This is a genomic window from Bradyrhizobium sp. AZCC 1577 (genome assembly GCF_036924575.1).
Taxonomy (GTDB): domain Bacteria; phylum Pseudomonadota; class Alphaproteobacteria; order Rhizobiales; family Xanthobacteraceae; genus Bradyrhizobium.
Genome location: NZ_JAZHRQ010000001.1, coordinates 6,425,670 through 6,483,340, shown reverse-complemented (window position 1 = coordinate 6,483,340; position 57,671 = coordinate 6,425,670). Strand labels below are relative to the sequence as shown.

51 protein-coding genes and 1 pseudogene (1 of these 52 only partly in view) are annotated in these 57,671 nt (G+C 58.7%); 31 read left to right on the top strand and 21 right to left on the bottom strand.

All coding sequences use genetic code 11. From position 1 onward, the window contains the following. Positions 1-250: 250 nt before the first annotated feature. Both V1278_RS30600 and V1278_RS30595 read right to left on the bottom strand, forming a co-directional pair. Complete coding sequence (locus tag V1278_RS30600) at positions 251-550, bottom strand: hypothetical protein (protein ID WP_334383320.1); 300 nt, start codon at positions 548-550, stop codon at positions 251-253. A gap of 1,686 nt (positions 551-2,236) precedes the next feature. Next, positions 2,237-3,031 (bottom strand): hypothetical protein, encoded by a 795-nt coding sequence (locus V1278_RS30595; protein WP_334383319.1) that lies wholly within the window; start codon positions 3,029-3,031, stop codon positions 2,237-2,239. A 1,421-nt stretch (positions 3,032-4,452) separates the two neighbouring features. On the opposite strand from V1278_RS30595, the gene V1278_RS30590 reads away from it, so the two are divergent. Beyond that, positions 4,453-4,614 (top strand): hypothetical protein, encoded by a 162-nt coding sequence (locus V1278_RS30590; RefSeq protein WP_334383318.1) that lies wholly within the window; start codon positions 4,453-4,455, stop codon positions 4,612-4,614. 1,066 nt (positions 4,615-5,680) lie between these two features. Here V1278_RS30590 and V1278_RS30585 read toward each other — a convergent pair. From V1278_RS30585 to V1278_RS30570, 3 genes and pseudogenes are all read right to left on the bottom strand, one after another. Beyond that, positions 5,681-7,048 (bottom strand): annotated as a pseudogene (locus tag V1278_RS30585) (tyrosine-type recombinase/integrase). A gap of 624 nt (positions 7,049-7,672) precedes the next feature. Beyond that, complete coding sequence (locus tag V1278_RS30575) at positions 7,673-8,329, bottom strand: hypothetical protein (protein WP_334383315.1); 657 nt, start codon at positions 8,327-8,329, stop codon at positions 7,673-7,675. 66 nt (positions 8,330-8,395) lie between these two features. Beyond that, entirely contained in the window at positions 8,396-8,884 is a 489-nt protein-coding gene (locus V1278_RS30570; protein WP_334383314.1) for a hypothetical protein, read from the bottom strand. Between V1278_RS30570 and V1278_RS30565 the strand changes: the two genes are divergently transcribed. Further along, positions 8,874-9,278: a hypothetical protein gene (locus V1278_RS30565; protein WP_334383313.1), complete on the top strand. Its 405-nt coding sequence runs from the start codon at positions 8,874-8,876 to the stop codon at positions 9,276-9,278. The two genes, V1278_RS30570 and V1278_RS30565, sit on opposite strands and share 11 nt — an antisense overlap. Before the next feature lie 146 nt (positions 9,279-9,424). Beyond that, complete coding sequence (locus tag V1278_RS30560; protein ID WP_334384294.1) at positions 9,425-10,555, top strand: TrbI/VirB10 family protein; 1,131 nt, start codon at positions 9,425-9,427, stop codon at positions 10,553-10,555. Between the two features lie 263 nt (positions 10,556-10,818). Here the strand turns inward: V1278_RS30560 and V1278_RS30555 are convergent, their stop codons facing one another. Beyond that, the gene (locus V1278_RS30555) at positions 10,819-11,598 is read right to left on the bottom strand and encodes an SDR family oxidoreductase (protein ID WP_334364365.1); all 780 of its coding nucleotides are present in this window, start codon (positions 11,596-11,598) and stop codon (positions 10,819-10,821) included. A 162-nt stretch (positions 11,599-11,760) separates the two neighbouring features. Here V1278_RS30555 and V1278_RS30550 point away from each other — a divergent pair, with 162 nt between their 5' ends. Then, on the top strand, positions 11,761-12,378 hold the full coding sequence (locus V1278_RS30550; RefSeq protein WP_334364364.1) for a TetR/AcrR family transcriptional regulator: 618 nt from the start codon (positions 11,761-11,763) through the stop codon (positions 12,376-12,378). 317 nt (positions 12,379-12,695) lie between these two features. Here V1278_RS30550 and fabF read toward each other — a convergent pair whose 3' ends face one another. From fabF to V1278_RS30535, 3 genes are all read right to left on the bottom strand, one after another. Then, positions 12,696-13,958, bottom strand: coding sequence for a beta-ketoacyl-ACP synthase II (gene fabF / locus V1278_RS30545; protein ID WP_334364363.1), 1,263 nt, complete (start codon positions 13,956-13,958; stop codon positions 12,696-12,698). Between the two features lie 84 nt (positions 13,959-14,042). Then, positions 14,043-14,846 (bottom strand): SDR family NAD(P)-dependent oxidoreductase, encoded by an 804-nt coding sequence (locus V1278_RS30540; protein ID WP_334383311.1) that lies wholly within the window; start codon positions 14,844-14,846, stop codon positions 14,043-14,045. Positions 14,847-14,878: 32 nt separating this feature from the next. Then, positions 14,879-15,373, bottom strand: coding sequence for a tautomerase family protein (locus V1278_RS30535; RefSeq protein ID WP_334383310.1), 495 nt, complete (start codon positions 15,371-15,373; stop codon positions 14,879-14,881). A gap of 24 nt (positions 15,374-15,397) precedes the next feature. On the opposite strand from V1278_RS30535, the gene V1278_RS30530 reads away from it, so the two are divergent. The 3 genes from V1278_RS30530 to V1278_RS30520 all read left to right on the top strand — a co-directional run bounded on the left by V1278_RS30530 (position 15,398) and on the right by V1278_RS30520 (position 18,794). After that, positions 15,398-16,048, top strand: coding sequence for a TetR/AcrR family transcriptional regulator (locus V1278_RS30530; protein WP_334383309.1), 651 nt, complete (start codon positions 15,398-15,400; stop codon positions 16,046-16,048). A gap of 149 nt (positions 16,049-16,197) precedes the next feature. Beyond that, positions 16,198-17,889 (top strand): long-chain-fatty-acid--CoA ligase, encoded by a 1,692-nt coding sequence (locus V1278_RS30525; protein WP_334383308.1) that lies wholly within the window; start codon positions 16,198-16,200, stop codon positions 17,887-17,889. 470 nt (positions 17,890-18,359) lie between these two features. Beyond that, positions 18,360-18,794, top strand: coding sequence for a winged helix-turn-helix transcriptional regulator (locus V1278_RS30520; RefSeq protein WP_334364359.1), 435 nt, complete (start codon positions 18,360-18,362; stop codon positions 18,792-18,794). 12 nt (positions 18,795-18,806) lie between these two features. Here V1278_RS30520 and V1278_RS30515 read toward each other — a convergent pair whose 3' ends face one another. Beyond that, entirely contained in the window at positions 18,807-19,790 is a 984-nt protein-coding gene (locus V1278_RS30515) for an NAD(P)H-binding protein (protein WP_334383307.1), read from the bottom strand. A gap of 104 nt (positions 19,791-19,894) precedes the next feature. Continuing rightward, entirely contained in the window at positions 19,895-20,851 is a 957-nt protein-coding gene (locus tag V1278_RS30510) for an alpha/beta fold hydrolase (RefSeq protein ID WP_334383306.1), read from the bottom strand. 452 nt (positions 20,852-21,303) lie between these two features. On the opposite strand from V1278_RS30510, the gene V1278_RS30505 reads away from it, so the two are divergent. The 4 genes from V1278_RS30505 to V1278_RS30490 all read left to right on the top strand — a co-directional run bounded on the left by V1278_RS30505 (position 21,304) and on the right by V1278_RS30490 (position 24,785). Beyond that, positions 21,304-22,944 carry a long-chain-fatty-acid--CoA ligase gene (locus V1278_RS30505; protein WP_334383305.1) on the top strand — a complete coding sequence of 547 codons (1,641 nt, stop codon included), beginning with the start codon at positions 21,304-21,306 and terminating at the stop codon, positions 22,942-22,944. A gap of 39 nt (positions 22,945-22,983) precedes the next feature. Next, positions 22,984-23,772, top strand: a complete 789-nt coding sequence (locus tag V1278_RS30500; protein ID WP_334383304.1) for an enoyl-CoA hydratase/isomerase family protein — start codon at positions 22,984-22,986, stop codon at positions 23,770-23,772. Positions 23,773-23,925: 153 nt separating this feature from the next. After that, positions 23,926-24,657: a 3-hydroxyacyl-CoA dehydrogenase family protein gene (locus V1278_RS30495; RefSeq protein WP_334383302.1), complete on the top strand. Its 732-nt coding sequence runs from the start codon at positions 23,926-23,928 to the stop codon at positions 24,655-24,657. After that, positions 24,627-24,785 carry a 3-hydroxyacyl-CoA dehydrogenase family protein gene (locus V1278_RS30490; RefSeq protein WP_334383301.1) on the top strand — a complete coding sequence of 53 codons (159 nt, stop codon included), beginning with the start codon at positions 24,627-24,629 and terminating at the stop codon, positions 24,783-24,785. The genes V1278_RS30495 and V1278_RS30490 overlap by 31 nt, the downstream gene beginning before the upstream one ends. Before the next feature lie 300 nt (positions 24,786-25,085). Here V1278_RS30490 and V1278_RS30485 read toward each other — a convergent pair whose 3' ends face one another. Next, positions 25,086-26,045, bottom strand: coding sequence for a LysR substrate-binding domain-containing protein (locus V1278_RS30485; RefSeq protein WP_334383299.1), 960 nt, complete (start codon positions 26,043-26,045; stop codon positions 25,086-25,088). 156 nt (positions 26,046-26,201) lie between these two features. Here V1278_RS30485 and V1278_RS30480 point away from each other — a divergent pair, with 156 nt between their 5' ends. The 4 genes from V1278_RS30480 (at position 26,202) to V1278_RS30465 (ending at position 30,249) form a co-directional block, all read left to right on the top strand. Then, the gene (locus tag V1278_RS30480) at positions 26,202-27,020 is read left to right on the top strand and encodes a class II aldolase/adducin family protein (RefSeq protein ID WP_334383298.1); all 819 of its coding nucleotides are present in this window, start codon (positions 26,202-26,204) and stop codon (positions 27,018-27,020) included. After that, a complete protein-coding gene (locus V1278_RS30475; protein WP_334383297.1) occupies positions 27,017-27,847 on the top strand; it encodes a class II aldolase/adducin family protein in 831 nt (276 codons plus the stop codon). Before V1278_RS30480 ends, V1278_RS30475 begins: the two co-directional genes overlap by 4 nt. A gap of 69 nt (positions 27,848-27,916) precedes the next feature. Next, complete coding sequence (gene panE / locus V1278_RS30470) at positions 27,917-28,846, top strand: 2-dehydropantoate 2-reductase (protein ID WP_334364350.1); 930 nt, start codon at positions 27,917-27,919, stop codon at positions 28,844-28,846. A 239-nt stretch (positions 28,847-29,085) separates the two neighbouring features. Further along, the gene (locus V1278_RS30465; protein WP_334383295.1) at positions 29,086-30,249 is read left to right on the top strand and encodes a lactate 2-monooxygenase; all 1,164 of its coding nucleotides are present in this window, start codon (positions 29,086-29,088) and stop codon (positions 30,247-30,249) included. A 3-nt stretch (positions 30,250-30,252) separates the two neighbouring features. On the opposite strand, the gene V1278_RS30460 is transcribed toward V1278_RS30465, so the two are convergent. The 6 genes from V1278_RS30460 to V1278_RS30435 all read right to left on the bottom strand — a co-directional run bounded on the left by V1278_RS30460 (position 30,253) and on the right by V1278_RS30435 (position 34,637). Continuing rightward, positions 30,253-31,140: an alpha/beta fold hydrolase gene (locus V1278_RS30460; protein ID WP_334383294.1), complete on the bottom strand. Its 888-nt coding sequence runs from the start codon at positions 31,138-31,140 to the stop codon at positions 30,253-30,255. Positions 31,141-31,280: 140 nt separating this feature from the next. After that, the gene (locus V1278_RS30455; RefSeq protein WP_334364348.1) at positions 31,281-32,441 is read right to left on the bottom strand and encodes an iron-containing alcohol dehydrogenase; all 1,161 of its coding nucleotides are present in this window, start codon (positions 32,439-32,441) and stop codon (positions 31,281-31,283) included. Positions 32,442-32,571: 130 nt separating this feature from the next. Beyond that, the gene (locus V1278_RS30450; RefSeq protein ID WP_334364347.1) at positions 32,572-32,763 is read right to left on the bottom strand and encodes a hypothetical protein; all 192 of its coding nucleotides are present in this window, start codon (positions 32,761-32,763) and stop codon (positions 32,572-32,574) included. 170 nt (positions 32,764-32,933) lie between these two features. Then, positions 32,934-33,089 (bottom strand): hypothetical protein, encoded by a 156-nt coding sequence (locus V1278_RS30445; protein ID WP_334364346.1) that lies wholly within the window; start codon positions 33,087-33,089, stop codon positions 32,934-32,936. A gap of 82 nt (positions 33,090-33,171) precedes the next feature. Beyond that, positions 33,172-34,062 (bottom strand): alpha/beta fold hydrolase, encoded by an 891-nt coding sequence (locus V1278_RS30440; protein WP_334383293.1) that lies wholly within the window; start codon positions 34,060-34,062, stop codon positions 33,172-33,174. Further along, complete coding sequence (locus V1278_RS30435; protein WP_334384293.1) at positions 34,059-34,637, bottom strand: TetR family transcriptional regulator; 579 nt, start codon at positions 34,635-34,637, stop codon at positions 34,059-34,061. Before V1278_RS30435 ends, V1278_RS30440 begins: the two co-directional genes overlap by 4 nt. A gap of 213 nt (positions 34,638-34,850) precedes the next feature. Between V1278_RS30435 and V1278_RS30430 the strand changes: the two genes are divergently transcribed. The 4 genes from V1278_RS30430 to V1278_RS30415 all read left to right on the top strand — a co-directional run bounded on the left by V1278_RS30430 (position 34,851) and on the right by V1278_RS30415 (position 40,315). Then, complete coding sequence (locus V1278_RS30430) at positions 34,851-35,957, top strand: efflux RND transporter periplasmic adaptor subunit (RefSeq protein WP_334383292.1); 1,107 nt, start codon at positions 34,851-34,853, stop codon at positions 35,955-35,957. A 41-nt stretch (positions 35,958-35,998) separates the two neighbouring features. Continuing rightward, entirely contained in the window at positions 35,999-36,490 is a 492-nt protein-coding gene (locus tag V1278_RS30425; protein WP_334383291.1) for a nuclear transport factor 2 family protein, read from the top strand. An 84-nt stretch (positions 36,491-36,574) separates the two neighbouring features. Continuing rightward, a complete protein-coding gene (locus V1278_RS30420) occupies positions 36,575-39,685 on the top strand; it encodes an efflux RND transporter permease subunit (RefSeq protein WP_334383290.1) in 3,111 nt (1,036 codons plus the stop codon). Between the two features lie 15 nt (positions 39,686-39,700). Continuing rightward, positions 39,701-40,315: a TetR/AcrR family transcriptional regulator gene (locus V1278_RS30415; protein WP_334383289.1), complete on the top strand. Its 615-nt coding sequence runs from the start codon at positions 39,701-39,703 to the stop codon at positions 40,313-40,315. Between the two features lie 381 nt (positions 40,316-40,696). Here the strand turns inward: V1278_RS30415 and V1278_RS30410 are convergent, their stop codons facing one another. Together V1278_RS30410 and V1278_RS30405 are read right to left on the bottom strand one after the other, a co-directional pair. Then, positions 40,697-42,946, bottom strand: a complete 2,250-nt coding sequence (locus V1278_RS30410; protein ID WP_334383288.1) for a xanthine dehydrogenase family protein molybdopterin-binding subunit — start codon at positions 42,944-42,946, stop codon at positions 40,697-40,699. 1 nt (position 42,947) lies between these two features. Then, entirely contained in the window at positions 42,948-43,406 is a 459-nt protein-coding gene (locus V1278_RS30405) for a (2Fe-2S)-binding protein (RefSeq protein WP_334383287.1), read from the bottom strand. A gap of 235 nt (positions 43,407-43,641) precedes the next feature. Between V1278_RS30405 and V1278_RS30400 the strand changes: the two genes are divergently transcribed. From V1278_RS30400 to V1278_RS30385, 4 genes are all read left to right on the top strand, one after another. Next, positions 43,642-44,982: an SCP2 sterol-binding domain-containing protein gene (locus V1278_RS30400; RefSeq protein ID WP_334383286.1), complete on the top strand. Its 1,341-nt coding sequence runs from the start codon at positions 43,642-43,644 to the stop codon at positions 44,980-44,982. Positions 44,983-45,093: 111 nt separating this feature from the next. Further along, a complete protein-coding gene (locus tag V1278_RS30395) occupies positions 45,094-46,011 on the top strand; it encodes an NmrA family NAD(P)-binding protein (RefSeq protein WP_334383285.1) in 918 nt (305 codons plus the stop codon). Then, on the top strand, positions 46,008-46,343 hold the full coding sequence (locus V1278_RS30390) for a hypothetical protein (RefSeq protein ID WP_334383284.1): 336 nt from the start codon (positions 46,008-46,010) through the stop codon (positions 46,341-46,343). Before V1278_RS30395 ends, V1278_RS30390 begins: the two co-directional genes overlap by 4 nt. Positions 46,344-46,652: 309 nt before the next feature. Then, complete coding sequence (locus tag V1278_RS30385; RefSeq protein WP_334383283.1) at positions 46,653-47,792, top strand: LysR family transcriptional regulator; 1,140 nt, start codon at positions 46,653-46,655, stop codon at positions 47,790-47,792. Between the two features lie 114 nt (positions 47,793-47,906). On the opposite strand, the gene V1278_RS30380 is transcribed toward V1278_RS30385, so the two are convergent. Next, complete coding sequence (locus V1278_RS30380) at positions 47,907-48,692, bottom strand: TetR/AcrR family transcriptional regulator (RefSeq protein ID WP_334383282.1); 786 nt, start codon at positions 48,690-48,692, stop codon at positions 47,907-47,909. A gap of 405 nt (positions 48,693-49,097) precedes the next feature. On the opposite strand from V1278_RS30380, the gene V1278_RS30375 reads away from it, so the two are divergent. The 8 genes from V1278_RS30375 to V1278_RS30340 all read left to right on the top strand — a co-directional run. Next, a complete protein-coding gene (locus V1278_RS30375) occupies positions 49,098-49,889 on the top strand; it encodes a crotonase/enoyl-CoA hydratase family protein (RefSeq protein ID WP_334383281.1) in 792 nt (263 codons plus the stop codon). 195 nt (positions 49,890-50,084) lie between these two features. Continuing rightward, positions 50,085-50,981, top strand: coding sequence for an alpha/beta fold hydrolase (locus V1278_RS30370; protein ID WP_334383279.1), 897 nt, complete (start codon positions 50,085-50,087; stop codon positions 50,979-50,981). 83 nt (positions 50,982-51,064) lie between these two features. Beyond that, a complete protein-coding gene (locus tag V1278_RS30365; protein ID WP_334383277.1) occupies positions 51,065-51,844 on the top strand; it encodes an SDR family oxidoreductase in 780 nt (259 codons plus the stop codon). 175 nt (positions 51,845-52,019) lie between these two features. Further along, positions 52,020-54,098 carry a 3-hydroxyacyl-CoA dehydrogenase NAD-binding domain-containing protein gene (locus tag V1278_RS30360; protein WP_334383276.1) on the top strand — a complete coding sequence of 693 codons (2,079 nt, stop codon included), beginning with the start codon at positions 52,020-52,022 and terminating at the stop codon, positions 54,096-54,098. 47 nt (positions 54,099-54,145) lie between these two features. Then, positions 54,146-54,445, top strand: a complete 300-nt coding sequence (locus V1278_RS30355; protein ID WP_334364330.1) for a putative quinol monooxygenase — start codon at positions 54,146-54,148, stop codon at positions 54,443-54,445. A gap of 364 nt (positions 54,446-54,809) precedes the next feature. Beyond that, complete coding sequence (locus tag V1278_RS30350) at positions 54,810-56,012, top strand: ABC transporter substrate-binding protein (protein ID WP_334384292.1); 1,203 nt, start codon at positions 54,810-54,812, stop codon at positions 56,010-56,012. Between the two features lie 70 nt (positions 56,013-56,082). After that, the gene (locus V1278_RS30345) at positions 56,083-57,282 is read left to right on the top strand and encodes an ABC transporter substrate-binding protein (protein WP_334368983.1); all 1,200 of its coding nucleotides are present in this window, start codon (positions 56,083-56,085) and stop codon (positions 57,280-57,282) included. 176 nt (positions 57,283-57,458) lie between these two features. Further along, positions 57,459-57,671, top strand: the 5' end (the start) of a protein-coding gene (locus V1278_RS30340; protein WP_334383275.1) for an AMP-binding protein. 1,590 nt of this gene lie beyond the right edge of the window; the window shows 213 of its 1,803 coding nt (coding positions 1-213); it begins with the start codon at positions 57,459-57,461; the stop codon falls past the right edge of the window.

Genomic DNA, 57,671 nt, shown 5'->3' with positions numbered 1-57,671 from the left:
AACGCTGGGGCCGATGAGGGTGAATGTGCACCCCGGGGCAATAGATAGAGGCGCGCCGCCACCCCAAAAAACGACCCCGGCGCCGCGCGCGCTGGGGCCGTAAAGTTTCCTTCATAGCAAACTGCTTAATTTTCCCGACCGGGCTTTGTTCCCGGTTAGTGGCTCAATTAGAAAGCCCCCATTGGCTGCGGCCAATGCGGTTCATTCCAGAACCTCATACGCAAACGCGACGCCCTCGGGGTCGTTTTCCTCAAACCATTTTTTCCGCGGCATCCACATTGGCGAACCACCTTGATGTGCTCAAGGTCGCCGACCTGCTTGCTGGTGTTGACGTAGAGAAAAACGGCCATTGATCCCTCTTCAGCTTACGCTTGCCCCAATGGTGACTTTTGCGATCGGGATTAATGACCCGTTCGACGTGACGGTTCATCGCCCGCATGACGCCGATCCGGGCCAACATCGTGGGGCCGCCTCTCTCTGCAACGAGGATCAGCGCCTCCATGGCGGCTTGCCATTCCGGCGCCGAGTGCTCGGCCTTCGGCAGCTCCATGATGTAGCTGGCAGCATCCCGCAAGGTGAGGAGCCGGCGGCCATTCGGAAGCGGTATAGGATCGATCCTCACACGAGGCGGACCAGGGCACGGAAAAGACTTTTTCAAAATGGGGGCGGGGCCGCCACGAGGGCGCGGGGCGGCCCCTAATCGCGCAGTGCGCAGCGGGGCTATCGCCATCTCTGCGCGACCCGCGGCCACGCTAGACCTGTTTTGATCGGCCGCAATGAAACTCGAGCGTTAAGCTTGATGTTCGCTGCGGGGGTTAATTCTGGAACCTTCAGAGCACGCTTATTGCTTTGGCCTGCTTGCGGGCACTCGGGAAGTCTGGCCTGACGTCGGCGCCCCTTGCCGCAAACCTGACAGACGAACTGAGGTTCGATATCAGAGAGCCGCACATGATCAGGCCAGCGGTCGGCGGGCAGGCGAGTGAAGTGGCTGCAATGGTAGTCACTGCAGGACGACGCCGAACACGCCGGACTCGCGCATCTCGCCGAGAGTAATCTTCTGTTCCCGCTGCATCGCACACCATTAGCAGGAGAGTGGCGCCTGGTGGAAAACTGTTCGGATCGCATAAATGCCTGAATATCGGCATCGACAAGTCAAGATTTGAGCTGTCAACTCCAATGGTCGCGGGTTGGAATTTGGGGAACGATCCATGACCACTTTGCAAGCCATAGCATTTGGAGCCATGCTCGCGTGGACGCCATCGCTCATCATCCTGGCGGTTTCGCTATGGGATGTTCGCGAGCTTGAGGGAATGGAATAGCCGGGGCATCCTGCATCAGTTCGCGAAGTGCGAACAGCTCACCGGCGCGACGATTGCTGGACGGGTCGGCTCTTGGCCGGGCCCTGCGGCCTCCGCTGATCGTACCATCTCTCTGAGTTTCTGAATTTCAGCCATGCGGTTGTGAAGATCGGTCGAGATTTGGAGAAGGCTGTGCATACGCACTTCAAATGGCTGTTCCATGTTGCACCTCTTACGCCCACACAACGCCGATTACGCCAACACCACACCGGCCCCACCACGCTATTCCTTCTCGTTCGCGACAGTCTGTGTTCATATGTCTGGAAAAGGCGCCCCCAGCAGGATCTTCTGTTCGCGGCAAGTGCCAAATTCTGCCAAGAATCGGACCCAGCTTGAATTAGCCATTTTAGGGGATGACCCTCAGTGGTGAGGAGCCCGGCTTGTGTCGTCCGGGAACGTCGCGCGCCGAGCCGCCTAATTGGAAGACGGTCGGGATCACGTTATTCGCTCTACGCGCCCCCGCTGGCAGTCCTGGATAGCATCGACGCGAGCGCGCCGGGCCGCTCATGTTCGGGCAGGGAAGGGCGGCTACTGGGGTTGGTCGAAGCCCAAGCGGGAATTCGATGAGGCTGTCCCACTCAAGAAACCGTAGACCCGCTGACCGGCGCAGTTATTAAGCACAATCGCTGGCTCGTGCGCACGGCCATTGTACGACGGCTCCTCGCCTGAGCCAGTGCTCGAGCCCCTGCCAGGTCGCGCCTCCGGGCCTCTCTCTACCACAAGCCGGTAGATTGACACTCCTCTGCCTTCGAGCGGCCGCAACTCGCTCTGCATCTGCCGGCGCAATCACGCGCTCGATGGGAGATGCCGATGTCATGCGACGAGCTACAATGCTAGCGCTACCTCTCATCACGTCGCAGGAAGCAAGGTAGACGGCATTAGGGCACTGACCACGGCCATGCCAATGGCGATTGCGGTTTATTGGCTTGCGGCCGGGCCGGGGTTGGCGACGGCTTTTGCGCCTGGGCGACATTGGCCGACTGCCGCGGACGCGGCAGTGGTATCTCGGGCATTACCCTTGGCTGTTCGGGGCTCACCTTTGGCTCTGCAGGCATCACCGTTGGCTCTGAAGCGTTGGCGATGACGCGGGCGAGTTGTTCCTCGCTTGCGTTGAGCCGCTCGGTGAGCGTCTGGCTTTCGCGCGCCATCTGGATCTGGGTCGCTTTGATCTGCTCGATGATACTGTTGTTGCGTGCCATTTCTTCCTGGCTAGCCTTGAGTTGGCTCGCGATATTTTCATTGTCGCGGACCAATTGTTCTTGCCTCACATTGAGCTGTTCGACCGCTTGCCTCAAGGCAGCGAGATCGCGCGTCATCGGTTGGAGTTGCTGCGCCAAGTCGGAAGACAGGGCGACGGCAGTCGGCGCGGCGTCTTTAGGCACGACGGCTCCTGGGGCGGCCTGTGTCAGAGGTGCTGGGTCCGAGGGGGCTATCATCGCTGTATGAGCGGAGGACGACCACCACCAAGCAGCGCCACCAATGGATGCTGCCACCAGAGAGCCGACGAAAACCACATAGCGCCGACTCGCCGATCGATGACTCGTTGCCCGCGGGGCGCGAGACGTCTTCATGGTGGTCGGCGGGGCCGAAGGACTCACTCCCGCTTCGCTTAGCAGGTTCGAAAGACAGCTCTCGATCTGCCCTTCCGCGAACTTGTTGTCCAGCGAAACCATTTGGTGCTCCGTGTCAAATGCAATGGCACCCGCCTGAGAGCGATCCGCGCATCTGCGCTACGACGAACTAACATTCGACGGGACGGTTTTGAGCCTACGAAGCTTCCCGTGGATGAGCATGCAACTGCACGTCACGTCGTCATTTTTACCAACTGACCCCAGACTGTACCGGCGTTTTTAACGCAACCGAGAAGGCGGAACTATGTTCACGGCCGGAGAACTACGGAAGGAGCCCTGACCCTTCAAATGCAGGCGCCAGCGGCGCGCAGCCTTTTCGGGATCGGCGTAGGGCGCGATCCGCAATAGATCGAAGGCGAGCGCGAGGTAATCCAAACATGGCGCGCGGCGGACGCCGCCGCGATTGAGTTCTTGAATGTCACCACAATGGCCGGCCTGTGCGCCCTTATCGGGCATGCCATAACCCACATGTCGACGGGCATCAGTGGCCAGAGGACTTGGTGAGCGGGGGCATAATGCGCTCGTGGCAACACCTGCTGCTCGAGAACATCTCCGAAGCGCTCAGGCAGGGGAGCCTACTCTGATGCTGCGTTACGATCTCGAATGCGCGAATAGGATCCGATCAATCGCGGTGAGACATCCCGCGGGCAGTAATGCATAGAGCCGTCGCTGTCCCCCAGCGGCGGCCTTTTAGCGCTTGCCGGTTCAGGCTGGCTTGCCACTTATCGACGTTCAGCTAACCTCGGTGCAGCGGGGTGTCCGATGAATTGGCGATCTGGAGCAAGGAAGGCAAGCTTATGGATCCTTGGGTCTCTCGGCGTCGGTACATTGATTGCAAAAGCTATTGAAAAATGGGCGGACCGAAGCGGATATCTCAACGACCCTTCAAAGGGTCTTCAGTGGGCGCTCGCAGAAGCCGCTGCAATCACGGAATACTGGTTTTTCTATCCAGCTTTGACTTTCTTGATCGGATTGGCAATCGGCCTCTGGGCTGATGCGTTGTTGCGTAGTAGAGATGCCGAAAGGGAAGGAAGCGGAGCTTGCACTGCTTGGATACGACCTGAGGGAATTTTCAGGCTTCATTGTGGACCGGGCTGGCCAGATCAACCAACGGTGGCCGACGTGCATAAGTGACCGCATGCCCGACCTGCAAGCCTTACTGAATCGGGCGCAGGGCGCTGGGCTACCCGCTCCTCCGCCAGAGGTCATGCGGCTAAGTGACGATGGCGAGCACCTTGCCCGTTACCTCCAGCACGTGGGCACGTTTCTAATCAACAATCAGTTTGCGGAAGCGAAGAACGCTGCCCTTCATTGGAATGCAGAGATCGAAAGATATGCTGCAAGCCGTTTGGGCGGCGTTTGATGGCCTGATGGAACGATAGGGCGCCGCAGAGCCCCGAACCGCAAGGGTTCCATTGCCGCTTGGAACCCCGCGCAAGGTTGGCAATTAAGCCTTTGTGAAGATGACCAAAGCAATCCGTCAGCAGGCAGTCACCGCAGAACGCACGGCGGCGAACGCGGCTGACGAGTTTGTGGCTGATCAAATGAAATCTTTGGCCCAGGCCTTCAGAGCTCAGGCCGAAGTTATGAAGAAGAACAAAAAGAACAAGAAAAAGAAGAAATGAGTTTCTCGATAAAGGCGAGGTGCAAGGAGGGTGAAATCCTGCATCGCAGGAAGACCCCCGAGGCTGCGCTGAAGAAGGCTCGCGAAATGTCGCAAACTGGGTGCTACGACATTCACATCACCACGCCGGAAGGAAGAGACTACCATTCGTCAGAGTTTGCAGACCTACCTCGCACGCCTGTTGCGCAACGACCGTCTCACTCGTCCCGGATCGGAGGGCGAATCCGCTGAACCGATTGCGACCAAGAATGCCGCCCGGTCTCATGGCCGGGCTTCAGCGCGCCTTCGACTTCGCCCAGGGTCCGGCCCCTGCACAACTGCTTATTCCTCGAGCCGCGCCATTTCCGTCGCGCAACGCTGCTACGGCGCCAGGCCAGTGAAATTGAAGAGCAGCAGAGCGGTTCCAAGAAAAATCGCCGCCACGAGCAAGTTCCCCGCCAGCCGTTTCCCGCCGCCCAAACAGACGATAATCAGGATCGTGCAGCCGATTATGACCCAGACCATTTGAAGGCCCACAAAATTGTGCAACCCGGGATGCTATGCTGCGGGACATGCTCGCGGCACGTCAAGCGGACTTTGAGAACAAAGCACGAAGCGCCGTGTACGATCCGTGTATCATCGACAAGGCGGGACTAAACGGAAAAGCCTGAAACTAAAGAGTTTTCTTCAAGACAAGATGAGACACGGAAAGCGAAGGAACAGAATGCGTAAAGCGTTGAAAACTTTGGCGATCCCAGCAGGAATTCGAACCTGCAACCCACGGAGTAGAAATCCGCTACTCTGGTTTTGAAAGAATCGCCCGACCACCGGTTGACCACCGATACCCCATGAACAAACAGCGATAAAAGTGGTCAAGCTCGGTCAAACGCCATTGTTATTGCTGATCTTTTCAATAACTACTTACGTTCGGGACGCAAGGGGCGCGCCCTCGGTCAGATTGCGACTTGAATCGAATGTCGGTATCGGTGGTTGCGCCTCCAGGATTTGAATTCAGCCTTTTCGGATTCGAAGAGTCGCTATGCTGCCCGCGGCGCCGAGCAACTATGCTCTCCGGCCTGCGAGTGCATTCAGGCTGCACGCCGAATTCTGTGGTCATCCTCACCCAGATCGCCTGGTTTCACTTGAAGCCCGCGAGTTACACGCCGGCTTGCGCCCCGGCCGAGCCAATCTCGCAAAGCGGGGTCTTCCGTGAGCGTTTTACCGATAGCGGAGAACACAGCGGTGCTGATCGCTTGCTGCTGGCTGCGCAGGTGGTCCTCAAGTAGTTTGTGGCGAGTAACGTAGCCGGCATTCACGCCTGGAATTGAATGGTTCATTAGGAGTTTCGCGTCGAATTCCGAGACCCCAGCAGCCGTTGCAATGGTGCGGAATGTTTGACGAAGATCGTTACCCCACTTCGAGAGGGTATCGCGATCTTCCTTTGTTTCAGCAAGATGCCCCGACTCACTGTGGCCGGGAAAAACCCATTTCTGCGCCTGCAACGGATACATTTGCCTGCCGAAGCGGATTGCCCGGATGAGACACTGAATCATTTCGTGGGAGAGGGGGATGTCGAAAGCTCGCTTCTTGCCACCCTTCGGCTTTTCGATGTGCAGAGTTCGGCGGCGAAAATCGATGTGACTTAGCTTTACTTGCGGTAACGCGGTAGTCCGAGAACCACAGAGCAGCGTGAGCAGATGAAATTCACGGCGGGCCGGATTTTCGAGGGCAGCCAACTCCCGGAACCATTCGGTCAAGTCGCTGACGCCCATACCGGTATCTCGGCGCTTCTCCTCATTCCAGTCGACGGCGTCTGCTGGATTGTCGCGGGGCAGTGATCTGTTGGTCTTGCGAGCATGATTGTAAACTGCGCGCAGCGTTCGCATACAGCCATTCGCAATATAGGGACCGTTCTCCTTCGTAATATCGTCGTGCTTCTTGGCAACGCGAGCAGGGTCCATCGCGAGTTCGCCTAATGAAGTATCAAGCCAGACCGCAAAGAGACGTTCTACGTGGTCGCGATAACCACTTATAGTCTTTTCACTGCGCCCTTCCGGATCAGGTGGGCTTCCAGAAATCGCTGCCACGCTTGCCTAAGGGGTAACCGTCGCGACGTCCGTATTCGTCTCGTTCCCAACCTTGCCAGGGTCGGTGTCTCCGTCTTGCTTTGCCGTCTTCGGGTGCTGTCCCCTGCTGATCTGAGCCAGATATTCCTTCGCGATCGCGCGCGCCGCTCGGGTCGTCAACTCGCGCGTGTCGCCGATAGATACTCTGATCGAAGACGCCCGCTTACCTCCCTGCCGAAGATCGCCTTGGACGGTGAAGGTTCTTTTCCTCTTCCCAACGACCACGAAGAAGCCCTTCAGCTCGGTGTCGCGGGCTAGATACCAGCCGTCCTTCGGGGTGGGTAACTGAGCGATGCTCTTATCACTCAGGGGAACGCGAATGTCGTTCATTGGAGGGAGCCAGTCGACTAAAACGGTTTTCAAACGGTTTTGGCGAACCGGGATGTTTGGATGTTTGGGTTCGACCTACAGCGAAGCTATCCGACAAAACCCTATAAAACAAAGAACTTCCGAAGGGTCGTCGTAGCGACGAGCAGATTCAGAAATCGCAGCGAAGCGTTGGTTTTGAACTCTTAATCAGCGGGTCCCAGGTTCGAGCCCTGGTGCGCCCACCAAGCCTTTCACGTAGTAGATCAAGCGCTTACCGCAAAGATCACGGTGGATAAGACGAGAACAAAACGGGTCTCGTGCGACGCGTTTTGTGATCGCACGTCGCACGCCGTGCGACGGGTTAATGAAGGTCTCTTAAGGTTCTTGTCGGTACCCGGGAGCAAGAAGCGGGGAGTCGCGCGCCTTCCAGTGTGCTTGGACCACGTGCTCGAGCCGGCTTTGGAATTACGCTCAGAGCGCCGCATCTGGGATCGTGGCAAGGCGTTGGCGGCGCTCAGTAAGGCGATCGACGAGATGGCGTTCGTCACGTCATCGCAGAAGATACCGAATACTGCTACGCCAAGCACCACAGCATCTTGCACGGCTGCAAGCCGCCGCCGAGATGAGATTTCGGCCGGTCGGCGATCAGCCCTTCATCCCTTCCTTGCGCACCTGCAATTCGAGCCGGTCGATGCCGGCATCGGCGCGATCGGCATTGCGGGCGCGGTAGTGCTTCACGATGGTCTGCGCGCTTCGGTACGAGTGCCCCGTGATGTCGCAGATCGTCAACAGGTCGCAGCCGGCGCGGTCGAGCAGCATGACACGGGTATCGCGCAGGTCCTGGTCGTGCTTTTGGTCGAGTTCGCCGGCGCTATTGACGAACATCAGCGACGGGCACGGCTTCAGCCGCCATGCTTCGTTAGCGCCATTACTGTCGCGCGCCGCCTGCGCCTCCAGCCATTCCGCCACCACACGCGCGCGCTGATCAACTGCGCGAGCGCGCTGCGCCTTGTTCTCTTCATTGAGCGGGAAAGACGCGAACAGCCCGTCGACAGTTCTGATCAGTTCGGTGGTCAATCGCTCAGCGCGGACGATCGCCTGGCGCACGGTATCGCGCGCGAGAAAGCCGAACACGGCAACGGCGCGCGCGGTCGATACCCAATGGCGATAGGTGCCGGCGATCCGGTCGCGGTCGTTCCGTTCGCGCCGATCACAATCGAAGGTTCCGATATCGACGAGGTGTACGTAAGGGCCTGCGCGGCGGCGAACTCCGACGCCTCTCGCGGCACTCTGATAGTTCATCTCGATCTGCCGGACGACGCCGGTTCGAAGCTGCCGTTACCGGCCGACTATCCGATGCCCGAAGCGCTACGCGACGACGCGCGCGACGAGTGGCTCCGCGATCTGGTGAATTGGTGGCAGCGGGACCGGTCCCAGCTCGAGCACCGGATACCTTACATCCACGGCGCGCGTCTCCGCCGCTACGGAGGAAAGATCGATCAGATCAAGCGTATCATCGAACTGCTGAAAGCGAAAGAAAGTACGCGGGCGGTCGCGGTGCTCGTCGATCCGTTCCGGGACTTCAATCCAGCGGCCGCAAAGGGAGAGTTCGCCTCGTTTTGCCTCGTGGAGTTTCGTCGTCGCACTCGATCCGACAAAGTGACGGTCGTCGACGCTATCGCGTTCTATCGTGCGCAGGAATTTGCTCGTTGGTGGCCGGTGAACATCGCCGAGCTGAGACTTCTGCAGCGAGAGATAGGTGAGGCTTGCGGTTTTTAAGACCGGGCGGATCACGACCATCGCCGCGGATGCCCGGACCATCGCGCGGTCGCCGACCCAGGTGGCGATGCCGATCATCGATCGTCTCCTAGACCAGGCGCCTGAAAAGCTGCGCCTCTTGGCCGACGCCCTGGTGCGCCGATCGGTGCGGAGCGAACGCCAGATGGCCGCCGTGGCCAGCTGGCGGGAAGCTCTCGCCGAGCTTCGCAATGCCGCGAACGCCTCCTACAACAATGACGGGATTCCGATCGCCATCGAGGGACTGCGGGCGCTGGCCGCCTATGTCGAAGTCGGAGCGGACGTCGCCGATACGGGGGCTGCAGCCATCGTGTCCACGCTGAGAGATCTGGCCGATCAAAACGAAGGGTACGAGCACTCCAAACGCGAGCCGGATGACTTCAAGCGATGGTCGCGGGGGGCGCTGCAGCGTGTGGCGGAGCTCGAAGCGGCCACCGAAGAGCGCACCAGGTGAAGCAGCAGGACCAATTTTCGGGCTGTGCTCGGCCGACCCGCCGGCCTGGAAAAATGCGTTGATGATGCGCGGAAGGTCTTCATGATTGCCACCGGAACGAACATAGCAGTAGTCCTGATTCTGCGCGGGCGAAGACGGCTGAGAAGATTGATCATTCTTTCCGGCTCCGCCCAGAACTTCCGCGCGTTACACGTCTTTCGCGCAAGGTCTTGGCTGGCGGCACGGCATTGACGCTTGTTCTCGTTTCCGGAGCAGTCCTGTGGACTTTGCTGAACAGTCGTACTCGCGAGCAAGTATCCGAGGAACTCTACACTACCGATCATCACAATGTGGCCGATGGCGTTGCCTGGCTACCGCGCGACTATGCGGGCGTTCCCCGCGACGTCCCGCGCCTTGGGCCGCCGCTGCCTGGCGATCTCGGCCGTCCAATCGTTGCAGCCCAAACCCAGTCTGGACCACTTGCGGTGGATCCCGAGCAACAGCGGATGAGTCAGGAAGGCGAGGCCGCGCGCACCAGCAAGGTTTTCGTGTCAATGAATGTTCGACCATCCGCGGCAGCCATTCCATCGGAGGCCACCCCAAATGCGGCGCCATCATCCGATGAGGCATTCGCCCAGAACGGACAGGATCGCAAGCTGGCCTTCGTCAACGCCTCCATCGATCGCCGAACCGCGAGCCCGGACCGCGTGACGAGACCAGCCTCGACTTACGTCGTGCAGGCTGGGTCCGTGATTCCTGCTGCCCTCATCACCGGGATCAGTTCTGATCTACCAGGGCAAATCACCGCACAAGTAACTGAGAACGTCTTTGATACGCCAACGGGCCGCTCGCTGCTGGTGCCCCAGGGGGCACGATTGATCGGAATCTACGACAGCCAGGTTGCGTTTGGACAGTCACGCGTTCTTCGGGTCTGGACACGCCTGATCATGCCGAACGGCCGATCCATCGTCCTTGAGCGCCAGCCGGGTGTCGATACCGCGGGATACGCTGGGCTTCAGGGCGAAGTTGATCATCACTGGGGGCAGCTGTTCAAGGCGGCGCTGCTGTCGACCTTGCTTGGGGTCGGGGCCGAACTCGGATCTGGCTCGGATGCCGGCAACGGTAGCAACGCCCTAATTCGGGCGCTCCGCCGTGGGGCAGAGGATTCCCTGAAGCAAACTGGTCAACAGATCGTTCGGCGCAATCTCAACATCCAGCCGACCCTGACAATCCGGCCCGGTTTTCCGGTACGGGTGATCGTCAATCGCGACTTGGTGCTTGAACCATACAGAGGGTGAAAAGGCGAAACTGAAGCTCGGCGCCATCTCAGACGACGACAAGTCAGTTAAGCTCATCGTGGAACTGTCGGCCAAGTCGAGAAGGGGGTCCCATGAGGAGGCGGGCAAACATCTCGATGGGCTGAAGCACGGGCGCGACGTTTGCCTTCAACACCGAGTACTTCGCACATGAGCACGACGCGGAGGGCGTCGCTGCGACTCTGCGAGATTGGTTAAGCGAGACTAAACGTGAGCGTGACGCGGGGCGCGCCGGCGCATGCTAGTCACCACTTTTCGACCCATGGCCGAAGCACGACTTCGAACGCCCACGTCGACCGATGCTGGCGATGCAGTTGCAAATATGTTTCGGCGATATGGTCGGGGTCGGCCATGTTGTCGTCGACAGTCATCCCCGCCAGCCGGTGTGCGCGGGTCCCGTCCTCCTGAGTCCAGCCGATCGCGGCGTCGATCGGTACATTCGCGACGTGGATACCCTGCGGCATCAGTTCTCTTGCCATACTCTGCGCGAGTCCCGACTTGGCATGGCATGCCATCGCAAAGGCGCTGCTTGATGGGAAGCCTTTGAGCGCTGCGCTGGCGTTCGTGAAGATGATCGTTCCCTTCGCCCCGTTGGCGTCGAGTTTGTTTCCGAGCATGAGTCGAGCTGCCTGTTGACCCACCAGAAATGCGCTGAACGCCGCGTTTCGAAGTGTTTCTAGCGCCATGACTGGGTCCGCTTCGATAACGCTCTTGCGGAAAATGCCGGGGACCCGTCCATCGATGTTGTGCACGACAAGTCTCGGCGTCCCAATGTCCTGCACGATATTCTTGAACAACCGCTCCACGGCCGCCGGTTCGCTCGCATCACAGGCGTATCGACGCACCCCATGCATTTCCTCAAGTGTCTCAAGAACCGCTTTTCCGGGATTCCTGGCTGCCACAGCAACACGCATACCGTTCTTCGCGAACAGCCTCGCGCAACTTGAGCTGATGCCCGGACCGCCACCGATAATGAGTGCAACGTCCTGGACGGAAGGTTGGGCGTCGCCCTTGGACTGAGACATGTCGCTTACTCGCGGTTTGGGAGCTGACAAAGTAGTGGTAACGGTCGTGTTATACCGCCTCAGGTCAGAAGCGAAGCAATCATTAATTCTAAATCAGAACTATAGGTAGTTGCAATTAGCCCGACTGGGCGGTACCTTTCAGTACCTTATCACATGTGGGACATGGACAATACTCGCGGCTCACAGAGTTCTATTCGCGATCGAATCCTGTCGGCTGCTTTCCAGTCGCTCAATGAAAACGGCTTTTTAGGCGCGAGCACCCTTGAAATCGCGACCAAGGCCCACGTGTCGAAACGCGAGCTCTACACATTGTTTTCGAGCAAGGACGAGATCCTCCTCGCCTGCATCGCCGAACGCGCAAGCGCGATCAGCGGCAGCCTCTCGGAACTGCCCGCGCCCAGCACAGCGCGAGAACTCTTCGACGTACTCCGGGAATTGGGATTTCGGCTTCTCAAGGACGTCACTCGCGCCGACGCTATCGCTGCGTTCAGATTCGCGATCGCGAGAAGCGATGATCTCCCGGAGGTCGCGCGCATTATCGACAGAAATGGCCGCCGTGCGAGCCGCGAAGCGCTTGCGAAAGTGATCGACCACGCCGTTAGTCGCGGTCTCCTGAAACGCGCGGAGACGAAGCGGATGGTCCGGACCTATGTGGGGCTTTTGTGGTCCGATCTTCAGGTGGGGCTTCTTTTGGGAGTGCTCAAGCCTCCGGCCGAAGACGAAGTGAAGCTCTTCTCCGAGCAGGCGGCGCGCGAGTTTCTTGCAATTTACGGTACCTGAACCGATTATCTGAACGGACGGTCGCGCAAGCTCCGCAGTGCTACCCGTAAGCTTGGATGTGGCGCAGTCCTCGACAAATCCCAACCACGTAACAAACCAGTGAAACGCTGCAGTCTCGACGCTTCGCTCTTCGGCCTAGATCGTACCAATTGGGTACCATGACTGCTGATGCGGAGAGTCCAATGAATAATCCGGGTGACGTGCCGCCGGCATGCAATCAACCGGGCTTCGGATCGAAGAATTCCTTTAGGAAGATTCTGGTTCAGTCCCAAGCTAAGGGTAAGTCGGCGATGACTTGCCGATCTGGGCAGGCTTGATCATTGCCAACGTCGAAAGATGACACTGGCGTTGACGCCCCCGAAGCCGAATCCATTCGAAATCGCGTGCTCCATCGTCATGCGCCTGGCCTCACGGGACACGAGGTCGACGCCATCAGCGGCCGCGTCGCCATTCTCGAGATTAAGAGTAGGCGGCGCGACCTGGTCGCGTAACGCGAGGATCGTGAAGATCGCTTCCGCTCCCCCGGCTGCGCCGAGCAGATGACCGGTCGCCGATTTGGTGGCGCTCACGGCAATTTTTCCGTCGCGGCCGAACACGGATTTGATCGCTTCCAGTTCGGAAACGTCGCCAACCGGCGTCGAAGTGGAATGGGCGTTGAGATGCTGGATATCACCGGGCTTGAGGCCGGCCTGCCGCAAGGCGCCTTCCATAGCGCGGCGCGCGCCGTCGCCGTCCTCGGGTCCCGACGTGATGTGGTAGGCGTCGGCAGTTGTGCCATAGCCGGCGATTTCGGCGATCGGTTGGGCGCCCCGGCGGAGCGCGTGTTCCAACTCTTCAATGACAAGGATACCGGCGCCTTCGCCCATGACGAAGCCATCGCGGTCGCGGTCGAAGGGGCGGGACGCTCGCGCTGGCGTTTCGTTAAAGCCGGTCGAAAGGGCCCGGGCGGCGGCGAAGCCGCCGAGGCTCACGAGATCGATGCAGGCTTCCGAGCCACCGCAGATCGCAACGTCCGCTTCTCCGGTTCGGATGAGGCGTGCGGCGTCACCAATCGCCTGCACGCTCGCGGCGCAAGCGGTGACCGGCGTTGCGATGGGACCCTTGAAGCCGTAGCGGATGGAGATATGACCGGCCGCGAGATTGGCGAGAAAGGACGGCACGGTGAAGGGCGAGAGGCGCCTCACGCCGCGCTGATCGGTGGTGCGAACCGCCTCGACGATCGCCGGAAAGCCTCCGATACCCGATGCGATCACCGTCGCGGTGCGCTCCAACGCGTGTGCGTCGGAAGGCGCCCATGCCGCTTGCGCAATGGCCTCGGCCGTGGCGGCCAGTGCGAACAGGATGAAGCGGTCCATCCTCCGCTGATCCTTGGCAGGAACAACCAGATCTGGATCGAAGCCTCCATCCGGATCGTCGGCCTTGGTCGGCACGATTCCGGCGACCCGTGCGGGGAGGGCAGCCGCCCATTCGGGAAGGGCGGCGAGCCCTGAACGGGCCGCGAGCAGGCGGGACCATGCCAACTCGCTGCCACAACCCAGCGGTGATACCAATCCCAAACCCGTAACGACGATCCGACGCATATGAGGTTACCTTCTTGCGTTACCCACGAACATCGCGTCGTTCCGCCCGGTCGCGACTCTGGGTGGTTGCGATAACCGCGTTCGCTACCGCGCGCCTCCTGAATACCTCGCCGCGGGCCTACCCGATTGCATGAGCGCACGGCTCAATGCGATGCGAGCGTCTTCAAAGCCCGTCCAGAGCGATGCATTCTCCAACGAGGGAAAGCAGATAAGCTCACCTTGGTCCAATGCCTGCAGGGCGGTGTCGACCAATTGCTCCGGGGACATGAATAGTTCGTTGGGGAAGGGAGCCGCAGTGAGACCGGATGCTTCAAAGAACTCGGTGCGAACCGGGCCGGGAAGCACCGCCTGAACAATGATGCCAGTCTTGGCAAGCTCCATCTGGAGCGAGCGCGTGAAATTCAAAACATACGCCTTGGAGCCGGAATAACCTGCGCCGGAAGGCGTCGGCATGACCGCGATCATGGAGGCGATGTTGATGATCGTTCCGGAATTGCTGCGCAGGAATCCCGGTAGGACGGCCTGAGTCAGTCGCGTCAACGCCAGGACATTGATCTTGATCAGGTTCTCCAGCGCGTCCGCAGCTACTTTCGAGGCCGGCCCAAGCGCGCCGAGGCCGGCATTGTTGATCAGGACGTCGATGTCCTCACGGTTTGTTAACAGCGCCTCAATGCGCAACAGGTCCTTCGCGTCAGCGAGGTCGGCAGTGACAATCTCGACCGCTCGGTTGGTCTTGACTTTGATTCTCTTGGCAATGTCCTCTAGTCGGTCTCGACGACGGGCGACGAGAATCAAGTCGTAGCCGCGTTCCGCCATTCGTTCGGCATAAACGGCGCCGATCCCGGACGACGCACCGGTGACGACTGCAAAACGTTGAGGGTTGCTCATCTCAATCTAAGCCTCCAACAATCGGCATGGATCTAGACCGGTTCTTGAATGGGATACGGCACAGGCTTGTTTTCTTCGAGCCAGCGCTTCTCATACTCGGAGTTTGGCGGTGGCGCGGGCATGCCTTGAATCTGCCAGAGATCAAAAGGCGTCTCGTCGATATGGATTTCCCAATCCCTGCCGCGATCCTTGATGTAAGGCGCGATTGCCTTTTCCGCCCAGCCCATCCATTTGGCTTTTAGCTTCTTGGCGTCAGGCGGGAATGACCGCGCGATATGGTCTACCCAGATGCGAACGAAATTGTGCGCCTCCTCGCCGCCCATGTAAAAGGACTCGGGCGCGACCTCTTGAAAAACGACGATGACGTAGAATTTCGGCAGCCCGCGATAAAGCTCGGTAATCCGCTGTGACAAGGCGCGCTTGTCATCCGCGGTGAAGGCGCCAACAGGATGATATATCTTCCAAAACGGCATTTTTCCTCTTAATTCGGCGTCTCTCTGCGTGTCATCAATGATGATAATCATCATTATTAACGCTGTTGTCAACCCTTAATGATGATGTATATCATTGTTGCTGATTGGTGGTTCGGAGAATTGATCGTGCGGATTACAGAGAACCAGGCCCAGAAGAATCGGCAAAGGGTTGTCGCGAAGGCCTCGCGGCTTTTTCGCGAGGCTGGTTTCGATGGCATTTCGGTAAACGACCTGATGAGGGCCGCGGGATTCACGCATGGCGGCTTCTATAATCACTTTGAATCGAAAGGCGCGTTAGCGGGCGAGGCACTCGATCACGCATTCCGACAGATGGATGACGTGCGGGAACGAATGCCGACCCTGGACGAATTCGTTACGTCGTATCTTTCGGAGGAGGCCCGCAACGCGCCCGGCTCGACATGTCCGGCGGCTGCACTGGCAGGCGAGGTCGCACGACAGCCGGATGCCATCAAAAGCGTTTTCGCCGATGGCGTTGAGCGAATGATCTTGTCGGTTGAAAATCTGTTGCCCAAGACGCCATACGCGCGTGATGAGGCGGTCGATGTGGTTTGTCGTATGCTCGGGGCGTTGGTTCTGGCCAGAGCGATGCCGGCGTCGAGCGGCCTTGGCCGTGAATTGCTCGCGAACGCAACAGAGCGGTGCCGGAAAAGCGCGGTGACTTCAAGCAAGCCGCGGCGGGGCGGGAGCGGTCCGAGAGGTCAGGGCTGACGCTTCATCACTAAGTGTGGGGCGCTCAATCTGCGAGCCTGGTTGTGCTGCTCGCCATGAGTTCTCTCCGTCCAGGCTGCATTGGGCCGTCCTGGCAGGGAGCAATCGAACGAGACCGCAAGAGCGGCTTTTCTGCAGGGGGAAATATCGTGAAGCGCTTTTGGCTACAGCAGTATCCGGAGGGAGTTCCCGCCGATATCGATGTCAACCAGTATTCTTCGTTGATCGAACTATTCGAAGAAAGCTTTACGACGTTTGCGGATCGCAAAGCTGCGATCTGCATGGACAAGGCGATCACCTACGACCAGCTTGACAAGATGTCAGCCGGTATCGGCGCTTACCTGCAAAGCAGGGGTCTCGCGAAGGGCGCCCGGGTTGCGATCATGATGCCAAACGTTCTGCAAAACCCTGTCGCGGTAGCTGCTGCCTTGCGTGCAGGTTACACGGTTGTGAACGTCAATCCTCTTTATACTCCGCGGGAACTCGAGCATCAGCTCAACGATTCTGGCGCAGAGGCCATTGTTATTTTAGAAAATTTTGCGACGACCCTGGAAAAGGTGCTGCCGCGGACCAGCATCAAGCACATAATCGTCGGCACGATGGGAGATCTACTTGGTCTCAGGGGCGTTTTCGTCAATTTTATTGTGCGCAAGGTCAAGAAAATGGTCCCAGCGTATTCGCTGCCAGGCGCAATCTCATTCAAGGATGCGTTGTCAGCCGGCCGCAAGATGAAGCTGGACAAGCCGAATATTGGTCCGGACGATGTTGCGTTTCTACAGTATACCGGCGGCACCACGGGTGTCTCGAAAGGTGCAACGTTGCTCCACCGTAATATGGTGGCCAACGTGCTTCAAATTGTTGCGTGGACCAATCCCGCGTTGCGCAAGCCGCCACTGGTCGAACCCTTCCTGACAGTCTGCGCGCTACCACTCTATCACATCTTCGCGCTCACGGCCTGTTTCCTGTTTTCCGTGCGAGTAGGCGGCACCAACCTTCTGATCGTAAATCCGCGCGATATTCCAGGATTCATCAAGGAGCTTCGAAAGCACAAGGTCCATAGTTTCCCGGCCGTCAACACGTTGTTCAATGGTCTTCTGCACCATCCCGACTTCAAGAAGGTGGATTTTTCGGAATTGAAGATTGCGATCGGTGGCGGGATGGCGACCCAAAAGACCGTTGCAGACAAATGGCTCGCGGCGACCGGATGTGTCCTTTCCGAAGGCTACGGCCTCTCTGAGACAGCTCCGACTTTAACGGTGACACCGCCAAATCTTGCAGAGTTCTCCGGGACCATCGGACTGCCTGTCCCATCAACTTATATTTCTATCCGTGATGATGATGGCAGGGAAGTGCCATTCGGCGAAGCCGGCGAGATTTGCGGCAAGGGGCCGCAGGTGATGGCCGGTTACTGGAACAGGCCTGACGAAACCGCCCGGGTGATGACAAGCGACGGTTTCTTCCGGACAGGTGATATAGGCGTGATGTTGCCGGACGGCTTTACCAAGATCGTGGATCGTAAGAAGGACATGATCATTGTCTCCGGCTTCAACGTCTATCCAAACGAAGTCGAAGAGGTGATCGCCAGCCATCCGGGAGTCCTGGAATGCGCCGCGATCGGCGTCCCCGATCCGAAATCCATCGAAGCGGTCAAGGTATTCGTAGTTCGCCTCGACCCGAATCTGGGAGCTCAGGACATTATTGCTTTCGCCAAGACACAATTGACTCCATACAAGGTGCCGAAGCACGTTGAGTTTAGGTCTGAGCTGCCGAAGAGCAACGTCGGAAAAATTCTGCGCCGAGAACTGAGGAATGAAACTCTAAAAGCCACAGCAACTGTTTGATTTGTAAAATCACAAAGCCGATCCGGACTGCGGCGACGATCTGTTCGGCTATAACATCATCATCATCAAGTGTCTGGGCACCGGCCCAGGCAAGCCAGCGCGCGGCCGCTAGGCAGACAGGCCTGCTGAGACCCTAACCGGCATATGCAAGCACACAAGCCGAAGCGAACACCGGCTGCGATCACACGAGCAATCGATAGCGGGGAGGGAGCAATTTCCTGTTGGGATGCCCCTGTCGGCACCCTCACGATAGCCTCAAACGTCAACCCAATCAGACGACCGCGGGACTGCTGTCCTTCCCGCCGGTGTTCTCGGCCAAAGTACCAAATCAGAATGAACCCCGGTGCAGTCCGGCCATCAGAAATTTGGTATTCTAGGATCCGGGCGAGGGGAGTTCCAATCCAAATTATATTGACTATATATCCGCAAGGCAGTGGGCCGGTGTTGCGGCAAGGTAGGGTGGGCCTGGAATGGCAAAGAACAGTCTTGATGCGTCTTGTCCTGTAGCGCGAACGCTCGACATTGTGGGCGCGCGCTGGACGTTGCTGATTATCCGTGACCTTCTCCCAGGCACCATGCGATTTCAGGACCTTCAAGAGCGTCTGCCTGGCATGGCGCCTAATGTCCTTTCTGATCGTCTAAAAACACTTGAGGCACACGGCCTTGTACGTCGCGAATTCTACAGCGACCATCCCCCGCGAGCCGCCTATACCCTTACCGACCCTGGCCGTGAGCTCGGCGTCATCGTTCTGGCTCTGGGACGATGGGGCATCCGGCACCTCGGCGGCAGGTTGAATCGCGGCCTCCGGCACGACGAGGCTTTCCGGCACCTGCAACAAGCAGCCGACGCTATCGCCCGCCGGCCGGTTCAGCGGGCAAAATCCGGTGCCAAAGCCGTTTCCTGAACTGTCGCATGATCATGCGGCCTCCAGCGCTTTGCGAATACGCGGAGATTGTTCGAGGGCCCATCGGACGACCTTGGGGGCACGCCCAAGTAAACTTTCAAGCTCATCGTTGACAACATCATAACGTCCGCCTGCGACCAGGCGGGTGATGGTTCCCAAGTGGTCTGCAATATGCGGACTGCGCGACGCGATGGCACTATTGATGTACGTCTCGATCCAGGCATCCAGGTCTTGGGGCACATACGAGATACGTCGTCCCAGCGCAGCGCCGTAATCCTCGGCAAACCCATGCATGTCCTTCAACTCCGGTCCGGTGAGCTCATACGACCTCGATATATGCGCCGAGGGGTCGATCAGGACCTTCGTGCAGACCTCCGCAACATCATAAGCGGCGATTGGCGCGATCTTCTGCGTGCCAAAAGGCAGGTGAAGTTCGCCCGCACCAAGCAACTGCTTTAGCGGAAACCAGGAAAGGATCGGATTCTCGACGAACATGGTCGCCCGGATATTGACGACCGGCAGGCCGGACCACTGTAGTGCCTGCTCCGACGCCCAATGGGCTCTCTGTTGCGGTGACCATTCGGCGACAAATCCTCCGAGCCAGCCGAGTCGCGCCTCGCGCGCGCCGGTCATTTTATCGAAAGTCATGAAGGACTGCTCGAATTCCGAAATGTTCACGAAGACCTCAATGTCCCCTTGCGCGCGCGCAGCGGCGGCCATCAGGATGCTTGCATCGGTATAGTACGGGTTCAAGCTCATGCTGAAGTAGATCCGGCGGCAACCCTTCAGGGCGGCGGCGACATCGGCGACGTTGAGCAGATCTCCGACGAATACTTCGGCTCCGATCTGCCGAAGCGCCTTCGCCCGCTCGTCGTCTCGCCTCACGAAGGCACGCACCGGATATCGCTGCTCCAGCAGCGTGTTGATCATCGTCTTGCTTACGGAGCCGACTTCGCCGCCGGCTCCAGTGATCAAAATGGGATTCCGTTTCGACATCGAAGTGTCCTTTTCGGCTGGGCGACTGGGTGGGTGTTCGTTGAAGCGAAGGCGGCTCGCGCCATCGAGGCACGGGCGGGCGATCGTTCGCTCTCAGAGACCGCTCAGCATTTCAGGAAGCGCAAGACGTGGCTCAACACTGCATCGGGTTGTTCAAGATGCAGGAAATGACCGACGCCAGGCATCACGACGCGCTCGAATCCCTTCGTGAACGCCGCCTCCATGGTTTCGCTGAGCTGCGCGGACATGCAGCCGTCATCCTCCCCATGCAGATAGAGCGACGGGACAGCAATTGGACCGCTCGCGCGGGCTTCAAGGGCCAGGGCTGCCGGGTCAGTCGGCGGCGTGAACAACTGCCGGTAATAGGCCAGGGTCTGAGTCAAGACTCCGGGTTGGCCAAACGTCTCGTTGAGCGCGGAACGGTCCGCAGGCGGCAGCACGTACCCCGGCGACCATTCTCGCCAGAGCCGGTCGAGGAATGCAAAGTCGTTGAGCTGAACAGCCGTCTCCGCCAGACGGGTCTGGAAGAAGAACATATACCAGCTTCGCCGCTGTTGATCACCATCGGCGACGAATGCTGTCGTCAGACCCTTTCCATAGGGGACTGCCAACCCGATAAGCTTGCGGACGCGGGCCGCATCGAGGCTTGCCGCGGCGTAGACTGCACGTGCTCCGAAGTCATGGCCGATGAGATCAGCCTGCTCGGCCCCCAGCGCTTCGATGAGCGCTAGTACGTCCTGCCCGGTCGCCAAGGCGCGGTAGGATCCGTCGGGCGCGGCGCCACCGGCCCAATATCCTCGCAGCGCCGGTGCGACGGCCCAATATCCTTCCTGCGCGAGACGATCCAGGAAGTGAACCCAGCTCTGCGCATGATCAGGAAAGCCGTGCAAGCATAGCACGAGAGGGCCGCTCCCCGCTTCAAGGATCGGGAAATCGAGCCCGTTGGCACGGACCGTCCGCTTGCGGATATGGCCACCGATTGGACCGTTTCCCGCCTCAAGCACGCGCGCCGTTCGCTGGCGGATGTGGTCCAGGGCAGGCGACGCGGGGCTGTCCGGCATGGCTATGCAATCCTCACTATCATTACTTGGATGATGATAATCACCCAACACAGGACTAAAAGACGGCGATGCCGGATTTGCCAATTCAACCATGAATAAGTGCGGTACCGAGTTGGCGATAGCTGGGTCCGCCATCTCCTTTAAGCAAGCAAATGAGCCTCCATGTCTTTTGCGGGCTCTTGGCGCATGCCGGAAGCAGGCTTCTGCCGTCAATGCATGCTGTCGGTTTCTGGGCGGGTACGCTCGCAGCAACTGCAGCCAGGCGGCATGTCCGATGATCGATATTAGATCGGGCGCATGGCGATCTGTCGCTGTGCGAATCCATCGCTGAATAGCCGTTCTTCAATATTTTGTTTTGCGGCACGACAGCCTTGTGGTGCGATTGCATCCAATCATGCCGACTATGTCCGGGAAGATAAAAATGGACGCGTCAGCAACTTTCGGAGGATCCCGTGTTGGGCTTAATGCAAGAGTGGCCGTTGCTGTGTCAGCGGATCATTGATCATGCCGCGACTTGTCATCCAGACCGTGAGGTGGTGACTCGGTCTGTCGAAGGGCCGATCCATCGAACCAACTACGGCCAGATCCGAAGACGCGCGCTGAAAGTCGCCCAGCGATTGGATCGAGACGGCATTGTGCTTGGCGATCGGGTCGCGACCTTGGCCTGGAACACTTGGCGACACCTGGAAATCTGGTACGGAATCATGGGTATCGGCGCCGTCTGCCACACCATAAACCCTCGCTTGTTTCCAGAGCAAATCGCATGGATCATCAATCATGCACGTGACAGAGTTCTCTTCGCTGATATCACCTTCGTACCACTTCTTGAGAAGCTCGCATCGCATCTCGAATTCATCGAGCGCTTCGTCATACTAACGGATCGCGATCACATGCCGGACACTTCCTTGCGCGGCGCGATCGCGTACGAAGACTGGATCGATAGCGTAGACGGCGACTTCGCCTGGAAACTCTTCGACGAAAACACCGCCGCCGGGCTATGCTACACGTCAGGCACGACGGGGAATCCAAAGGGTGTCCTGTACTCGCATCGGTCAAATGTGCTCCATTCGCTGATGACCGCGCAGGCAGACGTTCTGGGCCTTAGCTGCAACGACACGGTCCTACCGGTTGTGCCGCTCTTTCATGCCAACAGCTGGGGGCTCGCGTTTCACGCCCCGATGGTAGGGAGCAAGATTGTTTTCCCTGGCGCGAGGCTCGATGGCGCGTCCGTATACGAGTTGCTCTGGGACGAAAAAGTAACGTTTACGGCCGGTGTGCCGACCGTCTGGCTCATGCTTCAACAGTATATGGAATCAAACAACTTGCGTTTGCCAGCGCTTCGAGACTTGACCATCGGTGGCGCGGCGCCACCGCCTGCGATGATTGAAGCCTTTGAGCGGATGGGCATCTGTGCACGGCAGGGGTGGGGTATGACAGAGATGGGACCTGTCGGTTCGATCGGAAGCCTGAAGCCGCCGTTCGCAGATTTGACCGGCGCGGAGAAAATTGCCCAGCTTTCCAGCCAAGGTTTTTCACCTTTCCTCGTTGAAATGAAGATCACCGATGACTCCGGCGAGAAGCTTCCCCACGACGGAAAGGCGTATGGCAGGCTAAAGGTGCGTGGTCCAAGCGTTGCCAAGGCCTACTACGGGCTGAATGACGAGATCCTGGACAAGGATGGCTATTTCGACACCGGCGACGTCGCGACGATCGACGAGCACGCCTACATGCGTATAACGGATCGATCTAAGGACGTTATCAAGTCGGGCGGCGAATGGATCTCATCCATCGAGGTCGAAAATGTCGCTATCGCTCATCCTTCCGTACAGGAGGCCGCGGCGATCGCGGTTTCACACCCGAAATGGGGCGAAAGGCCGCTTCTCATCGTTCAGCTCAATCCGAACATGGAAGCGACCAAGGCGGATATCCTTTCATTTCTTGAAGGCAAGATCGCGAAGTGGTGGATGCCCGATGACGTCGTCATGGATTCAATCCCCCATACCGCGACGGGAAAGATCAGGAAGTCAGAGCTTCGTGAGCGTTACAGGAACCAATTGCTGCCCAGCGCATCGGTCTCATCCAGCAACGGTTGAATGACCAATCATCCTGGCTAGGGCGAGGGAGCTCTCACCGTGACATCCGTTAGATTCGAGAAACTGCGCAACGTTGGTCTCATAACGCTGGACAATCCTCCGATCAATCTCGTCGATGACGACCTGTTGCTGGAGCTCGGCAAGGCTATCGATGAAGTGGACAGCTCCGGAGTTCGAGCAGTACTTCTACACGCGACTGGGGACCACTTCGGGCCAGGAGTGAACGTCAAGACCACCTTTTCGGGAGTGAATAGTAGGGGTGGCCGAAAAATGCTGACGAGGGCCATTCCGATTGTGCTGCGACTGGAGCAATTGGATATCCCGATCGTGTGCGCGGTTCAAGGGCTTTGCTTCGCGGCATCGCTCGAACTGGCGTTGCGTTGCGATGTAATAATCGCATCTGACGATGCAAAATTCGCCCAGGTAGAGCGCGATATCGGAGCAGCAACCTATTTGGGCGGAATCTACCTGCTCGCCGAGCGATGCGGACCAGCGCGGGCCCGAGAGATTTGCCTGACAGGCGAACGCTACGATGCTGCCGTCTTCGAGCGGTGGAATATCGTCAATCGCGTCGTGCCGCGCGCATCGCTATACACCGAAGCGTTGGCGTGGGCGCAAAAGTTTGCGGACGGTCCAACAAAAGCGTATGCGGTGAATGAGCGTTTGCTGCGAGGGTTTCTCGACTACGGCACTAGAGGAGCCGACGAGCTGCTCCTGGACATCGGGCCTCCCCTGTTCGACAGCGAAGATTTCAAAGCCGGGGTTCAGTCTGTGGTGGAATATGGAGCCAAGAATTTTCGAGGCAAAGTTGTCTTCCGGGGATCCTGATCGTCGAGACGGAGTGGCCGCGCTGAGTCATCGCCACCATCGCCGCTACCGTGATCTGGCTATGATAAGCGTCCGTACGACAGGCAGCCCGAGATCGAGTCTTGCACGTCTCGCTACGCGTGGAACGCCCGTCCAAAATCGCGAGGCATCGCCATGACGTTCAAGCTCCCCGATAACATCGCCACACGCGCCATCGCCGTCCTTGGCGCGGGCACGCTGGGCCGCCGCATCGCTCTGATGTTGGCGACGCGCGGCGCCGAAGTGCGCCTGTATGCCCGCAGCGCCGCGACGCGCGATGCGGGCGTCGCCTTTGCAAAAGAGCAGTTGCCTGCCGTACTGGCCACGCTGCCGGGCAGCAAAGCCGGCACCATCGTGGGGGTTGACGACATGACAGTCGCGCTCAAGAATGCGTGGCTCGTCGTGGAGTCAGTCCCCGAAGATCTTGAACTGAAGAAGAACATCTTCAAGCAGGTCGATGCGCTCTCTGAGCCTGACGCCGTCTTGGCCAGCAACTCCTCATCCTATTCCTCGAGCGCTTTTGCCGACAGCGTGAAGAACCCGGCGCGCCTCTTGAACACGCACTTCCTAATGCCGCCGGGCATCACGCCGATTGAGTTGATGTCGTGCGGCCAGACCGACCCGGCTGTGATCCAGCTGCTGGTCGACGTGCTGCCCGGCTATGGCCTGACGCCCTACGTGGTGCAGCGCGAGAGCATGGGCTTCATCTTCAACCGCGTCTGGGCCGCCATCAAACGCGAGACACTGGCCGTGGTAGCCGAAGGTGTCGCGTCGGCGGAGGTGGTGGATGCCATCTACAGCCAGGCCACCGTTCACGGCACGGCCCCTTCCGCCTCATGGATGCGGTGGGCCTGGACGTGGTGCTGAGCATCGAAGAGAACTATGCCCAGCACCGGATCGGCCTGCCTGAAGGGCCGCGGATTTTGCTGAAGAAGATGATCGCCGAAGGCCGCCTTGGCGTGAAGAGCGGTCAGGGATTTTACGACTACCAGTGACGCAACATCCGCGAGCCCCTTGAGGGCTTTGACATGAAGTGACGTTATTGGTTTTTGTCGATCTCCCCCAGATTGGCCACAAGAGCTATCTTGCGGACCGTCTTGTCGCGGTCCAGCCGGATCCGACGAGATTCTTCAGCGGGGGCGAACCATCCGGCGCGAAGTTTGCTTCGAATAGTGGCAAGCCGAAGATACCGGCGTGAGAGCCCACTTCGCCCCTGAGCTATCATCTTTCCTCGACACACCCGGGACTCCAATAAACATTATCTGAAGCAGCCAAGTAGAGGCACCCCCCGAGCCTCAAATTCCCAACATTGCAGACTCCGCCTCGAGGTCCCTCGCTATGACCTTCAGCCACCGGTGCACAGCCTTGATCCTGCTCGATGTTTCATGCACTTTTCGATAGGTAAAATAGAAGTCTCGCGAGTCAAGCTTGAAGGACGGCCAGTGGGTAAGCGCCTTGAGAGCCCCGCTGGTAATCATCGGCGAAACCAACGGAAACGGCGCAAGAATAACTCCCATGCCGGACCGGGCCATTTGAAGTCCTGTAAGCAGGCTGTCGCCGAGCAGTTCCGGTTCGACCGACGAGAGATCAGGGTCGTTCACCTGAAGCCACGACCGCCAGCTATTCGGCACAGTGCTGTACTCGATCAGGGGCAACCTAGAGAGGTCCTTGACCGTGCTGATGGGCCCAAATCTCTCAAGAAAGTTCGGCGCGGCGCATGGAGCAACGCGGGAGCGAAGAAGCCGATGGAATATCAGGCCCGGCACGGGCGGCGTTCCCAGCTGTACCGCGGCATCGATATCGTCCTTTGCGAAGTCGACCGTCGTGTTGCGTGCTTCCAGTCTGAGATCGAGGTTGGAAGACGCCTTGCGGAATCGTTCCAAGTGGGGCAACGCAGCGAGCATTGCAAACGTTGGAGTCACGCTGACGCGTACAACACGATCGCGCTTTCGGACCCCCAGAATGTCGCTCGCGCGAAACAATTCGTTGAACGCATTCAAGACGGCGGCGGCGTAGACCGCACCGCTTTCGGTCAGAGCGATGCTGCGTCCGTTGCGCTCCACCAGTTGCACCCCGAAGTGCACCTCTAGCGCCCGAAGCTGATGACTGATAGCTGACGGCGTCAGGTTGAGGCTCTCGGAGGCAAGCTTGACGCTGCCGAACCTCGCGATCGCTTCGAAGGCGCGCAGACTCGCGAGAGGTGGAAGAGCCGGGCTGGACATATTCTGGCTTGAGCCTGCTTCAACAATCCGCAATCGAATTCAATTGTGCTTTGGATGTCCATCCGTCAGCCTTCTGCTCGGACGGATCAATGGCGCCAACTGTAAGGCTGGCACGCGGGAAAAGCCAGCGAAGGTGGTATGCCTCCAATTTCGCATCGCGAAACATACAACAGAAAATGGGAGAATGCGATGAATGCCCCCTCCAAACACGATCAGCTGGCGCATGCGGCCAAGATGACGCACGGGCTACCTCAACCGCCGGCCTTTTCAACATTGGCCGAAGAACGGCAGCATCGCAAAGAGCGCCTCGCAGCCGGTTTCCGGTTGTTCGCCAAGTTCGGATTTGATGAAGGCGTGGCTGGTCATATCACGGCGCGCGATCCGGAGTTCACCGACACATTCTGGGTGAATGGTTTTGGCATGAGCTTTAGCCAGATCAAGGCGTCTGATCTTATTCGGGTCAACCACAAAGGCGAAGTTGTCGAAGGCAATCATCCGGTCAATGCGGCTGCTTTCGCGATTCATGCGAGCGTTCATGCTGCCCGGCCCGATTCTGTCGGCGCGGCGCATTCGCACTCCACGTACGGCCGGGCCTTCTCGACACTGGGTCGAAAGTTGGGGGCGATCACGCAAGACGCCTGCGCCTTTTACAACGACCACGCTCTGTACGAGGATTATGGCGGAGTCGCAGTCGAGTTGGACGAGGGTCAGCAGATCGCCCGGGCGTTGGGGCCTCACAAGGCGGCAATTCTGCAGAACCATGGACTTCTGACGGTCGGCCAGACCGTTGATGAAGCAGTGTGGTGGTTCATCACGATGGAGCGGTCATGCCAAGTGCAGTTGCTCGCTGAGGCGGCTGCTGCGCGAACGGGGCAATCTCTCAAGATTATCCCTGAAGAGTCAGCGCAGCAGGCATTCAATATTCTCGGCGCACCCAGGACAGGCTGGTTTCAATTCCAGACCCTCTATTCGAAGATCGTTAAGGAGCAGCCGGATCTGCTCAATTGACCGGACCAACGATGAAGTGTTTCGGAGGGGAGCGCATGAACATCCAACCCTCACCTGGAAATGTCAGCCACGACGTTCTGGCGGCCGAGGAACGGCTGGTCCGGGAGGATCTCGCCGCGCTGTACCATGTCTTCTTTGATCTAGGCTGGTGCGAGCACATCTACAATCATATCACGGCGCGGGTACCGGGTCCTCATCGGCACTTTTTGATCAATTCGTTTGGGTTGGCGTACAACGAAGTCACAGCCTCCAATCTCATCAAGATCGACCTCGATGGTAACAAGGTTGTGGACGTTCCGGGTCGCGTCAACGCGCCGGGCTTCACGATCCATTCTTCGGTTCATGCCGCGCGCGATGACGCCCATTTCATCGCCCACACGCATACGACTGCCGGTGTTGCTGTTGCCTGCACGGACGAGGGGCTTTCCCCGCACAGCTTCTACGGCGCGATGCTCTATGAGCAAATCGCGTATCACGATTTCGAGGGCATCTCGACGGATCTGGGTGAGCGCGAACGGCTTGTGAAGTCGCTCGGCAACAAGAACTACATGATCCTGAGACATCATGGTCTTCTGACATGCGGGAGGACTGCCGCGGAGGCACTGTTCCGCATGACGATCCTGCAACGCGCGTGCGAAGTGCAACTCGCAGCTGCAACGTTCGGCAAGAGCTGGCGGCCCTTGTCGGAAGAGGTTCTGCGTCGGACGACGCGTCAGATGCAGAGCGAGGTTGCAAAGGGCTTCGACGAAAAAACCTCCTTTGGGCAGGATTCGTTCAAAGCCTATCGTCGCGCACTTGATGCAAAAGGATCGCGCTACAGGGACTAAGCTTGATCGGCGGCGGCTTGTTGGCTGCAGCCGACGTCTCGCAATTGAGAGGCTAGAAGGAGATGAATCTTGCGGATACTGGTAATCGGCGCCGGAGCGTTGGGCGGATATTTTGGCGCTCGGCTTCTGGCTGCGGGACGTGATGTCACGTTCCTGGTGCGGCCGGCCCGTGCAGAAGCGCTCAGGACGAATGGGCTTGTCATCAGGAGCCCAGCCGGCAATCTCAATCTGCCATCACCGCCGACCGTGACATCCGAACGGCTGAAAGGCCACTACGATTTGATATTGTTGAGCTGCAAGGCCTATGATCTCGACGGTGCCATTCAATCGTTCGCCCCCGCGGTGGGAGACAATACGGTCATCATTCCCTTTTTGAATGGCCTGCGTCATATCGAAGTGCTGAACGCCCGCTTCGGGGAGGAGAGGGTGTTTGGCGGTCAATGCGCCATCTCGGCCACGATGTCTGCAAATGGTGAGATTCTCCATCTCGTCGATTTGCATACGCTGGGGTTTGGCGAGCAAAACGAGGCGCGATCGAAGCGCCGCGATGAGATCATCGCTGCATTGTCAGGTGCCAATTTTATTGCCGAGGCCAGCCACAATATCCTGCAGGACATGTGGGAGAAATGGGTATTCATTGCCACCGCCGCGGGCTCGACCTGTCTGATGCGCGCCTCGATCGGGGATATCGTCGCCGCTGGCGCATCCGGCCTTGTGATGAATTTTCTCGACGAGTGCAGCGGGATCGCGGCCGGGGCAGGATTTGAGCCACGTCCGGCCTTTTTGGAACGCACGCGATCCATCTTCACAATGCCAGGCTCGCCGCTGATGGCGTCCATGCTGCGCGATATCGAGAAAGGATCGCAGACAGAAGGCGATCATGTTCTGGGCGACCTATTGGGTCGGGCGAAAGCAGGACAAATTCCTGTCCTTCTCAGCGCGGCCTATGCGCATGTGAAGTCTTTTGAGGCGCGTCGCGCCAGAGAAGCCGGCAAATAGGAACGGAGCTGGAGCGCCGGGATCAAGCTCGTGCGTTCTCGCCGTGGTCTCGGACCCGAGGGGGATCAAATCCGGCTTTCAGCCGCTTAGAGGCCGGCGGTTGAGCGCGTTGGCCTCTTCACTGGCCGCCTGCGCGTGAATGAGCTGAAAACGTCAGGCGCTGCGCCAAAGACCGGACGGCGATAGGCTGTGCTCGCGCCGCCCAGCAATCACGATGGATAGGACTGCGGGAGGACACATTGGGCCACTACGGCGACTACCAGACAGAAATCTATGTTGGCGGCCTCAGCGGACGGCTGCCGAAACTTCCGGTAGATTTCCGCGAATTGGAAGCGCGGGCGCACGCTGCGATGTCGCCGAGTCTTGTGTCTTACGTGGCAGGCGGCTGCGGCAACGAGCATACGCAGAATATCAACGTGTCTGCATTTGAGCGGTGGGGTTTGATCCCGCGCATGCTTGTCGGCGCCGCCAAGCGGGATCTGTCGATCGTCCTTTTCGGAATGCGGCTTCCCACCCCGCTCTTCATGAGCCCTATCGGCGTCATCGGATTATGCGCGCAGGATTTCCATGGCGACATCGCGACGGCAAAGGCTGCGCAAAAGATCGGCGTCCCGATGATGGCGTCGACCTTCAGCAGCGATCCGCTCGAGCAGGTGGCTGCCGAATTTGGCGAAACGCCGGGCTTCTTCCAGCTCTACACTCCCAACGATCGGGAAGTAGCCGAGAGCCTGATCCGTCGGGCCGAGGCAGCGGGATTTAAGGCCATCGTGGTGACTCTGGATACATGGGTTACCGGATGGCGGCCACGGGATCTTAACCTGGCCAATTTTCCTCAGCTGCATGGGCATGTTCTCTACAACTATTTCTCGGATCCGGTGTTTCGCAGCAGGCTGCAAAAGCCACCCGAGGAAGATTTTCAAGCGGCGATCATGCAATGGGCGAAGATTTTCGGAAATCCTTTGACCTGGGACGATCTTCCCTGGTTGCGCTCGCTGACCAAGCTTCCGCTCGTTCTCAAAGGCATTTGCCATCCTGATGACGCGCGGCGCGCGATCGATGCAGGCGTCGATGGCATCTTCTGTTCAAATCACGGTGGCCGTCAGGCAAACGGCGGCATTGCCGCGGTCGACCTGCTGCCTGGCGTTGTCAAAGCCTCCGGCAGAACACCCGTACTGTTTGACTCCGGGATACGTTCAGGGACCGACGTTATCAAGGCCTTGGCACTCGGCGCTACGGCTGTCGGCATCGGCCGGCCGTATGCGTACGGACTCGCGCTAGACGGCGTTGAGGGTATCGTTCACGTGTTGCGATGCATTCTCGCTGAAGCTGATTTGCTGATGGCCGTCGATGGCTTTGCCCGCATCGCCGACCTTGAGCCGTCGTCACTGATGGCGGTGGGTTGAAATCTAGCCGGCAGGAGGTGCTAGGAACCTCAGGATGGCTCTCTGTGTAGCCTCCGGAGCCTCCTCGCACATGAAGTGACCCGCATCGACTTCTTCTCCCGTAACTTGCGTGGCCCAGTTCATCCAAGTATCCAGCGGTTTGGCGCCTGCGGCCGCGATACCCCGGCTCCCCCAGATCACATGAACCGGTGCTGCAATCTTTTTTCCCGCATCGAGGTCACTCTTGTCGTGCTCGAAGTCCGCATAAGCACCGGCGCGGTAGTCCTCGCATAGGCCATGCACGCGCTCAGGATCACGTAACGCGCTTAGGTAGTGGTTCACGGCCCGAGGATCGAAACCCTGCGCGAACACTGGACTGAAAAACCCGTCTGGGTCGGCCGAGATTAGTGTTTCCGGCAATGGATAAGGCTGAGCGAGAAACGTCCAATGATAGATGCGTAGCGCCGAAAGACGGCTTAGATTCGTCCAATAATTGTAAGTAGGCAGTATATCAAGGACGACGAGTTGCGAGAGTCGCTCCTGATGATCGAGCGCCAAACGATAGGCGACGCGTCCTCCCCGATCGTGGCCGGCTAAGGAAAAGCGGGAGCAGCCGAGCTTTCCCATCAGTTCGACCATCGTTTGGGCCATTGCGCGTTTCGTGTAAGGAGTATTGCTTGCATCGGTCTTGGGAACGTCTGACGCGCCATATCCCGGAAGGTCAGCGATGACGAGCGAGAAGCGTTCGGCGAGTGCTGGCGCCAAATGATGCCACATCACGTGGGTTTGAGGATATCCGTGCAACAAGAGAAGCGGCGGCCCCTTACCGGCAACACGCGCAAAGATACGCCCGGATTTTGTTTCAACATGCACCGACGCAAATCCGGAAAACAAATCAGGGAGAGCGGTCATCTTCAATCCTTTGTCACGATAAGAGTAGCTTGAAGACAAATGCAAACGTTCTCCGGCAAGCTGGCTTGCATCAAGCCTAGCTCCCGCTTCCTCTGCCGATCACGCGCATCACAGTCATATGAATCGCCAAGCGGTTTCAGCTAGGCGGCCGTTCGCAGAAAATCGACGATGTCTGCTTCGCTTTTGAAGGGCCGCGGATTGGCCTGTACGAAGCGATGATTGATTGCAATCTTGCTGATCTTGCCAAACTTGTCTTCGCCAATGCCGACATCAGCAAGGCGGCCAGGTAATCCAAGGCTCTTGGTGAATTCCGCAAAGGCGTCTGCCGCCTCCATGCCCGGCCCGCCAAGAGCCGCCGCTAAACGCTTCTGCGCATCCTCGGTGAATGGCTTATTGTATCGAAGCAGGCTCGGCATGATAACAGGTGTGCAATAGTAGTGAGGAACGTCGAAAGTCCCTCCAAGCACATGGCCAATGCCGTGACTTGCTCCCATCGGGACGCGTGCCTGGAGGCCGAAAGACGCAAGCCATGAGCCATGTTGGGATAGTCGCCGCGCCTCCAGATCATCAGGTTGCTGCAAGGTCCGGAGCATTCCCTCACGCAGGATGCGGATGCCCGCCAAGACGACCTCGTCGGCTAACGGGGTGCCGGCGGGCGAGCACAACGCTTCGATACCGTGATCCATCGAGCGCGTTCCCGATCCCATCCAAAGGCTCGAAGGCGTATGAAGGGTGAGGGCAGGGTCGAGAATAATCGCCACTGGCGACATTTGGGGGTGGAAGAATATCTGCTTCAGCTTGTGACGCTCATCGGTCACAAGCGCCGCTGCATTGTATTCGCCGCCATTCAGCGTCGATGGGACTGCAATCTGGCGGACTGCGGGCGAACGGAACGGAGAGACGTTTACGCCCGGGCCCATGGGGAATGGATCGAAACCCGCTTCATCGCGGATGTCATGTTCCATCGCCATGATGACTATTTTTGCCAGATCGATCGCAGAACCCCCACCGACAGCCACGATCAGATCAGCTCTTGCGTCTTTAGCTTGAAGGGCAACCTCGGCAGCTTGCTTGCGCGTCGTGTGCTGTGCAATTCCGTCAAAGGTCGCCGCATGTTTGTCGCCGAGCGTACGCCGAATCTTCTCGATCTCATCGGTCTTGGTGTTCAGGGTTCGACTGGCGAGAAGGAAGACGCGCTTTGCGTTCAGTCGCTCTGCCTCTTCGTTCAGAGCGTCAGACGCAGCTTTGCCGTAGATGACACGGTCAATTGCCGGAAAGTTGTGTACACCAGTCCTACGCATTTTTGTTCCTCCCGTACCTCGAAAAGCAAGTGACTATATTATTTATAGTAACGGGAATCCGAGGGGGTGACAATCTGCTCGTGGCAATTTGCCGGAGAGGAGAGACTGCAAAGTACGGCGATGATCTTGATCAAGACAGGAGAAACCCGTCGCTACGATAGGTATCGGAGCCGCTGACCGTATGACTCACCGGTGCGTTGTTCCGCTTCTCGCTGACCGGATCGGCTGGCGGGAAGATGCTGTCATAAATCGCGCGCGCCTCTCGAATGAGACGGTCTCGCTCGCGTTCAGACTTTGGCACAAATCGAATAACTTCGCCCATATTTGCTCCAGATAACCTAAGAGCACGAATCCGCAGTTAGCGAACCCCGTCATGATATGATAAGCATCATTCTATCTCAATCTAGGATCTCCGCACGAACTTTGAAGCTCTGCAGGCGGTAACGAAGAAATAAACAACTCGTGACAGTCGTCTTCGCGGAATAGCGGCGTTTACTGTGGAAGATGACTTTGCAACTGATGGACACGGTCATCCGGCGTCCCAATCGGCGTTATTCGGGACTGGATCCGAAGACCTTCAACTTCGCGCTCAAGCTTTCCGACACGATCCGCCAGCCCGTACATGTAGTCGCCGCGCGGATCATCCATGCTCAGAGCCTCCGCCTAGTAATTCAAGCTTTCCCAGAGGCGCTTGAACATAGTTGCACACTCCTGTGTGTGATCATTGCGGTCATTCTGTTGCCAATATCACGCGAGCCAGCTCCGACGGATTCTCGACAGCGGAGAAGTGGCCGGTATTTTTGAGCGTCACCATCTGCGAGGCAGGAATCAGCGACCGTGTGCGTTCGCGTTCATTTGGCCGAGACCAATCGCTATCGCCATAAACGAGCGTCACAGGCGCCGAGATCTGCCGATAGTAATCGCGCGCCTTGCTCCAGGATCGCCAGCCGGCCAGCACCTTGCGTGCGATCCGCTTGTATCCCGGGCGGTGGGCTACTTCATCGAACTCGGCCAGCAAATCGGCCGGCAGTTTGCGCGGGTCGTGATATCCGCCGCCCATGATCTTGCCGAGGACCATCTTGTTTTCGAGCGATGCATTCATCGCGCCGAGCACCGGGATCTGCAAACTTCCGATGATAAAGTTCGCGAACCAGTTGCCGCGTCGAATGCCGTCCCCGTAGCGCGTCTCGTAGTCGTAGGGGTTGATCGCATAGACCCGCTTCACCCGCTGCGGAAGCGACGCCGCCACTGTAAGGGCCAATGTCCCGCCGATCGACTCGCCAACCATCGTAACGGCCGAGAGGTTTAGCTCCTCGATGAAACGAATGACGGCCTGCCTGAAGTAGGGTTCGTCGAAGCTCGCGCCTGGATCTATTGGAGAGTGTCCGTGGCCCGGGAGGTCAATGGTGTACACCGTGTGCGATGTCGCGAGGAGGGGCGCCAGACTGCGGAAATATTCGAGCTGTGTCCGGATCGTATGTATGAGGAGTAATGGAGGCCCGCTGCCGATCTTTTGGAAACGCAGGCTAAGCGTATCCGATATTTCGAGCAAACTTGGTTTGCCTTTTGTCACGCTAAGCATTTCGATTTCTCCCGTGCTTTGAGGGATGCGATCTTTCAAGCGGCGGCGGCTTCCCGGACCTGTTTGACTGCTGCATCCAGAATCGCCCGAGCCAGATCAGGGTCGTTGACGACACGCGATAGCGTCACCGCGCCGACCATCGTCGCGAGAATGGCCATGGCCTTGCCGCTGGACGCCTCGCCGCCAGCCTCGGCAATGAAGCGGCCGAGCACTTCGAGATGTGCCTTTATTCCCGCTTCGAATGTCGCCTTCACGTCGGATCCCTGTCTGGCGGCATCCGCGCCGAGCGCCACGATCGGGCAGCCGTCCATCCTTTCTTCGCGATGGTCGCCACTGAGGTAGAACGCGATCACCGCGCCGAGCGGATCGTCAGGATTTTTCGTTGCCGCATCCGACCATCGGCGGGAAGCGCCCTCCAATGCGCGCCTGGACGCCTCTACCGCCAAATCCCCTTTTGACGCGAACTGCTTGTAGAAGGCGCCTTGTGTTAGCCCGGCCGCCTTCATCAGATCTTTTAGGCCGATGCCATCAAAGCCGCGCTCCCTGAAGAGGCGACTTGCCACATCAATCACGGTTTGGCGGTTCTCCGCGGCTTGAATGCGACTCACACGCATGGTGGACCTCCATTTGGATTTCACTCGAAATCTATATCTCAGATAGAGTTCGAACGCAATCTATCAATGGCGTGGCTGGATTCGGCGTCGCTGAGGGTCAAGAGGCCGGTTTTTGGGGATCACATTCCCGTCAGAGTTCAAATTTAGATTGCGATCGACATCTAAATAGTTTATAGAGTTCGAATGAAATCTAATTTAGATGAGGAGGCGGATATGAAAAAGCGAAGACCTATCATTGTGTTAGGGGGCGTCCTGATCGCGGCGTTAGCTGCGACTGCGTTCGTCACACTTCGCACCCAGGAAGCCGCCGCCGTGAGCGACCCCCGGCAGGAACCCCCGATCGTCAGGCTGGTCACGGCCGCGCGTGTGAACGGATCCGAACGCGGTTTCACGGGCATCATCGGGGCGAGGGTGCAGAGCAACCTCGGGTTTCGCGTCGCCGGCAAGATTGTCGAACGGCTGGTGAATACCGGTCAGCAGGTCAAAGCCGGTGAGCCGCTGATGCGGATCGACGAAACCGACCTTCGCCTTGCGGTCACGGCAAAGCGCAACGCCGTTGCCGCAGCGCGTGCATCTGTCGTTCAGACCGAAGCGGATGAACAGCGATACGCCAAACTGGTGAGCAACGGATGGGCTTCCCGACAGCGCTACGAGCAAGCGAAGGCCGCACTGGACACGGCCGAGGCGCAACTCGCCACCGCCGAAGCCGATGCGCGGGTCGCCGAAAATGAGGCGACCTATTCGGTTCTGGTAGCGGATGCGGACGGAACGGTGGTCGAAACGCTTGGCGAGCCCGGGCAGGTCGTCTCGGCCGGCCAGACAGTCGTTCGGATCGCCAAGGCCGGTCCCCGCGAAGCTGTGGTGGCACTTCCCGAAACGATCCGGCCAGCGATTGGCTCCGAGGCTGAGGCCAGCATCTATGGCGCCGATGGGCGACGCTATGCGGCGCATCTGCGGCAGTTGTCGGACTCCGCCGATGCTCAGACCCGTACCTATGAGGCCCGTTATGTGCTCGACGGTGAGGCCGCGGCGGCACCGCTTGGCGCGACGGTAACCATTCGGCTGGCAAGCCAGGCTAGTCAGCCGGATGTTCAGGTGCCGCTGGGAGCCGTGCTCGATGACGGCCGGAAGACCGGTGTGTGGGTCCTGGATAGCGCCACCTCAACCGTACGCTTTCGTCCAGTCAAGCTTGTTCGAGTGAGCAGCGAAACCGCCGTGATCTCCGGATTGAGCTCTGGTGACCCGGTTGTTTCCCTCGGCGCTCACCTTCTCCAGGAGGGCGCTCGCGTCAGGACTGCATCTGAAAACAACGGAAACTAACGAGCTTCAATCTTTCCGCGATTACCGTCGGAGGACGGCAAATGCTATACAGCTACATTGTCAAGAAAGAAATCCGAAAGACCTTCGACCACGTCAACAACCATCGCTGGGATGACGCGGTGAAAGCGGTCGCGCCGCATGTCCATCACCGCGTTTCCGGCGCCCACGCGCTTGCTGGTGAGCGCCACGACAAAGAAGCCCTACGCCGCTGGTTTGAGCGTCTCGGCCGCGTCCAGCCCACTCTCCATATCACGGTCAACAACATCTGGGTGAAGGGCTGGCCGTGGCATACCACCGTGTTTGTCGAGTGGGACGGCACCGCAACGCTGCTCAACGGCGACGCGTCGTACGTCAACCGCGGTCTCCACGTGTTCACCCTGCGGTGGGGTAGAGTCTATGCACTCGAGGAATTTCAAGATTCACAGGAAGCGGCCCGTGGCCTTGCCGCCCAAGCGGCAGCGGGCCTCAAAGAAGCTGTCGCCGAACCAATTGTGAGTGAGCAGAAGAGCAGTCAGAGGGCCCGCGCTTTTTAGGTAAGCGCGGTTCACTCGACGCCCACCTGCTGCAGGACGGCGCGAGCGCCAGGACGAACGTCTAGGATTAGGAGTGGCCAAGTGATGAATTTCAATCTTTCCGCGATCGCCGTTCGTGAACGGGCCGTCACCCTGTTCTTCATCGTCCTGCTGGCGGCCGCAGGCGCCTACGCCTTCGTCATGCTCGGGCGGGCGGAGGATCCCTCCTTCACCATCAAGACCCTGACGGTCACGACGGTATGGCCGGGCGCGACGGCGCGCGAGATGCAGGACCAGGTCGCCGAACCGTTGGAGAAGCGGCTTCAGGAGCTGACCTGGTATGACCGGGTGGAGACGACCACACGGCCAGGTTATGCGTACATGACGGTTACGCTGAAGGACAGCACACCGCCATCCAGCGTGCAGGAGGAGTTCTACCAGGCCCGCAAGAAGCTTGGGGATGAAGCGCGCAAGCTGCCCTCTGGTGTGCTCGGCCCGTTCGTCAACGACGAATATTCGGACGTGAGCTTCGCCCTCTATGCCCTCAAGGCGAAGGGCATGCCGATGCGGGAACTCGCCAGGCAAGCCGAGACCATTCGCCAGGATCTCCTGCACGTGCCCGGCGTCAAGAAGATCAACATCCTCGGTGAACGTCCCGAACAGATCTTCATCGAGTTTTCCTATGCCAAACTGGCAACGCTTGGCGTGTCGGCACAGGATATCGTTGCCGCCTTGCAGCGGCAGAACACCGTCACACCGGCAGGCTCGATCGACACCAAGGGGCCGCAGGTCTTCATCCGGGTCGACGGCGCTTATGACAGCGTCCAGGCGATCGCCGACACGCCGATCGTCGCTGCGGGGCGGACGCTGAAACTCTCCGACATCGCCGAAGTCCGCCGCGGCTACGAGGATCCTCCCACCTACCTCATCCGCCATCAGGGTGAGCCCACGATCATGCTCGCGGCGGTTATGCAAGAGGGCTGGGATGGCCTAGCGCTCGGCAAGGCGCTGGAGGAGCGGTCCGCCGCTATCGCTCGGACGCTGCCACTCGGGATGACCCTGGCCAAGGTCAGCGACCAGGCCGTCAACATCACCTCGGCGGTCGACGAATTCATGATGAAGTTTGCGATGGCGCTCGGCGTGGTGCTGCTGGTGAGCCTGCTCAGCCTCGGCTGGCGCGTCGGCATCGTCGTGGCGGCTGCCGTCCCTCTGACGCTTGCCGTCGTGTTCCTCATCATGCTGGAAACCGGCCGGTTCTTCGACCGCATCACGCTCGGCGCCCTCATCCTGGCGCTTGGTCTTCTCGTGGACGACGCCATCATCGCCATCGAGGTGATGGTGGTGAAAATGGAAGAGGGCATGGACCGCATCAAGGCGGCGGCCTACGCGTGGAGCCACACGGCGGCGCCGATGTTGTCGGGAACACTCGTGACGGTCGCCGGGTTCCTGCCGGTGGGCTTCGCGCGCTCGACGGCCGGCGAATACGCCGGCAACATCTTCTGGGTCGTGGGGTTCGCCCTCATCGTCTCCTGGATCGTCGCGGTGGTCTTCACGCCCTATCTTGGCGTCAAGATGCTGCCCGCGATCAAGCCGGTCGAAGGTGGTCACCAAGCGATTTACGGCACACCGAACTATCGGCGCCTGCGAGGGCTCATCACCTTTGCCGTGCGTCACAAGTTCGTAACCAGCGGCATCGTCGCCATCGCTTTCGCGCTGTCCGTCGTCGGCATGGGCGCCGTCAAGCAGCAGTTCTTCCCGACGTCCGACCGGCCCGAAGTGCTGGTGGAGGTTCGCCTGCCGGAAGGCACCAGCATTGAGACGACGACCGCTACAGTCGAGAAGCTCGAACACTGGCTGGGCCACCAGTCGGAGGCCAAGATCGTCACGAGCTATGTCGGTCAGGGCGCTCCCCGATTCTTCTTCGCGATGGCGCCGGAGCTGCCTGATCCGGCCTTCGCCAAGATCGTCGTACTTACACCGGACGCGGAGGCGCGCGAGGCTTTGAAGCACCGGCTCCGACAGGCGGTGTCAGAGGGGCTTGCGCCTGAGGCCAATGTGCGCGTCACTCAGCTTGTGTTCGGACCCTACACGCCGTTCCCGGTCGAGTTTCGGGTCATGGGGCCTGATCCGGCGCAACTGTACGCTATCTCTGAAAAAGCCCTCGATATCATGCGTGGCGTTCCCGATGTGCGGCAAGCCAACCGCGATTGGGGCAATCGCACGCCCGTGCTCCGTTTCATCCCGGATCAGGATCGACTGAACCTCATCGGCCTCTCGCCAGCGGAGGTCGGCCGGCAACTCCAGTTCCTCCTCACTGGCATCCCCGTTACGCAGGTCCGCGAGGACATCCGCAATGTCCCCATCGTGGCACGCAGCGCCGGCGGCGAGCGACTGGATCCGGCACGTCTGGCGGATTTCTCCCTGATGAGCCGGGACGGCCGCCCGATTCCGCTCGACCAGATCGGCCATTCGGAAATCCGTCTGGAAGAGCCGATCATGAAGCGCCGCGATCGCACACCCGTGGTCACGATTCGCTCTGATATCAATGAAGCGACCCAGCCTCCAGAGGTCTCCAAGGAGATCAAGACGGCTCTTCAGCCGCTGATCGCATCGCTTCCGGCCGGCTATCGCATCGAATTGGGCGGATCGATCGAGGAGGCAACCAAGGCCAATGACGCGTTGGCGACGGTCTTTCCCGCCATGATCGCCGCCATGTTGATCGTCATCATGCTGCAGGTGCGATCCTTCTCGACGATGGCCATGGTCATGCTGACGGCACCGCTTGGCCTCGTCGGCGTCGTGCCCGTGTTGCTCGCCTTCAATCAGCCCTTCGGATTCAATGCCATTCTGGGCCTGATCGGACTGGCCGGCATCCTGATGCGCAACACGCTGATCCTGACCGAACAAATCAAGGAGAACCGTGCTGCCGGCCTTGACGACTATCACGCCGTCATCGAGGCCACGGTGCAACGCACGAGGCCCGTGATCCTGACCGCACTTGCCGCCGTGCTCGCCTTCATCCCTCTCACGCATTCCGTCTTCTGGGGATCGATGGCCTATACGCTGATCGGCGGCACCGCGGTCGGCACGGTGCTGATCCTGCTGTTCCTTCCTGCGCTTTATGCCACGTGGTTTCGGATCAAGCCGACCGCAGATGCGATCCATGGGGATTCGACGGAGGAATCGGAATTGCAAACAGCAATGGCTGCCGAGTAGGGCTTTGTTGTATCCATGAATCGTCCAGTCCGAACGGGAGCTGATCCCGATGAGGCGCGCGCGCGCATCCTGGAGGTGGCGGAGGAGCAGTTTCGCCGCATCGGTTACCACAAGACGTCGATGGCCGACATCGCCTCTGAACTCGGCATGAGTCCGGCGAATGTCTACCGTTTCTTTCCCTCCAGGGATGCGATCAACGAGTCGATCTGCGGGCGTGTCTTGAACGAGGTTGCTGACATCGCCTCTGCGATCGCACGCACGAACGTGCCGGCCATGGAAAAACTCGACCGGCTCCTGACCGCCGTTCACCGCCACAACAAGATGACGCTGGTCGAGGAAAAGCACATGCACGACCTGATTGTCGTCGCCATGCATGAGAACTGGACGATCATCAAGGCGCACGTCGAACGGATGGTGGCGATCTTCGAGGCGATCATATGCGAGGGCATCGAAGCGGGCGAGTTCGAGGTCGAAGATGCCGCGAAAGCCGCGCGAGCTGTCAAATCCGCCTTCACGCCATTCTTCCATCCGACTCTGATCGAGCACTGCGTTCGACACGGCGAAGATACCGAAGCAGACCTGCGCAACCAGATCCGCTTCATCCTGAAGGCTCTCGGCAAGTCTGACTAACGGTCTGCCGCATTGAGGCCTGTGGTTCCGGATTAAGCCGACTACTGATGCCATGCGAATACCAATGGCTTCATGGCAGCCGGCGGCAAGCTGACTCATGACGAAACTGTCGCCCGCAACCGAGCTGTGACTGCGTGATTGAGTTTGGAGATTCGCGCAGCGAAACTCGAGCAAACGCGTCGGAAAGCGTCCGGAAAACCATCTGCTATCCGTGGCTGGCGGGCGAAATCAACGTCTTCCTTACGCCGCTACCATATCTGTTACGGTGCCGCCGGAAATCTTCGGTGTCTCGTGAAGCTGTATCAGACCATGAAGCGTTGCCAACATCAGATGTTGTGCAGCCGGAGCTGGCCAGGAGGACGCCGCACGCGGGCTATGTTGTCACGCGAAGTTGACGCTCTTGTTTAAGGGCAGTTCGCGCACACGCTTTCCTGTGAGAGCAAAAATGGCGTTCGCGAGCGCCGGTGCCGCAGGCGGAACGGGGGGTTCGCCAATTCCGCGCACTTCACTGCCAAGCTGCAATCCCTCGACGATGATTTCCGGTGCCTGATGGAATCTCATTCCCTCGAACGCGTGATAATTGGTCTGGGCCGGCGCGAAGTTGTCGTAGGTCAGCTCACAATTCATCGCGTGGCCCAAGCCCCAGATAATGCCTCCCTGGATTTGCGCCTCGAAATTGATCGGGTCGAGAACACGCCCCACCTCGCAAACGGCGTATACCTTGTCGATTCTGATGCCTTGAGCTGTATCGCTCACTTCAACGACTTGGGCCATCGGTACGCCAAATGATAACGTCAGGGCGACCCCACGAGCGCGCTTGCTATCTATTCGCGGCCCGTTCCAAGCGGAAATATCTCGCAAGGTCTCCAGGACCGCCTTCGAGGTCTTATGATTGCACAGACGAATAAGTTCAGACATCGGATCAGCGCCGGCGGCATGGATCAATTCGTCCAGGAAGGAAGCGTGATGAAACCCATTCGCCGAGGCTCCAACCGATCGCCACGGGCTGACGGGCACCATTTCTTTCGCGCGGTAACCTGTCACCCGGTAGTTCGGTATTGCGAAAGGTTGATCCCAAACACCATTGACACTCGTAGTGTCGGGACCGGGAGGAACGGGAGCCTGCAGACGGTTAAACCAGGAGGCCCCCATTGATTGGCCGGCGATATCAATGCTCATGCTCTCGACCTTGCCATCGCGAACCGTTCCCCTTGCGCGCGAGAGCTGGATTGGGCGCGGATAGTCGTGCGCCATGTTCTCTTCTCGGCTCCAAGTCATCTTGACCGGAACGCCTTCCATCGCAATCGCAAGCTCGATGGCCTGCAGCGCATAGGTGTCGTCGAGTCGTGCGCCAAAGCTGCCGCCAATCGGCTGAACGTGGACATAGACTTTGTCTTCCGGCAATTGGGCCAGCTTAGCAGCATGCATCTGGAGAAATAGCGGGATCTGCGTTCCCGTCCAGATGTCGAGCCGTTCCTTCGTATAGAGCACAACCGCATTCATGGGCTCGAGGGGCGCGTGAGCCAGATATGGCGTTCGATACTCCGCCTCAATCGACTTGGATGCGCCGGCCAATGCCTTCTCGACGTCTCCGTCGTTGCGAAGTCGGCTGTCCTGCAGGTCTTTGGAGAACGAATTCTCCAATACCTTCCACATTCCAGCAGAGTTGGCCGGATAGGGAGGATCGTTCCATTCGATCTTGATCGCGGCCGCGGCCTGAAAGGCTCTCCACGTGTTATCGGCGATGACGCCCACACCGTCTTTGACCGGGACGATCTTTTTCACGCCCCTCATCTTTTCCGCGCCAGAGGCATCATATCGTTTGATCGTGCCTCCCATACCGGGATTGGCCCGGACGGTGGCGTACACCATCCGGTCCGAGCGAACGTCAATCCCATACTGCTGTGTACCGGTAGACTTCGCGACGATATCGATCCTGCGCATGCTCTTGCCGATGTAACGCCACTCCTGTTCCGATCGGAGCGTGACATCAGTAATGGGCTCAAGCTGCGCTGCCTCGACGGCTAGTTCCGCGTAAGTAACGGACTTGCCATCGGGGAAGATGACCTGGCCGTCTTTGGTTTTCAGTTGCGATCGGGACACTCCCAATCTCCTGGCGGCCGCCTCCTTCAGAGTCTCGCGCGCAACAGCTCCCGCCATGCGAAGTTTATGATATCCATCGGGTACAGTGGAGGAACCACCGGTGATCTGCATACCTAGCAGACGGCTTAGCACTTCGCCGCCACCACGCGCACCCCGGGCCAAGAAGCCATCATCGATTGTAGCAAAGGGCAGGCTGTCGTCCATGATCCGGCTGTTGAAGTATGCCGGACTGGGCGGACCAGAATCGATGCGAACCTTATGCGGATCCACATCGAGCTCTTCAGCAATCAGATGAGCTTGGATGGAATAGGAGCCTTGGCCTTTATCGGCTCGCGGAGTAATAAGCGTGACGCCCTTCGCATCAACGCGGACGTAGGGCGTGATCGCGGCTTCACCCGGCTGGAGGCCTTTGAGCAACGGATTGAGGGGTTCCTTGCGCAAGTTGTAATAGCCGAACGCGACGCCACCGGCGATCGCAGCGGATCCGATCAGAAACGTGCGTCGTGCAATTTTTCCAAGCCGAGCCACGCTATTTCCCCTTCATCATCTGGGCTGCAGTTTTGACGGCGCTGTGGATGCGAGCATAAGTTCCGCATCGGCAAAGATTTCCGCTCATGGCGTCGGCAATATCGGTCTCAGACGGATCGGGGGTTTTCGACAGGAAGGCTGCTGCAGTCATCATTTGGCCGGACTGACAATAGCCGCACTGCGCAACTTGGTGCTCGATCCAAGCCTGCTGAACCACGTGTGGGTTTGCCGGCGTTCCGAGACCCTCGATCGTCGTGACGCTGCCGCGAACCTCGCCAGCACTGATCGAGCAGGAACGAACCGCCGCACCGTCGACATGCACGGTGCACGCACCGCAAAGCCCGGCGCCGCAGCCATACTTCGGTCCCGTAATGCCGAGTTCATCCCGAAGCACCCAAAGAAGCGGAATTTCCGGTTCGATGTCCAAGTCGTGCCGCTTGCCATTGACGGTCAATTGCATTGCGAGTGCTCCAGCGATTGAGAAAACGACGATTGGTGCCCGTCTGCTCTTCAGGAGCTCCCAACACCTTGGCAGAGCTGAGGTCCCGCTGACAATGCGCGGTCATTCCCTATGAGCCGTTCCTCGTCTATTAGCAGACTTGACTAGTTTTTTGCAAGTGACTAAGTTTTGTTTAGACATTTTGATTTGAGCGAGATCGGAGCCGATTTGGACCTGCTGATGAGGGAGCTGGTGTGTGGTCGATTTAGCGAGTCATCCAACCGTTGTATCGCATCGAGCTGAGACAAAAGCGTCGCGGCCGCACACATTGGATGCGGATCGGCTCCGGTCATTGTGTTTGGAGGCTGGGGCGGATGACGTAGGATTCGTCGAAGTCGATCGCGAAGATATCGCCGCGCACCGCGCAGACATCCTCGGCGTGTTCCCCCGCACGAAGTCGATCATTAGCATTGTGTGCCGGATGAATCGCGAGAACATCCGAACTCCAATGCGGTCCATCGCAAACATCGAGTTTCACCACGTTGTTCACAAGACCGACGACGTCGTTCGAGAGATCGTCAGTAGGTTGGAGGCCATCGGCGTTCGAGCGATCAATGCGGCTGCCGTTGGTTTTCCCATGGAAATGGACCGCTTCGGCGCGGGCAAGCAATGGCTGGTATCGCACAAGCCGATTGCCGAAGCGGCCGGCCTTGGTCGGATGGGCATTCATCGCAACGTCATCCATCCAAAGTTCGGCAACTTTGTTCTTCTCGGGACCGTTTTGCTGGATGCGGAGGTCAGTGCTTACTCGCGACCGCTTGACTACAGCCCTTGTCTGGAATGCAAGCTGTGCGTTTCCGCCTGTCCCACTGGTGCGATCGCCCCGGATGGGCATTTTGATTTCGCGGCCTGCTACACCCACAACTATCGCGAATTCGCAGGCGGTTTCACCGATTGGGTGAATGGGATCGCCGACAGTCGGGATTCGCGTGCCTATCGAGACAGGTTCACGCCGGCAGAAACGGCTTCAATGTGGCAAAGCCTTTCCTTTGGTGCGAACTACAAAGCCGCTTACTGTATGGCGGTGTGTCCTGCAGGCGAAGATGTGATCGGTCCCTATCTCGCCGACCGAAAGCAATACATGGAGGAGGTAGCCAAACCCCTAAGCGAAAAGGTTGAGACAGTCTATGTCGTCGCCGGATCGGACGCCGAAGCCTACGTGCCCCGCCGCTTCCCGCACAAGCCGATCAAGCGCGTCCGCAACGGACTCTCGAACATACGTTCGATTCTTGCCTTTCTGAGATCGCTTACATTAGTCTTTCAGCGAGGACGTTCTGCCGGCCTTAATGCGACGTTTCATTTCACGTTCGTGGGCCGCGAACCCGCGGAAGTGACCGTTGAAATCAGGAACAAGACGATAAAGGTCACCAACGGTCGTCAGGGTGCGGCGGATTTCGCCATGACAGCCGATAGTGACGCTTGGCTGAGCTTCCTGCGCAAAGAGGTGAAGTTGCCCTGGCTGCTGCTGCGCAGAAAGCTTCGCTTCCGCGGTTCACCGAGGCTCCTGCAGGCCTTCGGTCGATGTTTTCCGTCTTGATTTCTCGAATGTAGGCGGACCGCAGGTGGCCTGCCCCAATATTCGATCAGTGGCGCTGGGTTCGTCCCAGCGTGCCCAAGCACAGCTCGCGGGGCGTCCGAGGAGGAAAAGATGGAATCTCCGATCTTAATCACTGGTGCCGCAGGAACAGTTGGTCACGCCGTGTGCGAGCTACTGATCGGACGAGGATCCAAGGTGAGGGCGCTAGTGCGCAATGAGGATGTTCGGTCGGCCAAACTAGCCGAACGCGGTGTTGAGGTTGTCGTCGGGGATCTTCTCGATCTGCATGCGATGCATCGCGCCATTGAGGGTTGCGAGCGAATTTACTTCGGTATGACTGTGTCGGCTCAGTATCTCGAGGCGACAGTCAATGCCGCCGCCGTCGCGAAACATCACAACGTGAGTGCATTCGTGAACATCTCACAAATGACAGTCTCGCAAATGGGAATCAATTCGACCACAGACAGCCCACAGCAGAAGCTGCACTGGCTCGCGGAGCAGGCGCTGAATTGGTCTGGGGTGCCTGTCGTGCATGTCCGTCCGACCTCATTCCTGGATACCTTCTTCCTCAGGTTATCGGCGAATTCAATCCGCGAGCATCAGCAAATTCGACTGCCCTTCGGGAATGGAAAGACCTCGCCGATCGCCAGTGAAGATGTTGCGCGGGTGATCGCTGCGATCATCGAAGACCCGGCCCGGCACATCGGCAAGATATACGAACTGACTGGCCCGCGTTCCCAGGATATGAACGGGGTTGCTGAAGAGTTCTCCAAGGCTCTCGGACGTCCAATCACTTACGTGAACGTACCCTGGGAACCTTGGCGCAAGCAGCTGGAGGATAGCGGCAGGTTGTCTCCGCATGCGCTTGCCCATCTCGCAACAATGGCTCTTCTTAAACAGCAGAATCGATATGACCGCTTGACGTCGGATGTGGAGAAGGTCACTGGCACGCCGCCGCTCAGCGTTTACGACTTTGTCCTGCGCCACGCCAATGTGTATACGGCGGCAGACGAGGAATTCCTGCCATGAAGCGCGCCGCGTGGTCGCTGACCCTGATCATGCTGACTACATCTGCACCGGCGCGTGATGATGGACGCTACGCCAATTCACCGTTGAAAGGATGGTTCGACCACAGCGAATTCGGGCCATGCTGCTCGGACGCGGATGGATACGTTGTTGCCGACGTCGATTGGGAATCACATCACGGGCACTATCGTGTGCGCATCGACCATGAGTGGGTGATGGTGCCTGACGGCGCCGTTGTCACTCAGCCGAACAAGATCGGGCGGACCATGGTGTGGAAGTATTATATCGACGGTCGCCCGCGGGTCCGCTGCTTCATGCCGGGCAGCATGATGTGACATGTAGCTCGGTCCGCGACTGGGCCGATCTTGTTGGCCGATACCCTTTCCCGTTGTGCTCGGCCGGACGGCTGCGCCTCGCGATGAAAGAATTTCTCGAAGGCGCGCTTCTCCGTCGACACCAGCGTTGTCGCTGATCACGGTAACGGCGTTAAGAGCGCCCGCCGCCAGGCTACGCGATAGTGAGCGCCCCGTTCAGCCGCTTCGCTCAGCGAAATCCTCGATGTAGCCCACCGAACTCATGAAATTGGTCTTGACGTTTTGCATGATGAACAGCATTCTTATTCTGGATGATACGTGTCATGCAGAATGGCGCCGTGGTCCGGCAACTACGGTAACCAACATTGCCCATATGGCATGGAGCAGATGTGCGCTGCGTTCCAGGGAATGGCGATGACGGCTGAGGTTTTGACGGAATCTTCCGCAGACAACGCTTGCCTGAACCTCGAGGCGGCTACCGATCATGGAAGCCGTCAGAACCAGCAGTCGTCGCGGAGGGGACGCGTAGCGGAGGCAAACTGGGATCTCTTCCGATTATTCTCTTCCGTCGCGAGGTTCGGCAGTGTCAATCGCGCCGCTCGCGAATTGGGTATGAGCCAGCCGACGCTCAGTCGCCGGTTGAAGGAGCTGGAACGCCATATCGGAGCTCCGCTCTTCTTTCGAGTGTCCTCCGGTGTCAAGCTGACACAGGAAGGCGAACAACTCCGTCTGTCGGCGGCTGCTATCGTACGGTCGTTCGAGTTGTTTCAGCGCGATCTGTCATCGCGTGCCGGCGACAGGTCCTTTTCCATCAAGATCTCTGCTACCGAAGGCCTGACCAAGCACTGGTTGTTGCCTCGCGTGAACAAGCTGCGCGCACTCAACGACAAGATCAGCCTCGAGATATTCTCCACTGTTCTCAAGCAAAATCTCGCCGCAAGCGACCTCGATTTTGTCATTCGGATGGGGCATCCGGGCGACAACGAGCTAGTAGGTCGGCGGGTAGCGACGGTAGCGTTCGGCTTGTTCGCATCCGAAGCATATCTGGCCGAGCATCCGGCGCCGCGATCCATTGCGGACCTCGACAAGCATGAAATTATCGGAAGTTCGGCTGACTTTGCCGGCCTTCAGGGCGAGCGTTCCGGACAAATGCTTCTTCTCACGCAGTTCAAGGCTGCGGGAGATGCCCGTGCCTCATTGAAAGTGTCGATAGCAAACCATCTTTCTGCCGCTACGGCGGGACTGGGGCTGGCATTCCTGGCGGTGCCGTTCGCTCTCGCAGAGGGATTGGTGCGTGTTCTCCCTCAGGAATCATCGTTAATGGATCTCTGGCTGTTGCGCCGGCGCGAGAGCGATCTGCGCAAGTTGACAGGGCAGGTCCGCCGGCTTCTCGAAACAGAGTTTGCAGCGTCTCGTGCATGGTTTCTGGGGCAGCAACGGCCTCGAAGGCCTTTGCAGCGCATTGCGTGACCGCATTAAGCTGTCCTTATCAGGAGCGTGCGCGATTCTCCACGCCACGGAACTCCGGCTGCGTTGAGCGCAATCAGCTCCTGTGCAAGGACCCGATGAATGGGCCAGCACCGGTTACGCGCGGGAGGATCGGCGCATTTCCGCGTAATCGAGGATTGACCGTCGCGCTGCCAGCAAAATCTTCTTCGATGCTTCCTCTTCCCTCATCACGCGGGAAAGAGTCATCGCGCCTACGATCGTGCACATCACCGAAGTAGCGAACTCGGTCGCGTCCTCGTCCCCAATAAGCGTAGCGATGCTGTCGAAGGATTTTTCGAGATACGCCGTCATGATGTCCCGCGTCCGCGAATCGGCGCGGGCGACGTCGCCGGCGAGAGCAGCAACGGCGCATCCGGATGCCGGATCATCGCGATGTGTCTTGCTAAGGTAGGCGTTTAGGAAAGACTTGAGCGTACGCGGCCCTTTGGCGCTCGCGGCGTTGATTGCCGATGCGTCGCCGTCGGCGAGAGCCCGATCGAGCGCTTGGGCGATCAGATCATCACGCGACTCGAAATGTCCGTAGAAGCCACCATGGGTTAGTCTCGCGGACGTCATGAGTTCGCTAATACTGATGCCCGCCAATCCTAGTTCCCTGAGCTGCAGGGCCGCCGCATCCAGGATCCGCTCCCGGCTTCTTGCCTTCTCCGCCTGTGAGTGTCCCACCTGTGTCGCTCCGGGAAATTGCAATCGACGATCTGGATGTCGGCCGCCAGACCTGAATTCTGGATGATGGCCTTCATTCAGGAGAATCTCGCGCGAGGATAAGCAGCCTTCGGGTGAATTTCCATATGTTTCCGCGCGATGGCCTTCGCCGGCTTGCCCGAGATCAAGTGGCAAATTCGTTTCGCGACGCCAGTGCATTCGGAAAGCCAGGGACGGGCCAGGTTCAAGCTGATGCAAGTGACCGCCCGCGGCACAAACGAATTCATGACAAAGTCCGAGGTCGTCGTCGAGATCGGGAGCTCCGACGAGCCTGGCCTTGTCGCGGAATGGCTTAGTGTTTCCTATCTCGCGGAGTGGGTCACCGCCTAGTGCCTCGATAGCTGTGCAGTCAATGCCTAACCTGTCTCAGTTGCTAGAGCTGTTCTTTATCAAGAGCGGGTCCGGATCAAGCGTCGGCATCTCCATCGTGAAATTCATTCCTGAATAAGGCAGGCACAAGAATGCTGTAGCCGGCGTCGAGCACAAATTGTCATGTGACCAGATCGAGCGCACCGCAGTGAGCCGTTATCCCCTCAGGCGTCAAGCGCTGCGTGGAGGAAGCAAATGAGCGAGCAGAAGCCCGCGCTGGGTCGGATCCGCACTGAGGTTCACGGGCGGGTGCTGAAAATCATCATCGACAATCCAGCGAAGAAAAATTCGTTCACCCCTCAGATGATGGTGCAGATCTCCGATGCGATGACCTTGCTGGACCGCAATGACGATTATTGGGCCGGCGTGGTCTGCGCCGAGGGCAGCGACCTTACCTCCGGCCTCGACATGCCCAAATTCTTCGGCCCGAAGGCCGAAAGGATCGATATCCCGGCTGACAACATCGACGTGTTCGCCCTCAAGGGGCGTTGCCGCAAGCCGGTTATCACCGCGGTGCAGGGCATCGTCTACACCATCGGCATCGAAATGATGCTTGCCGGAGACATTGTCGTCGCTGCCTCAAATAGTCGATTCTGCCAGATGGAGTCGAAGAGGGGTATTGCGCCGCTCGGCGGCGCGCACTTCCGCTTTCTGACCCGGGCCGGTTGGGGGGATGCAATGTACCACCTGTTCCTGTGCGACGAGTTCGATGCTGCGCAGGCCCACAAGATCGGCCTCGTGCAGGAAGTGGTCGATCCGGGAAAGCAAATCGAGCGTGCGATGGAGCTGGCGCAAACCATTGCCAAGAACGCGCCGATCGGAATCCAGGTCACCAAAGAAGCTGCGTTGAAGTACATCGAGGCCGCTGAACGAGCTGCGATCGACTACATCCCCAAAATCAAGGACCGTGTCTTCAACAGTCAGGACATGATGGAAGGCATCCAGTCCTTCGTCGAACGCCGTGCCGCGGTCTTCGAGGGACGTTAGTCGCTTGCGCCGTGACCAGTTCGGCAAGGAAAAGGAGCCACTCATGGGCAGCACGCAAGGCGTCCGATCTTACGAAGATCGCACCGCTCGCGTTGGATTGGTCGCCACATTGCCGAGGCACTGAGCGCGCCAAAGGTGGTTTTGCCATCGCGGAATAGGTGCGTTCGAGCAGATGCGAAAGAGCGATGACTTGTCATGATTGCCGCCAGCGAGACCTTTGGTGGAACTTGGCCTTTCGAACCCTGCTTTTTTGAGGGAGCCGGCTTTCGGATGCATTACGTCGACGAGGGGACCGGCGATCCCATCGTTTGTTTGCATGGGGAGCCCACCTGGGGTTACCTCTATCGACGTTTCATCCCTCCGCTTTCCGCCACGCACAGAGTCGTCGTTCCTGACCACATGGGTTTCGGCAAGAGCGAAACTCCTCGGGATCGAAAATATTCGCTGAGGACTCATGTCGACAACCTGACCAAGCTGATCGAAGCGCTCGATCTCAAGAACATTACGTTCGTTTTGCAGGATTGGGGTGGGCTGATCGGCTCAGCGTTCACGCTACGACATCCGCACCGCGTCAGGCGCCTGTTTCTCCTCAACACGTTGGCCGGCTATGGAAAGACCTCCGCGGGGTCGACGCCCTGGTTCCAGCTCATCCTGAAGCATCACAAAGCCGGCACGCTCGGGGAGGTGTTGGGGCACCTGGACGTGAATATCCTCAGCATCATGAAGACGCAGGGTTTGGAGAATTTGTCGGCGGTGGATTCCAATTGGCTTGCAGCCTTCGGCTCGGCCTTTCCGACGAAGGAGGACTGCGTCGGGGCAATTGAGTTTCCGCTCGACGCTTTGCTCGGTCGGATCATTCCATACCTCGAGGAGGGCGTGCCGCTTCTCCAAAACCTGAAGTCGAAACCCGCGATGCTTGCGGTCGGCATGAAGGATCGAGCGATTGCGCCGGAGAACCAGATCTCTGATTTCAAAGCAATATGGCCTGACGCGCCGGTCATTAAGCTCCCGCATGCGGGACACTTTAGCCAGGAAGACGCACCGGACACCATCATTGCATTGATTGAGCTGTTCATCCAAAGCGCCAGGTGATTGTGCAAGCAAACCTGGCTGGTCTTGCGGGAACAGCGGTGCGTGTCCGGCTATGAAGAGGAACTCTATGAAAGGGATCGCTCATGGGCAGCGTGAAGAAGGCGTTCGATCTTACGGGAAAAATTGCGCTCGTAACCGGCGGCTCGCGTGGATTGGGCTTGCAGATCGCCGAGGCATTGGGCGAGCAAGGCGCCAAGGTGATTTTGTCGTCGCGGAAAGCCGCCGATCTCGAGCAGGCGTGTTCACATCTTTCAAAGCTCGGATATCAGCCGGACGCTATCGCAGCCGACAATTCCAAGGATGACGATATCATGCGGTTGGTCGACCAAGCCTTGGGCAAGTTTGGCAGGATCGATATTCTCTTGAACAATGCCGGCGCCACCTGGGGAGCTCCGACAGAGGATCATCCCGTCGAAGCATGGGACAAGGTGATGAATCTCAATATTCGTTCCCTGTTCGTGTTGAGCCAGCAGGTCGCGAAGCGGTCGATGATTCCGAACAAGTACGGGCGCATCATCAACATGGCGTCGATTGCCGGATTGCGGGGTCACGTTGGCGAGCCGCAGATGATTGCCTACAACACGAGTAAGGGGGCGGTTGTCAATTTCACCCGCGCATTGGCGGGCAGTTGGGGTCAGTACGGCATTACGGTCAATGCGCTCGCTCCCGGTTTCTTCCCGTCCAAAATGACGGCCGGAACCATTAAGGCGGTTGGCCTCGACAAGCTGACTGAGGGTGTTCCGCTGCGTCGCATCGGTGATGAAGACGATTTGAAGGGGGCGATCATCCTGTTCGCCAGCGACGCCGGCAAGCACATTACCGGTCAGATATTGGCAGTGGACGGCGGCATCATGGCTGTCTGACAGCTCGCCCACCGGCCCTTGCTGGCGCGCACTCAATTCAATGTTGAATAGCCGCTCGCCAGATGCGCTGTGGCCAGCACCGACCAAGCCGAACTACCAAGCTGCCAACCAGCCGGTGCCGCGCAAGCGGTTTGGGCGGATCCGAGCGCACCGCCCGTACTAAAGGAGATAGCCGATGACAAGCCCTGTTATTATCGAGAAACACGGCAGTGTGGCCGTTCTTCTGGTCGACAACCCGCCAGTGAACGCGCTCGGGTCGGCGGTGCGCCAAGGTCTGCGCGACGCCATGCGGGAGGTGCTGGACAATCCGCAGTACGCGGCCGTCGTGCTAGCCTGCGCCGGCCGCACGTTCATTAGCGGGGCCGACATTCGCGAGTTCGACCAGAAGATCGAGGGACCCAGTCTCGACGAAATCAATCGCCTGTTCGAGAACCGGTCCAAGCCTGTCGTCGCCGCAATTCATGGCGTCGCGTTTGGCGGCGGGCTCGAAGTCGCGATGGGCTGCCATTTCCGTATTGCGGCGAGCGATGCCAAGCTCGGGCAACCGGAAGTCAAACTTGGATTGATCCCGGGTGGTGGCGGTACGCAACGTCTGCCGCGTGCCATCGGACCGGCGAGAGCTGTGCAAATGATCGTGACCGGCGATCCGATCGGCGCGGAAGAGGCGCTGCAGCTTGGGCTGGTCCACCAAATATTCGAAGGGGAACCAGTCGCGGCGGGTGTTGCCTTTGCGCAGAAAGTTCTGTCCGAACGCCGTCCCCTGCGTTCGCTGCGCGATGACGATTCGAAGCTGCGAGCGGCGCGCGCTGACAGAAGCACCCTGACGAAGGCGGCGGCTGAAGCGATGAAGCGCAATCGCGGGCTCGAAGCCCCGGCGGCCTGCGTGGAAGCCGTTGCGTGGTGCCTGGACGTACCGTTCGATGAAGCGATCCGGCGGGAATGGACGCTGTTCACCCGGTTGAGAAGCGGCGATCAGTCTAAAGCACTGCGTCACGTGTTCTTCGCGGAACGCAGCAGCAACAAGATCGCTGGTCTCGAGGCCGGCACACGCCCGCGGAAAGTCAACTCGGTCGCGATCATCGGCGCAGGCACGATGGGTGGCGGCATCGCCATGTCCTTTGCCAACGCCGGCATCCCGGTGAAGCTGATCGAAATCGCAAAGGATGCGCTCGACCGTGGCCTTGGTACCATACGGAAAAACTACGAGGCGACCGCAGCACGCTCGGCGATGTCTTCGGACACCGTCGCCAAGCGCTTGGGACTGATAACCGGTGCCGTGGGCCTGGAGCACGCTGCGGAGGCCGACCTCGTCATCGAGGCGGCATTCGAGACCATGCAGATAAAGAAGGAGATCTTCTCCGAACTTGATACCGCTGCAAAGCCGGGGGCGATTCTCGCAACAAATACTTCCTTTCTCGACGTCAACGCGATTGCAGCGGTCACGAAGCGGCCCCAGGACGTACTCGGGATGCACTTCTTCAGCCCGGCGAATGTCATGAAGCTGTGCGAGATCGTGCGTGGCGAAAAGTCGTCGCCGGACGTGCTGGCCACGGCCGCTGCAGTCGCGCGGCGCATCGGGAAGATTCCCGTCGTCGTGGGCGTCTGCCACGGCTTTGTCGGCAATCGAATGCTCGTGGTCCGCCTGCTCCAGGCCCGCAAGATGTTGCTTGACGGGGCGCTGCCGCAGCAGGTTGACGCTGTCGCGACGCGGTTCGGAATGATGGGGCCTTTTGCCATGGGGGATATGGCAGGTCTCGATATCGGCTGGCGATCGCGCAAGGATAGTGGCGAGACATCTCCGATCGAGGATGCGTTGTGCGAAGCGGGAAGATTCGGTCAGAAGACCGGAGCGGGGTACTACCGGTACGATGCAGGATCCAGAACGCCGATTCCGGATGCCGACGTAGAGGCCTTGATCGTGGATACCAGTCGCAAGCTGGGCATCACGCGACGCCAGATCAGCGACGCCGAGATTCATGAACGACTGATCTACCCGATGATTAATGAGGGCGCACGAATTCTCGAGGAAGGGATCGCGGAGCGGGCGAGCGACATCGATCTGGTCTGGCTCTATGGATACGGCTGGCCGCCCCAGACCGGCGGTCCGATGTTTCTTGCGGACCAGATAGGCCTCCCCGTCGTGGCTGAGCGGTTGGCGTTTATGGCCGCACTGGACAAGGACGAAACACTGCGGCCGGTGCCGCTGTTAAATCGCCTCGCTACCTCGGGCGGAACCTTCGCGGCTTTCAAGTAGATGCAGGAGGTGCGGGATCTCCGCGTCAAGAGAGGACTATAGACGAGATGGTCTACGTGATAGCAACGCTCACGGTGAAGCCAGAAATGAAGGCGGAGTTGTTTTCCGCCGCGAAGGATTGCATCGCCGCCACCCACAAGGAAGACGGATGTATTTCCTACGAGCTGTTCGAAAGTACCACCGATCCGAACAAGCTCGTGTTCGTCGAACAGTGGCAGTCGGCCGACTGCCTCCCTCTGCATTCCAAGAGCGACCACATGAGAGCATTTGGCCGCGTGGCGGTGAAGTGCTTTGCAGCCCCTGTACAGGTCCAGATCATCACTCCCGAAAAGGTCGAGAAGCGGTAGCTCTATCGTCCTCAGACGGCCCGGATAGCGGGTTCCATATAAGAACGATTTCAAGGCTGCACGGACTTCCCGTCCCCTTTGACGAGTCATTCAGTAACGACCCGGTCCACCCCATGCCGATAGCAGCGTAAGCCGGTCGCGCTTCAAAGGTCAATTGGAGTTCTTGCGCGAGCTCAACCGGAGACGCCAGTCTCCCCACTGGCTTGCTTCCGTACGGATACGCGGGACAATTCTTCTCGAAGCGGCTTGACGAGTTCTAAAAAAGAACTGTAGGTTAACGGAAAGACGGCTGAACAATGGCCGCGGTTTGCAGGATCGCGGGCCCCGCCGGGGCGCGCACTCCGCTGTTCACAGGGAGGACGCTATGCTCAAATTGTTCAAAGCTGCTTTCGCACTGATGCTTTTGGCGCTGGGATCGTCCGCATTTGCCGCTGACGCGCCGGGGGTAACACAGACTGAGATCAAGATTGGCGGGGTCTTTCCTTTCAGCGGACCCGCTTCGTCGATCGGTTTGGTCGGCCGAGGGATTCTCGCTTATGTCCAGTCGATCAACGACCGCGGCGGCATCAACGGACGGAAGATCAATTACATTGCCTATGATGACGCCTACAGCCCGCCCAAGGCCGTAGAGCATGTTCGCAAGCTCGTCGAAAGCGATGAGGTTGCCTTCATCTTCAGCCAACTCGGCACGCCCGGTAATACGGCAGTGGCAAAATATCTGATGTCGAAGCGAGTGCCGGCTATCGGCATCGTCTCGGGGTCGAACAAGTTCACGAACGTGACGGACTTTCCGCTGACGACGACCAGCCTGGTCAGCTTCGACACTGAGGGAAAGATCTACGCCAAATTCCTGACCAAGACGCTGCCGAATGCGAAATATGCCATCCTCTATCAGAACGATGACCTCGGCAAAGATTACGTCAACGCTTTCAAGGCGAGTCTGAAGGGCGATTTCGACAAGAAAGTAACTGCCATCGCTTATGAAATCAGCGATCCGACAGTGGATTCTCAGGTCGTGAATTTGAAGAGCTCAGGCGCCGAAGCATTGCTGGTGGCGGGAACGCCAAAGTTTGCTGCGCAAGCAATCCGAAAGGCGGCCGAGATCGACTGGAAGCCAACAATCCTGCTGAACTACCCCTCCAGTTCGGTTGGCGCGACCCTTAAGCCGGCAGGCCTTGAAAGGTCGGTGGGGGTGATAGTCGGGACCATCCTGATGGATCCGACGGATGCGCAGTGGGATAGCACCGCAGGGATGAAGAATTATCGGGCATTCATCGACAGGTACATGCCGGGCGTCGATATCGCCGACGGCAATTACCTCTTCGGTTATACGCAGGCCATGCTGCTCGAACAGCTGATCAAGCAGTGCGGCAACGATCTGTCCCGCGAGAACATCAGCAGGCAGGCGAAGAGCCTGAAGAATGTGGCGTTGCCGACACTGCTGCCCGGCGTCAGCGTCAATACGAGTGACAAGATCAACATGAACTACACGCAGATGAGGCTTCAGCGCTGGACCGGCACGCGCTGGGACCTTTTCAGCGAAGTACTCGATGCCTCCTCGGAGTGATGAGGGGCGACTAATGGCACGCGACAAAAGAGAACTCGTACCGGCAGGGGTACGGGTATGGAGAGATCAAATGTCGATGAAATGGAAGATTGTGGCGGCTTTGGCTTTGCTTTTGAGCGGCCCGGCATTCGCGGCCGAAGAGCCCGGAATTACAGCGACCGAGATCAAGATCGGCGGCGTTTTTCCCTTCAGCGGACCGGCGTCGTCGATCGGTCTCGTGGGCAGGGGAGTTATGGCCTATATCCAGTCGGTCAACGACCGCGGCGGCATCAACGGTCGCAAGATCAACTACATCGCATATGACGATGCATATAGCCCTCCTAAGGCGGTGGAGCATGTCCGCAAACTCGTTGAGAGCGACGAAGTGTCGTTCATGTTCGGCCAGCTCGGCACTCCCGGTATCTCCGCTACGGCTAAATACCTGAGGTCGAAAGGGGTGCCCAGCATCGCAATTATGAGCGGGTCATCCAAGTTCACGGATGTTGCCAACTACCCGCTGACCACGACAGGTCTTGTCAGCTACGACACCGAAGGAAAGATCTACGCCAAATATTTGACGAGGGCATTGCCAAACGCAAAGTATGCCATCCTCTATCAGAACGACGACCTTGGCAAAGACTATGTCAACGCCTTCAGGGCGTTTCTCGGTAAGGATTTCGACCGAAAGGTCGTAACCGCGTCCTATGAGGTTACCGAACCGACGATTGATTCACAGGTGGTCAATCTGAAGAGCTCCGGTGCGGATGCCCTCGTGATCGCCGGCACGCCGAAGTTCGCCGCTCAGGCCATCCGGCAAGCCGCGGTGATCGGCTGGAAGGCGACCGTAATCCTCAATTTTCCATCCAGCTCGGTCGGAGGCACGCTCGCACCGGCCGGTCTCGACAAATCGGTCGGCGTGATCGTCGGCACGACCAACAAGGACATTCTGGATCCGGCATGGAAAGACGACCCGGGTATGCAGGCCTACAGGGCATTCTTTGACAAGTATTTGCCGGGCGCCGACATCACCAATGGCAGCTATCTGACCGGCTATCAGCAAGGCATCGTGCTCGAGCAGATTCTAAAACAATGCGGGAGCGACTTGTCCCGCAAGAATATTCTTGCGCAGGCCAAGAACCTGAAGGACTTCGTCATTCCAACTGCGCTGCCCGGCATCAAGGTCAACACCTCCAGCGCCGAGAACATGATCTGGACGCAGATGCGGTTGCAACGATGGGCCGGCACGAGCTGGCAAGCCTTCGGGGAAGTGCTGGACGCCAGGTCCGAGTGATCTGACCAGCGGAGCCACGAGTGCGGCAGTTCGATGCGAACTGCCCACCGTTCTGGCCCGAAGCTCGGTTGACGGATCACACACCCAGGCGGTGGACCAGAGGCAATGGCCATCAGGGGGCAAGCGCGTGCAGCGCGCGCGATTGGCTCCACGCGTAATTAAGGAGATCAATCTCGATGTCGACGAAGGCACTGACGTTTGCGCCAAAAGAGGTTTCGATAGCGCGTCGAACCGACGGCACGTTCGTATTGAGCTCGCCTATTCAGTTGGGCGAGTGCGATTGGCGCATCACAGACTTCCTTCCGACCTGGGCAAATTCTGTTCCGGATCGAATTTTTCTCGCGCAGCGCAACGCGAGGGGAGGATGGGACGAGATTACCTATAGCGAG

Bases quoted from the DNA above. Each gene is read 5' to 3' on its own strand.
- V1278_RS30600 (WP_334383320.1), bottom strand. From the start codon at position 550: ATGGAGCTGCCGAAGGCCGAGCACTCGGCGCCGGAATGGCAAGCCGCC.
- V1278_RS30595 (WP_334383319.1), bottom strand. From the start codon at position 3,031: ATGGTTTCGCTGGACAACAAGTTCGCGGAAGGGCAGATCGAGAGCTGT.
- V1278_RS30590 (WP_334383318.1), top strand. From the start codon at position 4,453: ATGACCAAAGCAATCCGTCAGCAGGCAGTCACCGCAGAACGCACGGCG.
- V1278_RS30575 (WP_334383315.1), bottom strand. From the start codon at position 8,329: ATGAACTATCAGAGTGCCGCGAGAGGCGTCGGAGTTCGCCGCCGCGCA.
- V1278_RS30565 (WP_334383313.1), top strand. From the start codon at position 8,874: ATGCCGATCATCGATCGTCTCCTAGACCAGGCGCCTGAAAAGCTGCGC.
- V1278_RS30570 (WP_334383314.1), bottom strand. From the start codon at position 8,884: ATGATCGGCATCGCCACCTGGGTCGGCGACCGCGCGATGGTCCGGGCA.
- V1278_RS30555 (WP_334364365.1), bottom strand. From the start codon at position 11,598: ATGTCTCAGTCCAAGGGCGACGCCCAACCTTCCGTCCAGGACGTTGCA.
- V1278_RS30550 (WP_334364364.1), top strand. From the start codon at position 11,761: ATGGACAATACTCGCGGCTCACAGAGTTCTATTCGCGATCGAATCCTG.
- fabF (WP_334364363.1), bottom strand. From the start codon at position 13,958: ATGCGTCGGATCGTCGTTACGGGTTTGGGATTGGTATCACCGCTGGGT.
- V1278_RS30540 (WP_334383311.1), bottom strand. From the start codon at position 14,846: ATGAGCAACCCTCAACGTTTTGCAGTCGTCACCGGTGCGTCGTCCGGG.
- V1278_RS30535 (WP_334383310.1), bottom strand. From the start codon at position 15,373: ATGATGATTATCATCATTGATGACACGCAGAGAGACGCCGAATTAAGA.
- V1278_RS30530 (WP_334383309.1), top strand. From the start codon at position 15,398: ATGATGATGTATATCATTGTTGCTGATTGGTGGTTCGGAGAATTGATC.
- V1278_RS30520 (WP_334364359.1), top strand. From the start codon at position 18,360: ATGGCAAAGAACAGTCTTGATGCGTCTTGTCCTGTAGCGCGAACGCTC.
- V1278_RS30515 (WP_334383307.1), bottom strand. From the start codon at position 19,790: ATGTCGAAACGGAATCCCATTTTGATCACTGGAGCCGGCGGCGAAGTC.
- V1278_RS30510 (WP_334383306.1), bottom strand. From the start codon at position 20,851: ATGCCGGACAGCCCCGCGTCGCCTGCCCTGGACCACATCCGCCAGCGA.
- V1278_RS30495 (WP_334383302.1), top strand. From the start codon at position 23,926: ATGACGTTCAAGCTCCCCGATAACATCGCCACACGCGCCATCGCCGTC.
- V1278_RS30490 (WP_334383301.1), top strand. From the start codon at position 24,627: ATGGATGCGGTGGGCCTGGACGTGGTGCTGAGCATCGAAGAGAACTAT.
- V1278_RS30480 (WP_334383298.1), top strand. From the start codon at position 26,202: ATGAATGCCCCCTCCAAACACGATCAGCTGGCGCATGCGGCCAAGATG.
- V1278_RS30460 (WP_334383294.1), bottom strand. From the start codon at position 31,140: ATGACCGCTCTCCCTGATTTGTTTTCCGGATTTGCGTCGGTGCATGTT.
- V1278_RS30455 (WP_334364348.1), bottom strand. From the start codon at position 32,441: ATGCGTAGGACTGGTGTACACAACTTTCCGGCAATTGACCGTGTCATC.
- V1278_RS30450 (WP_334364347.1), bottom strand. From the start codon at position 32,763: ATGGGCGAAGTTATTCGATTTGTGCCAAAGTCTGAACGCGAGCGAGAC.
- V1278_RS30445 (WP_334364346.1), bottom strand. From the start codon at position 33,089: ATGGATGATCCGCGCGGCGACTACATGTACGGGCTGGCGGATCGTGTC.
- V1278_RS30435 (WP_334384293.1), bottom strand. From the start codon at position 34,637: ATGCGTGTGAGTCGCATTCAAGCCGCGGAGAACCGCCAAACCGTGATT.
- V1278_RS30430 (WP_334383292.1), top strand. From the start codon at position 34,851: ATGAAAAAGCGAAGACCTATCATTGTGTTAGGGGGCGTCCTGATCGCG.
- V1278_RS30425 (WP_334383291.1), top strand. From the start codon at position 35,999: ATGCTATACAGCTACATTGTCAAGAAAGAAATCCGAAAGACCTTCGAC.
- V1278_RS30420 (WP_334383290.1), top strand. From the start codon at position 36,575: ATGAATTTCAATCTTTCCGCGATCGCCGTTCGTGAACGGGCCGTCACC.
- V1278_RS30415 (WP_334383289.1), top strand. From the start codon at position 39,701: ATGAATCGTCCAGTCCGAACGGGAGCTGATCCCGATGAGGCGCGCGCG.
- V1278_RS30405 (WP_334383287.1), bottom strand. From the start codon at position 43,406: ATGCAATTGACCGTCAATGGCAAGCGGCACGACTTGGACATCGAACCG.
- V1278_RS30395 (WP_334383285.1), top strand. From the start codon at position 45,094: ATGGAATCTCCGATCTTAATCACTGGTGCCGCAGGAACAGTTGGTCAC.
- V1278_RS30390 (WP_334383284.1), top strand. From the start codon at position 46,008: ATGAAGCGCGCCGCGTGGTCGCTGACCCTGATCATGCTGACTACATCT.
- V1278_RS30385 (WP_334383283.1), top strand. From the start codon at position 46,653: ATGGCGCCGTGGTCCGGCAACTACGGTAACCAACATTGCCCATATGGC.
- V1278_RS30380 (WP_334383282.1), bottom strand. From the start codon at position 48,692: ATGCACTGGCGTCGCGAAACGAATTTGCCACTTGATCTCGGGCAAGCC.
- V1278_RS30375 (WP_334383281.1), top strand. From the start codon at position 49,098: ATGAGCGAGCAGAAGCCCGCGCTGGGTCGGATCCGCACTGAGGTTCAC.
- V1278_RS30370 (WP_334383279.1), top strand. From the start codon at position 50,085: ATGATTGCCGCCAGCGAGACCTTTGGTGGAACTTGGCCTTTCGAACCC.
- V1278_RS30365 (WP_334383277.1), top strand. From the start codon at position 51,065: ATGGGCAGCGTGAAGAAGGCGTTCGATCTTACGGGAAAAATTGCGCTC.
- V1278_RS30360 (WP_334383276.1), top strand. From the start codon at position 52,020: ATGACAAGCCCTGTTATTATCGAGAAACACGGCAGTGTGGCCGTTCTT.
- V1278_RS30355 (WP_334364330.1), top strand. From the start codon at position 54,146: ATGGTCTACGTGATAGCAACGCTCACGGTGAAGCCAGAAATGAAGGCG.
- V1278_RS30350 (WP_334384292.1), top strand. From the start codon at position 54,810: ATGCTCAAATTGTTCAAAGCTGCTTTCGCACTGATGCTTTTGGCGCTG.
- V1278_RS30345 (WP_334368983.1), top strand. From the start codon at position 56,083: ATGTCGATGAAATGGAAGATTGTGGCGGCTTTGGCTTTGCTTTTGAGC.